Genomic DNA, 55,371 nt, shown 5'->3' on the forward strand with positions numbered 1-55,371 from the left:
GCGAGAAAGACACGGGCGGTGGCCGCGAGTCCGGCTCCGACGCCTGGAAGGCCTACATGCGCCGCACCACCAACACCGTCAACTACGGTGGCGAGCTGCCCCTGGCCCAGGGCATCGTGTTCGAGTAGACACATCGCCCACACCGCAAAACCTGTCGCCCCGCCCCTCCCCCAACCGGGGGCGGGGTGACCGCCCCTACCTGGCAAGAACCCCATGATTCCACGACTGTCGAACGCCAACCCGATCCAGGCCCGGTACCTTAAGTTCATCGAGACGCTCAAGGCCCGGGGCTTTGCCGGCGATCTTAACCCCGACTACGCCAACCGGGTGGTGCTTGCCACCGACAACAGCATCTACCAGATTCTGCCCCAGGGCGTGCTCTACCCCCGCTCCATCGCGGACCTGCAACTGATCGCCCGCCTCAGCCAGACCGAGGCGTTCCAGTCGATCGTGCTGAGCCCCCGGGGCGGCGGCACCGGCACCAACGGCCAGTCCCTCAGCGACGGCCTGATCGTCGACCTCTCCCGCCACATGAACCGGATCCTGGAGGTCAACGTAGAAGAGCGCTGGGTGCGGGTGCAGACCGGGGTGGTCAAGGACCAGCTCAACGCGGCCCTCAAGCCCTACGGTCTCTTCTTTGCCCCGGAGCTCTCCACCAGCAACCGCGCCACCGTCGGCGGCATGATCAACACCGACGCCAGCGGCCAGGGCTCCTGCCTCTACGGCAAGACCCGCGACCACGTGCTGGCGCTGGACTCGGTGCTGCTGGACGGCAGCCTCTGGCACTCCGAGGCGATCGACAGCACCACCCTGGCCGAACTGCAGCGGCGCGACGACAGGATCGGCGAGCTGCACCGGCTGGCCGATCGGCTCTACCGGGACAACCGGGAACTGATCGAGGCAACATTTCCCAGGCTCAACCGCTGCCTGACCGGCTACGACCTGGCCCATATTTATGATGAATCCGGGCGCTTCAACCTCAACGCCCTGCTCTGCGGCAGCGAGGGCACCCTGGCCTTTATCGCCGAGGCCAGGCTCAACGTGCTGCCGATCCCCGGGCACGCGGCCCTGCTGACCCTCAAGTACGACAGTTTCGATTCCGCCCTGCGCGACGCCCAGGCGCTGATGCAGGCCGGCCCCACTTCCATCGAGACGATCGATTCCAAGGTGCTCAACCTGGCGATGAACGACATCGTCTGGGACAGCGTGCGCGACTACTTCCCGGAGGACGGCGAGCGCCGCCTCCGGGGCATCAACCTGGTGGAGTACACCGCCGACGATCCAGAGGAACTCGAAGCCAAGGTGGTCCACCTGATACAGCATCTGGACGCGGTCTCGGGCCAGCCGGGCAAGAGCTTCGGCTACACCCGGGTCTCGGGCCACGCCGAGATCGCCAAGATCTGGGCCATGCGCAAGAAGGCGGTGGGGCTGCTGGGCAACGCCGAGGGCGACAAGCGTCCCATCCCTTTCGTCGAGGACACCGCGGTGCCCCCGGAGAACCTGGCCGACTTTATCGCCGAGTTCCGCGCAGTGCTGGACGAGCACGGCATGGCCTACGGCATGTTCGGCCACGTGGACGCCGGGGTACTGCACGTGCGCCCGGCCATCGACATGAAGGATCCGGCCCAGGAGACGGCGATCCGCGCCATCACCGACGCCGTGGTGGCCCTGACCAGGAAACACAAGGGGCTGCTCTGGGGCGAACACGGCAAGGGGGTGCGCTCGGAGTACGCGCCGGAGTTCTTCGGCCCCGAGCTCTACCTCTGCCTGCAGCGGATCAAAGCCGCCTTCGACCCCCGCAACCAGCTCAATCCCGGCAAGATCTGCACCCCGGCGGACAGTGGCGGCGAGCTGCTGAAGATCGACCAGGTCCCCACCCGCGGCCAGCATGACCGCCAGATCCCCGCTCCGGTCCGCCACCACTTCAGCGACGCGATGCACTGCAACGGCAACGGCGCCTGCTACAACTTCGACCCCGACGACGCCATGTGCCCCTCCTGGAAGGGCACCCGCCAGCGGATCCACTCCCCCAAGGGGCGCGCCTCCCTGGTGCGCGAATGGCTGCGCCTGTTGAGTGCGGCGGGCAGCAACCCCGCCGCCGAGAGCCAACGGCTGCGAAGCGCCCGGCCCCTCAACGGCCTCTGGCGGAGAATCCGCAATACCCGCGCCAAGCAGCGGGGGGAATACGACTTCTCCCACGAAGTGATGGAGGCCATGGCGGGTTGCCTGGCCTGCAAGTCCTGCGTCTCCCAGTGCCCGGTCAAAGTCAACGTGCCGGAGTTTCGCTCCCAGTTCATGGCGCTCTACTATGGCCGCTACCTGCGACCGCTGCGCCACTACCTGATCGGCAGCCTGGAGTTCGTGGTGCCCTGGCTGGCCCGCTGGCCCGCCCCCTACAACTGGTTGATGAAAAACAGCGGCGGCCGCCGCCTGTTCCAGCACCGCCTGGGAATGGTGGACAGCCCCGCCCTCAGCGCCACGAGCCTGCGGCGGGGACTGCAAGAACAGGCGATTCCCTGGGCCACCCCGCAGGCGTTGCGGACGCTGTCGATGGAGCATCGGCAGCGGGCGGTAATCCTGGTCCAGGACGCCTTCACCAGCCACTTCGAGACCGAGCTGGTGCTGGACTGCTGCGAGCTGCTGCGCCGCCTGGGCTTTACGGTGCTGGTCGCCCCCTACAGTCCCAATGGCAAACCCCTGCATGTGCACGGCTTTCTCAAGGCGTTCGAGCGCACCGCCGGGCGCTGTGCCGCAAAGCTGCAGACGCTGGCCGCCTTCGGAATTCCCCTGGTCGGCATCGACCCGTCGATGACCCTCAGCTACCGCCAGGAGTACGCCAAGGCCCTGCCGGAGACGGCCCGACCCGAGGTGGCCCTGCTGCAGGAGTGGCTGGCCTCCCGCCTGAACGATCTACAACCACTGAGCAACGCCGAAGCCGCCCCCCGCTACCGCCTGCTGGCCCACTGCACCGAGAAGACCAACGCCGCCGCCTCCATCGGCCAGTGGCAACGGATCTTCCAACGGCTGGGGCTGGAACTGGAAGTGGTCAACACCGGCTGCTGCGGCATGGCCGGCACCTACGGCCACGAGACGGCCAACCTGGAGACCTCCCGCCGGATCTACGAGCTCAGCTGGTCGAAGGTGGTCAACGACCCGGCGAACGCGAACCGGCTGTTGGCCACCGGCTACTCCTGTCGCAGCCAGGTCAGACGGATGGACCGCCTGACCCTGCCCCACCCCATACAGGCCCTGCGCCAGATCCTGTCCTCGCCCCCCTGAGCAGGCGCCACCGATCAGGCAGCGCCCATTCGAGCGCCCGCCGGCTATGCGGGAGCCCAGCGGCGTTCGCCTACCGGCAAAGGTCGCCCAGCCCTTTGGAGGGCATTGCCCCGCGTCTTTCAACCCCGGGCCAATTGCCCCATAATCCCCGCCTAAACTCAGCTCCCGGGCCCTTGTTGGAGTCTGCATGCACCCCGATCACCCTTACAACGCGCTCACCCCCGATACCGTGCTCGACGCCGTCGAGTCCGTCGGCTACCTGAGCGACGCCCGCATCCTGGCGCTCAACAGTTACGAGAACCGGGTCTATCAGGTGGGCATCGAAGGCGAAACCCCGCTGGTGGCAAAGTTCTACCGCCCGGGTCGCTGGAGCGAGGCGCAGATCCTCGAGGAGCACCGCTTTACCCGGGCCCTGGCCGAGGCAGATATTCCGGTGGTGCCGCCCCTGGAATCGCCCGATGGGGAGAGTCTGTACTGCCATGCCGGCTTTTGCTTCGCCCTCTTCGCGCGCCGCGGTGGCCACGCGCCGGAACTGGACAACCTGGACAACCTCTACGTGCTGGGGCGCACCCTGGGGCGTATCCACCAGCTGGGCGCCGCCCGCGCCTTTGAGCACCGCCCGGCCCTGGACAGCCTGGAGTTCGGCCACCGCAGCCGGGCGTTCCTGGTCGAAAACCAGTGGCTGCCCCCCGCCATCGCCTACGAATACCAGGCCCTGACCGCCGAACTGCTGGAGCGCATCGAGGCGCGCTTTGCCGGGGTCGATCGCCTGCAGACCCTGCGCCTGCACGGCGACTGCCACCCCGGCAATATCCTCTGGCGCGACGAGGCCCCGCATTTCGTCGATTTCGACGACTGCCGGCAGGGGCCGGCGATTCAGGATTTGTGGATGCTGATCAGCGGCGATCGCGCCAGCCAGACCCAACAGATGGCCGAGCTGATCGAGGGCTACGAGGAATTCCGCCCCTTCAACCGCGCCGAGCTGGCCCTGATCGAGCCCCTGCGGGCGCTGCGCAGCCTCCACTACAGCGCCTGGCTGGCACGCCGCTGGGAGGACCCGGCCTTTCCCCTGCACTTCCCCTGGTTCAATACCGAGGCCTACTGGATGGAGCAGCTGATGGAAGTACGCGAACTGCACCAGGCGGTGACCCGCCCGCCCCTGCAACTGGGCCCCTGACCGTGCACGCACCACGACGACTATTCCTGCTGGGCTTTTTCTGCCTGTTCCTGGGGGCCTGCGACACGTCCCCCAGCCTGCCGCCGCTGGCCAATGATGCCGTCATTCTCGCCTTCGGCGACAGCCTCACCCGCGGCACCGTCGCCCCCGAGGCCCAGAGCTACCCCACCCAACTGGCACAACTCTCCGGGCGCACGGTGATCAACGCCGGTCGCCCCGGCGAGCTCAGCGCCGAAGGGCTGGCCCGCCTTCCCGCCCTGCTGGAACGCCACCAGCCCGATCTGCTGTTGCTGTGCCACGGCGGCAACGACTGGCTGCGCAAGCGCCCCCCGCAGCAGCTGGCGGCAAACCTGAAAGCAATGATCGCCCTGGCCCGCGAGCAAAACATTCCGGTCCTGCTGATCGGCGTACCGCGGCTCTCGCTGCTGGTCTCCACCGCCGACCTCTACCAGACGCTGGCCGACGAGCTGGAGGTCGCCTACGAGGACGAGGCGTTGGCGGAGATTCTCGCCGACAACCGTCTCAAGAGCGATCCGATCCACCCCAACGGCGAGGGCTACCGCCGCCTGGCGCAGGCGGTCTACACGCGCCTGCAGACGCTGGGCGCACTTTGATCGCTTCGCTATAATGGCCTGCCCCGTCAACGGCTGATCCCATGCAAATCACCCTCACCCCCATCGGTACGCTGCGCAGTTGCTTCAAGGAGAAATTCGGTATCCCCCGCCAGCCGGGCCTGGCGCAGGCGGCGACCGCGATCCTGGAACTCGACGGCGACTACGCCCACCCCGACGCGGTGCGGGGGCTGGAGGAGTGCAGCCACGTCTGGGTGCTGTTCCTGTTCAGTGAACACCTCGAGCGCGGCTGGACGCCCCTGGTGCGCCCGCCCCGCTCCGGCGGCGCCAAGCGGGGGGTGTTCGCCACCCGGGCCACCTTCCGGCCCAACCCCATCGGCATGTCGGCGGTGCGCCTGGAGCGGATCGAGGTGCATGAGGGCCGCGCCCGCCTGCACCTCTCCGGCGTCGACATCCTTGACGGCACCCCGGTGCTGGACATCAAGCCCTACCTACCCTACGCCGACAGCCTGCCGCAGGCCGCCTACAGCTACGCCCCCGACGGCGAGGGGCTCGAACAACCGGTCAACTACAGCGACCAGGCCCGGGACCTGTTGCAGGGGCACCCGGACGGTGCGCAGTTGCAGCAGCTGATCGAAGAGGTGCTGCGCTGCGATCCGCGCCCCACGTACCGGCGCCGCGAGACGGACGACCGCCTCTACGGCACCCTGCTGCACGAATTCAACGTGCGCTGGTCCATCGACGCCGCGGCCATCCGGGTCGAGTCCATTGAACCGGCCGCACCCTGAGGCATCCAAACCATGCCAGCCATATTCTGGAGACACCCCATGATCCGTCGCCTGTTTATCCCCCTTTTCACCCTGCTGCTCGTGCTGCCCAGCGCCGCACGGGCCGAACCCGCGCCGCAACCCGCCCCCGACGTGCGGGCCGAGGCGCTGGTGCTGGAGCTGCTGAACAACGTGGACTGGGAGCTTATGCTGCGCCTGCAGGAGAACCTGATGCGCAATCTGGACCTCATCGGCCCTTACAGCGAGGAGTACATTGCCTGCCTGCAGGCCGAGGGGAGTCTGGAAAAAGAGGGCCCCCTCGACCTTCGCACCCTGCTTGAGCAGGCCCAGAACGCCGGCAGCGAGTGCCGGGTGATCCTGCAGGCCCTGGGCGAACAGCTGGACTTCGACCTTACCCGTGAAGAACTGGAAAAGGGGCTGAGTCCCGAGTACCAGGAGCTGCTGGAAAAGAGCCTGTAACCCGTGGCGAAAGGACCGCGCTTCTACCAGCCCGCCCGCCGAGGCGCCACCCCCGACACCCCTTTTGAAGTTGAAGCGGAACGCCAGAGTCACGATGGCCGGGGGCTCTGCCAACACCGGGGCAAAACCCTGTTCATCACCGGCGCCCTGCCCGAAGAGCGGGTCAGGGTCCGTTACCGGCAGCGACGCGGCAAATACGACGAGGCGCAGACCCTGGAAGTCGTGCGCCCCAGTCCACAGCGGGTAGAGCCCCGCTGCCCTCACTTCGGGGTGTGCGGCGGTTGCCAGCTCCAGCACCAGGCGCCCGCCGCTCAGCTGGCGGCCAAGCAACGCCAGGCCCTGGACCAGCTGCGACGCCTGGGCAAGGTCGAGCCGGAGGCGCTGCTGCCACCGCTCGACGGGCCCCACTGGCATTACCGCCGCCGCGCCCGCCTGGGGATCCGCTGCGACCGCAAGGGGAGGCCGCTGCTCGGTTTTCGTCAGCAGGGCAGCAACCAGCTGACGGCGATCACCCAGTGCCCGGTCCTCGAGCCCCGGGGCGAAAAACTGCTGCAGGCCCTGCAGGCACAGGTCCAGCAGCTACAGCGTCCCCAGGCGCTCTCGCACCTGGAGATTGCCCTGGGGGATGAGGACGCCGCCCTGGTGGTGCGTCACACCGCCCCCCTGGCCGACCCGGACCGCGCCGCCCTGGAGGCCCTCTGCCAACAGCAGGGGGCGATTCTCTGCCTGCAGCCCGGCGGCCCCGAGACCCTGCACTGCCCGAACGGGGCGGCCCCGCGCCTGCATTACCGGCTGCAGGAACAGACTCTTGCCTTTCACCCCGGTGATTTCACCCAGGTCAACGGCGGGGTCAACCGCGCCATGGTCGCTCAGGCGCTGGCCCTGCTCGACCCTCAACCCGGGGACCGGGTGCTGGACCTGTTTTGCGGGCTCGGCAATTTCACCCTGCCCCTGGCCCGCCGCGCCGGCGAGGTGGTCGGGGTGGAAGGCGCCGAGGCGATGGTCTGCCGGGGCCGGGAAAACGCATCCGCCCTCGGGCTCGGCAACGTCCACTTTTACGACGCGGACCTGACCGCTGACCTGAGCCGGGCCCCCTGGTTCGGCGCGGGGTTCAACAAGGCGCTGCTGGACCCGCCCCGGGCCGGCGCCCTGGAGGTGATCCGGCAGATCGGCAGCCTCGATATCGAAACACTGCTCTACGTCTCCTGCGATCCGGCCACCCTCGCCCGCGACGCCGGCGAGCTGCAGGCCCGAGGCTACAGTCTGCGTAAGTTCGGGGTCATGAACATGTTCCCCCATACCGCTCACGTGGAGTCCATGGCCCTCTTTACCCGGCGCTGAGCCATTCGCGAATTGGTCTACACTTTCGGCACGATTCCACACGCGGAGAGTGACCATGAGTGACCACGTCTACAAGATGATTGAAGTGGTGGGCTCCTCCACCCAGAGCAGCGACGATGCCATCCGCAACGCCATCAGCAAGGCCGCCAGCAGCGTCGATCACATGGGCTGGTTCCAGGTGGTGGAGACCCGGGGCCACATTCAGGATGGCGGCGTCGCCCACTTTCAAGTCACCCTGAAGATCGGCTTTCGCCTCGACTGAGCCCCCCGTTTTCGCTTATCCTCCGAAGAGCCTGTTGGGAGTCGCTCCCAGTAGGCTTTTTTATTGGCAGTTACGAGGAGCTTATGACCCTCTCCGCGGACGATATTCGCTTCGACCAAACCCACCTCTGGCACCCCTACACTTCCATGATCGACCCCGTGCCGGCCTACCCGGTGGCCGCTGCCGAGGGGGTTAAGCTGACCCTGGCCGATGGCCGCCAGCTGGTCGACGGCATGTCCTCCTGGTGGTGCACGGTCCACGGTTACAACCACCCGGAGCTCAACCGCGCCGCCAAGGCGCAGATCGATCGCATGGCCCACGTGATGTTCGGCGGCCTGACCCACCAGCCGGCCATCGACCTCGGCCGGCGCCTGGTCCAGATGACCCCCGAAGGCCTGGAGAAAGTCTTTCTCGCTGACTCGGGCTCGGTCTCCGTCGAAGTGGCGATCAAGATGGCGATCCAGTACTGGCAGGCCCGGGGGCAGAGCCAGAAGCACCGCCTGGTGGCCCTTCGCCACGGCTATCACGGCGACACCTTCGGTGCCATGGCGGTGTGCGACCCGGTGAACGGCATGCACGAGCTCTTCACCGGCGTGCTGCCGCAGCACCTGTTTGCCCCGGCTCCGAGTTGTCGCATCGACGATCCCTGGGACCCGGCGGACATCGCCCCCCTGGCGTCGCTGCTGGAGGCGCACCACGGGGAGCTGGCGGCGCTGATCCTGGAGCCCGTCGTACAGGGCGCCGGGGGCATGCGCTTTTACCACCCCGAATACCTGAAACAGGCGCGGGCCCTCTGTGACCGCTACGGCCTGCTGCTGATCGCCGATGAGATCGCCACCGGCTTCGGCCGTTCCGGCAAACTGTTCGCCTGCGAACATGCCGGCATCAGCCCCGACATTCTGTGCCTGGGCAAAGCCCTGACCGGCGGCTACATGACCCTGGCCGCCACCCTCACCACCACCGAGGTTGCCGAGACCATCTCCCGCGGCGGCGCCGGCTGCTTTATGCACGGCCCGACGTTCATGGGCAACCCCCTGGCCTGCGCCGTCGCCAACGCCAGCCTGCAGCTGCTGGAAAGCGATCCCTGGGAACCCCGGGTCAAGCGCATTGAGGCGCAGCTGATGAGCGGCCTGGCCCCCTGCACCGAACTGGAGGGAGTCCGGGATGTCCGGGTGCTGGGCGCCATTGGCGTAGTGGAGATGAAACAGCCCGTGGAGATGGCCCGGATTCAGAAAGCCTTCGTCGAGCGCGGGGTCTGGGTACGTCCCTTCGGGCGCCTGGTTTACGTCATGCCGCCCTACGTGATCAGCCCGGAGGAGCTGGATCAACTCACCAGCGCCATTGTCGGGGTGCTCAGCGAGCACTGACGTTTTCGCGCCGTGACGGTTATAGTAAGACATCCGCGGGGCAGCGCTGCCCCGCCTTCGACCTGCTGGAATTAAGGAACACGCTGACACCATGGCACGACTGAAACTTGAAATGCCCCGTCACTTCACCTTCACCACCGAGATGCCAGTGCGCATCGGGGATATCAACTACGGCGGACACCTGGGCAACGACGCCGTCCTCTCGATGATTCACGAGGCGCGGGTGCGCTTTCTCAAGCAGTATCAGTACTCGGAGATGGACGTCGAAGGGCGCGGCATCATCATGACCGACTCGGCGATCATCTATAAGGCGGAGAGTTTTCACGGCGAAGACGTGCAGGTCGATGTCACCGTCGGCGATTTCAACAAGTACGGCTGCGACTTTTTCTACCTGCTCAGCAACCGGCGCACGGCGGTGGAGATCGCCCACGCCAAGACCGGGATCGTCTTTTTCGATTACCAGGAGCGCAAGGTGGTCAGCGTACCCGCGGAATTCCGGCGCCGCTTTATCAAGGAGGCGGAGTAAAACGGTTAAACGCCAGGCGAAAGAACACTTGGCGCCCCGACCGCGAGCCAACAAGCAGCAGGCAACACGACAGGAAAATAAAAGCAGGAATTTAGAGGATCAAAGGGTACAGGAAACCCTTTGACGAGCAGCTTAGAAACAGCGACCAGCCCTTCTGGGCTGGTCGCCTAAGGTCATCAGGCGATGGCCATGGCCTCTTGGCGGCGGGCCCACTCGGCGCCCACGCGGCAGCCGTAAACCCCCACTTCCCCTTTCCAGCGCAGCCAGGTCAGAAACATCCCGACGGACTCGAGCAGCGCGGCCAGCCGCCCCGATGCTTCGGGCGCAGGATTATCGAATGCGCCCATGGCGCTCAGTTCTTCGGCAATGCGACGGTCATCATTGGGCAGACCGGTGTAGCTTGGGTAGGTCATGAGCATGGCTCCCGAAGGCAAAAAATTTGGCGCTATTATTGGCAGCTCACAGGGGGCTGTCAAACTAAAGTCGAAATCGGCTTGACACGGGTCAAGCGCCGTAGTCCTGGTAATGATCGGGCGCCAGGTCCTCAAACTTGGAGTACTTACCGACGAACGCCAGGCGGCAGGTGCCGATGGGGCCGTTGCGCTGTTTGCCGATAATGATCTCGGCGACCCCTTTATCCTCGCTGTCCTCGTTGTAGACCTCGTCACGGTAGATGAACATGATCACGTCGGCGTCCTGCTCGATGGCGCCGGATTCACGCAGGTCTGAGTTGACGGGGCGCTTGTTGGGGCGGTTTTCCAGGCTTCGGTTGAGCTGGGAAAGGGCGATCACCGGGCACTCCATCTCCTTGGCGATGGCTTTGAGCGAGCGCGAGATCTCGGAGATCTCCTGGGTCCGGCTCTCCACCGCCCCCTTGAGGGACATCAGCTGCAGGTAGTCGATCATGATCATCCCCAGCGAGCCGTGCTCACGGACGATACGCCGCGCCCGCGAGCGCATCTCCGTCGGGGAGATGCCCGAGGTATCGTCGATGTAGAGCGGCTTGTCCTTGAGCATATTGACCGCCGTGGTGAGCCGCGGCCAGTCGTCTTCTTCGAGCTTACCGTCCCGCACCCGGGTCTGGTCAATCCGCCCGAGGGAGGCCAGCATCCGCGTCACCAGGCCTTCTGCCGGCATCTCAAGGCTGAATACCAGCACCGGCTTGTTGGTGGCCAGCAGGGCGTTCTCCACCAGGTTCATGGAAAAGGTGGTCTTACCCATGGAGGGTCGGGCGGCGACGATAATCAGGTCGGACTTCTGCAGCCCCGAGGTCATCTTGTCCAGGTCGGTAAAGCCGCTGGTGATCCCGGTCATGGTGGTGCCGGAGTTGAACAGCTCGTCGATGCGCTCTACCGCCTTGGCCAGCAGCGGATTCACGAACTGCGGGCCGCTGTCCTTGGGCCGGCTCTCGGCGATTTGGAACACCTTGCGCTCGGCATCGTCGAGAATTTCGGCGCTGCTGCGCCCTTCGGGATTGAAGGCGTTGTCGGCGATCTCGTTGGCCACCCCCGCCAGGGTGCGCAGCATCGCCCGCTCGCGGACGATCTCGGCGTAAGCGCGGATATTGGAGGTACTGGGGGTGTTGCGGGCCAGGTCCACCAGGTAGTCCAGCCCACCGACTTGCTCCTGTTCACCGTTGCGGTCCAGCTCCTCGGCTAGGGTCACCACGTCGATGGGCTGCTCGGCGCTGATAAGCTTGAGCATGGTGGCGAAGATCAGCCGGTGCTCCTGCCGGTAGAAGTCGTCGGCGGCCAGGATCTCGCCGACGGTATCGAAGACGCTGTTTTCCAGCATCAACCCGCCCAAAACAGACTGCTCAGCCTCAATGGAGTGCGGCGGTGTCTTGGCTTTTACCAACTCGGGATCGATATCAACACTCTGGGTCATGACAGGCAACTTTGAAGGTCAACAGGAGGTACGATTTTACCCCAGCCCAAAAAAGAAAAGCACCACCGGTGGGCGCCGGTGGTGCTTCCGAGCTAGTCAGGAGGGCCGGGCAGCCCTCTCAACCGGTATTACTCGCCGGCGACGACCAGTTTGATGGTCGCGGTGACGTCACCGTGCAGCTGCACGTCGATGTCGAATTCGCCGGTGGTGCGGATAACCCCCTCGGGCAGACGCACTTCGCTCTTGTCGATCTCGGTGCCCGCCTGGGAAACCGCCTCGGCGATGTCCCGGGTACCGATAGAACCGAACAGCTTGCCTTCTTCACCCGCCTTGGAGACCAGGGTGATTTCCAGCTCGTTCAGCTTCTCGGCACGGGCCTGGGCCTCAGCCAGCTTCTCGGCAGCCGCCTTCTCCAGCTCGGCGCGACGCGCCTCGAAGCTTTCGATGTTCGCCTGGGTAGCGGGAACCGCTTTGCCCTGGGGAACCAGATAGTTACGGCCGAAACCGGACTTAACGGTCACCTGGTCACCCAGGCCACCCAGCTTACCTACTTTCTCGAGCAGAATGACTTCCATCTCGCCAACCTCTTCTTGAATGAGCCTGTGCTCATGTTCTTGCCGGTATCCGCTTCCTGATGTGCAGAAAACTGTCTGCGACGGCCAGCAGAATCAGCAAGGATATCAGATACGGTCCGGCTACAAAGGCGCCCGTGTAGAACGCGATCAGCCAGGACCTGCCTAATTCTCGTTTCGCTACCACTGCGTGCACCAGTGCCACCCCTGCAATCATAAACGGCAGGATCAGCACCGGGAGCCAACGAAAGGCCCCCTCGGTCACGCCCACTCCCAGCACCATCACCAGGATGAAGCCCCCCGCGAAAAGCGGGCCCAGCCGGAGCTGGTGAAACTCTTCTCGAAACCCGCCGGGGTTATAGAGAAGCGCCTGCCACCAACGCGCCAGGGCCAGACTCATCAGCGTCGAGCCGATGTGGCCGGCCACCAAGCCGCCCAGCAACAGCTCCCTGAGCATGTCCGCGTTGACCAGCTCGGCGGACTGGGGCTGTTGCTCGGCCAGCGCGCTGACAAAGCGTTCGGCCATGTCGCCGATTGCCGTTACGGCGCCCGGCGCAAAGAGCTCGACCACTTGGGCCGCCACCAGCCCGGCAATCGTTGCCAGGGCCAGGGTCTGCGCCCAGGAAACGGTCTGGCGCAGCACCGTGGCGGCCAGCAACACCCCGAGCAGGATCACCAGCGGTGACGCCTCCCCGAGCCAGGTCAGCCAGAGCAGCGCAGGGATAATTCCCCAGAGCAGGGGGACGATTCCGGCCCCCGGCCCCTGCCGCAAGGTCACAAGCCCCACGGCCGCCGCTCCAAAGGCCACCATGACGGTGGCCAGCATGTCCAGCATCACCTGGACGTTGCCGATGTCGGCCTGCACGAAAATCAGCGGCAGCGACAGCAGCGCAACAGTAGCGATAACAGCCTGCGTGCGGCCGCGCATAATCCACTCGGCCAGGGCACGCACTACAGCAATCTCCCGGATTTACTGGTGGCTGTCGGTGTACGGCAGCAGTGCAACGTAACGTGCACGCTTGATGGCCGTGGCCAGCTGACGCTGGTAGCGGGCCTTGGTGCCGGTGATACGGCTGGGTACGATTTTACCGGTTTCGGTAATGTATCCCTTCAGAGTGTCCAGATCTTTGTAGTCGATCTCAGTCACGCCTTCGGCGGTGAAACGACAGAACTTACGGCGACGGAAAAAACGGGCCATGAGGGTTTCTCCTAAAAAATGGCTAAATCAATTACCGCGCGGGAATTACTCCGCGTCTGCGGCCTCTTCCTTCTTGGGCTCTTCGCTGCTCTTGGCGGCGTCGCGCTTGGGCGCTTCACGGCGGGGAGCACGACGATCCTCACGGGATTCGGCGGCTTTGATGGGAGAAACTTCGGTGACCGCGTCCTTGCGACGCACGACCATGTTACGGATCACGGCATCGTTGAAGCGGAACAGGTTAGTCAGTTCTTCCAGAGTCTCACCACCGCACTCGATGTTCATCAGCACGTAGTGAGCTTTGTGGATCTTGTTGATGGGGTAAGCCAGCTGGCGACGGCCCCAGTCTTCCAGACGATGGATCTTGCCTTCAGCACCTTCAATAATGCCGGTGTAACGCTCGATCATGGCAGGAACTTGTTCACTCTGGTCCGGGTGGACCATGAACACGATTTCGTAGTGACGCATTGTGTCTCCTTACGGGTTAACAGCCTCCCAGAGCCGAACCGAGCGGTTCGTCGAGAAGCAAGGAGTTAACATAGGTTTTTTGGGATCGCGTATTTTATAGAGCCGTTACCAGGAAAGCAACGGTACGCGCCTAAAGGATAGGCGTTAATTCTACGCCCGGGCGGGCCAGGGCTCACTCAGCACCTGTTTCACGTAAGGCTGCTGGCGAGCCTGCTGCTCCACCGCCGGCAGTTTGCCTTCGGAAACCACCGTGTCCAGGCAGAAACGGTTTCCCTTGTACCCGAGGTAGGCCCAGCGGGCCTGGGGGATCGCGCGGTTAATCCGCAGCTGAACTTCTTCAAAAGAGAAGGACGAAAGAAGACGCCCCTCGATCCGGTTCGCAAGAACCAGTGTCACTCGTCGCATGGCCGTGCACCTCCCTGGCTAATGGATGCGAATGTACGAATATAATGTCGGCATCCCCGCTTGGGAAGCCCCTGCGCCCGGACCGGAAAACCGAAGGGCCTCTATCGCTTAGGGTGATCGCCGGCGTGGCACTCGACTCGGGCGAGGGTCACTCCCCGTTCCGAGCCCTGGGTGTTAAGCTAGAGGGCCTCGGGAAGAGCGCCCCCGTGCCATTGACTAAAGGAGGAGACATGGAGCCCAGCATTCCGAACGGCGAGGACGCCACCAGCCGTGAGCAGAGCACAGCGCCACCCGAAGCATCGGCCCCGATCTACACCCCCAACCAGACCCGCTTTGAGCGCATCGCTCAGGTCGCTGAGCGGCTGTTTCAGGTACCCTCCGCGGCCGTCGCCCTGTTCGCAGACCGCACGCCCTGGTTTCAGCCGGTCCCTGCCGGGGCAGACACCAAGGATTCCCCCCGGGGAAGCTGTATCGCCAGAACCCTGACCCGTGGCAACACCCTGGTGATTGAGGACGCCCGGCAAGACCCGAGCCTGGCCTATACCCAGACAGGCGATAGCGGTCAATTTATCGGATTTTTTGCCGGCCACCCGATCTACTATGAGAACCGGCCGGTGGGGGCGTTTTATATCACCGATACAAGTCCACGCGCCTTCTCCGATGAAGAGCAGGGACTGCTGTCGAGCCTGGCAGCCTGGGCCGAGAGCGAACTGCGCCTGTCCGCCATGAGCGAGGCCCAGGCTGAGTTGCTGCGGGAAAAGAGCGAGGCGGAGCGGCACACCCTGGTGGATCCCCTGACCAAATTGTGGAACCGCAACGGCATGGAGTACCTGCTGACCCGGGAGCTTTCAGCGGCCCAGCGCAAGCAGCTTTCCATTGCCGTGATGCTGATCGACCTGGACAACTTTGCGACCCTGAAGGCGCGCCACGGGGAGTCCGCCGCCACGGCCACCCTCAAGGAGGTCGCCGCGCGCATTCGGGCCTCGGTGCGCCCCCACGATGTGCTGGTGCGTTACGGCGAAGACCGCTACCTGCTGTTTGCCGCCGACTGCACCCAGGAGATTGCCCTGCAACTGGCTGATCGCATGCTGAACCGTGTGCGCAGCCAGCATATCAATGATGGCAAGCGCTATTTCTCCACCAGCGTTTCCATCGGCGGCGCCTGCACCCAAGCAAAACGGGGCCAGCCCATTAACGCGCTGCTGCAAAACGCCGCCCAGGCCCTCAAAGACGCGCAAGCGGCCGGCCGCGACTGCGCCCGGGTGCACTCCTTTTAGCGGTTAGGGCCGCTTAATACGCTGCCGGGGTCAGTGGCGAGATGATGGTTGCCGCCCCCGGCCGCCGCGGCAACGGCCGCGCCGGCATCCAGAATACCGCGGCCGCAACCGTCACAAGGCCCGGGAAAAGGACGCGCTGTTTCCATCAGCAGCGTTGTCACCTGCTCAGGTGCCAGCGAGGCGTCTTTGAGGTACATCAGGGCCACGGTGGCGGCGACATGAGGGGTGGCCATGCTGCTTCCCTGGTAAACCGCATAATTGTCCTTCCCCGGCCCCCGGGCGCCGCTGTTCAGGGTGGAAGCTATTCCACCGCCACCACCGCCGCCTGGCGCCGCCAGCTCGACCACCGCACCGTAACTCGAATAGCCGGTCCGCTCGCCCTGGGCATCGGTGGCAGCCACCGTCACCACGCCGTCGCAACTGGCCGGCTGGTAGTGACTGGCGTCGGCGCTGGAATTTCCCGAGGCCACCACCACTGTGATACCGGTCGCCACCGCGCTGTCGATCGCACGCTGCAGCTCGGTACCACACGCCCCGCTACCGCCGAGGCTGAGGTTGATCACCTGCACCGGCGCTTCAATCGAAGCGACGCCATTGACCGCCTCGCCCGCCGCCCAGCGAATTCCGTCAGCGGTATCCGACAGGTAGCCTCCGCACTTGCCAAGCACCCGAACCGGGACCGCCTTGGCCATGTTATAGGTAAGGCCGGCGACCCCTTCGCCGTTATTGGTCGCAGCCACCAGGATGCCGGCCACATGGGTGCCATGCCAGGAGCTGTCATGGGGTGACGAGCCCTGGTAACACTCGCCCTGCTCGACCCAGTCCCCGGGATCGGAGGCATCCATATCCCGACCGTCGCCGTCATTAGCAATACGGGCATCGCCAATGAGGTCAACACCGGCACTCAAATTGGCCTGCAGATCCACGTGGGAGCGAACGCCGGTGTCGATCACGGCCACCCGCACCGGCTCAACAGGCGGACGGGCAAAGGCCCGCCAGGCACCCAGCGCGTTGATCCCCCCCGGCGCGCCCTGGTAGTGCCACTGGTAATGGCGGTAGAAGGTGTCATCGGGCTCGTTGAACACCCGCTGCATCAGCACATCCGGCTCCGCCTCTCGCACCGCGGCCAGCCCCTTCAACGCCCGTGCATACTCCCGCACACGCGCCAGCGCTTCGCGCCCAGGCAGCTTGTAGACATAGCCACCTCCCGCGGTACGGCGAATAAACACCAGTTTCTTGCCGATTTGAAAGGTCAGTCCCGATGCCTGCGCCTGACCATCGGCGGATGCGCTGTAAAAACGCACGATCAACTGATCCGTGACGTCCCTGGTATCCGCCCCGGCGCTTTCATAAATGAGAAGCGTCAACAGGCAGGCCAAGCCAGAAAAAGAGGGGACGCGGAGTCTCAAACGATGACGGCACATCATACGGACACCCAGGCGACTAATTGGATAGAAGAGAAAGAAGGGCTTGCGCACAGCCACAGGTGATATCCATGGCGCATATGACCCAGCCTTCCAAAGATAGACGAAAGCCCCCGCCCCTGCCGCTGGCCTATACTGCCCGCAGAAAGCCGTCACACCAACCGGCAACAACCTGCGCGGGAGCGACACGCTGATGATTCAAGACGTCAAGGGCGAAGAAACGTGGCGTTTATTCCGCATACTCGCCGAGTTCACCGAGGGCTTTGACCGGCTCAGCGACCTGGGTTTTGCCATTTCCATTTTTGGCTCGGCGCGACTGCTGCCCGACAGCACCTACTACAATCAGGCTCACACCCTGGCCCGTCGTCTCGGCGAGGAAGGGTTCGCCATCATCACCGGCGGCGGCCCGGGCATCATGGAGGCCGGCAATCGCGGCGCTGCCGACGCGGGCGTCACCTCCGTGGGGCTCAACATCCGCCTGCCGCAGGAACAGCAACCCAACCCCTACCAGAACCAGTCGCTGGACTTCCGCTACTTTTTCGCCCGCAAGGCCATGTTCGTCAAATACTCGGTCGGCTACGTCTGCCTTCCCGGTGGCTACGGCACCCTGGACGAGTTTTTTGAGGCCCTGACCCTGATGCAGACCATGAAGGTTTATCCCCTGCCCCTGATCCTCTTTGGCAAGAAGTTCTGGGGCGGGCTTATGGACTGGATCAGGGACTGCCCCCTGCAGGAGGGTTTGGTTTCTCCCCAGGATCTGGACATCGTCACCCTGACCGATGATGTGGAAGAAGTGGTCGCTGCGATGTGTGAGCACCGGCGCTGGAAACTGGAAAAAATTGCCCAGTCCGGACACAGCCTGAACCCGGGGCCGTAACCCGGGGTTCGGAAAAACGATGAGCAGCCCCCTGCGCCTTCGATCAATCGCGCCCGACCTTGCCCCCTTTCGCGGTTTGGCGCTGCCCCGCTCAGGGCCTGTTTTGATAAAGCACCACCTTGCCCTTGCCGGCTCTCTTGGCTTGGTACATGGCCAAGTCAGCCAGGTGCATGAGCCGGTCCATGTTGTCACTGTGCAGTGGGTAGAAGGCAACTCCGATGGATGCGCCCACGCAGGCCTCAACTTCAGGATCCGTTAGCGCGTAGGGCTGACTGAGCGCCCCCCGCACCGCTTCCACGGCCCCGAGCACATCCTCCACGCTGGTCGCGCCGGGAATCATCCACGCCAGCTCATCCCCGCCGATGCGAGCGCAAAAATCCGAGCGCCGAATCCGCTGTTTAAGCCGTTGCGCAAGATCCCGCAGCAGGACATCCCCCGCCTTGTGCCCGTAGCTGTCATTAACCGCCTTGAACCCGTCCAGGTCGATATAGGCCAGGGCCAGTAGCTGATTATGGCGCTCACTCTCGTGGATCGCCTCGCGCAGGCGCTCCTGGAAAAAGGCCCGGTTAGGCAGCCCGGTCAGGGCGTCATACAGGGCGGCCCGGCGCACTTCGTTGAACAGCCGCTGGCGCTCGCAGGCATAGCGGCAGACCCGCGCCAGCATCCTCGGCGTTAACTCGTCCTTGGGCAGGTAATCCTGGATGCCCCCCGAAACCAGGTTTTCCGCCTCGCGATGGTCATAGTGCGAGGTCAGCACCACCACCGCCGCATCGCTGTCCAGGCTGCGCAGGCTGACGATCGTCTCCTTCGGTCCGGAGTCGGGAAGCTTCAGATCGCAAAGCAGCACGTCGGGCGGGTGCTCCCGCACATCTTCCAGCCCCTCCGCCAGGGTCGCGGCCGTGCGCACCTCCGGCGCCTCTAACGCCTCGAGAATGGCGTCCCGGGTGAGTTCCAGGTGATCGGGGTTATCTTCTATGATGGTGACTTTCACCGAGTCCTCTCCCGCGCTGCCGCCCGCACGGGCGGCGGCAAAGCCTGCAGGCAGTCTCTCAGCGAGCCGGCCTTGATCGGCTTGACGAGATACCCCGAAGCGCCCAGCCGCAAGCAGGCACGATAATCACCCTCATCTGACGAGGTGGTGACCATTATGATCGGCAGCGACGCCAAGTCGGTGCTGGCTTTAAGGGCGCGCAGCACTTCATAGCCGTTCATCCGTGGCATTTTGATATCCAACACGAGCAGGTCAGGCAAGCCCTCACCCTGCGCCCGTTCCTCCAAGAAGCTTAGCACCGCCTCTCCGTGGGAAACGTGGATAATCCTGCAGCCGTCAAACACCTTTTGCAGGGCAAAACAGCTCAACTCCGCGTGATCGGGGTTGTCTTCAGCGAGCAGAATTTCAAGGCTCAAGCTCACCTCCCAGCGGCGGTTCGGCAAAGCAGAGCGTGAAGGTGCTGCCTTCACCCGGGACAGAGTCCAGACACACACGCCCTCCGTGCTTGTCCATGATGGTTTTGACGATGGCGAGCCCCACCCCCGAACCTTCAGCCCCCTCGGGATCAAGGCGTTCAAATATCTGGAAAATCCGCTCGTGATGGCGGGGATCGATACCCAGGCCGTTGTCGGCCACCGCCACCCGGACTTCAGCTTCCTGGCGACTGGCGCTCACCTCGATCCGTGGTTTGACGCCGGGGCGTTGATATTTGATCGCGTTGGCGATCAGGTTTTGAAAGCACTGCACCAGCAAGCGCTCCTGACCGACCACCGTCGGCATCTCCTTGGCGACCACCACCCGGGCGCCGCTCTTGTGAATCGCCCCCGCCAAGTTCGCCATCGCCGCCTTGACCAGCTGCCCGGTATCCAGGGGCCGCACCTCCGCATCCCGATGAATAATGCGCGAGAGCTCCAGCAAGTCGCCCAGCAGACCGTTCATGGATTTTACATTGGCCTGGATGCGGCCGAACCAGTGTTTCTGCTGATCGGTCAGAACATCATTCAGCTTTTCAGCCAGCTTGTCCGCAAACCCCTCGATGGTCACCAGGGGCGCCTTGAGGTCGTGGGAGACGGTATAGACAAACTGTTCCATCTCGCTGTTTTTCTGCCGCAGCCGCTGCATCAGCTGGTGCAGCTCCTGCTGCGTCTGACGACGCTCGCGGATATCGACAATGGTAACCAGAACCAGCATGCCGCGGGCAGTCTGCAGGGGGCTGAGCCCGATCTCCACGGGAATTTTTTCTCCGCCGCGGCTGAGCGCGTAGAGATCCCCCCCACGCCCCATCAGCCGCTGCCTGGGATCGGCCAAAAACCCTTGCCGAAAAGCTACATGCTGGTGACGATACTCCTCAGGCAGCAGTTCCTCGACTCCCATCTGGGCCAACTCCCCCTCGGAGTAACCAAGCAACTGGCAGGCCTGCCGGTTAGCCTGCTGGACACGGCCGTCCGCTCTCACCGCCAACAGGCCGGTGGGAATGGCATCCAGGAGCACCCGGTAGCGGCGCTCCGCCTCGGTCTTTCGCGCCAAGTGACGGGTCACCTGGCGGTTATCCTCCCGCGCGGCGAGAAACGCCAACGTCATCATAAACAGGAGCAACCCATCAATCAGCCCCGCGGCGAACACCACTAGGCTCATGTAATTCTCGCTGGCCGCCTCAAACGCCTCCGTGCTCTGCACCTCCAGAGTCCAGGTGCGCCCGCCAATCTCAAGCGCCCGCTGCCCCTTAAACCAGGGCTCTCGCGAAGTTACCGGCGAATCGCTGCTGGAGCGGTACATCGCCGTTTCAGCCGCAGACGGGTTGAGCGTCTGGGGCTCGGCGGAACCGCTGCCGCTGTCAAACACCTGAAACGCGACAAAATTACGTTCGCCGGCAAGCATCCCCCGCATCAGGTCTTCCATGCGAAAAGGGCTGTAGACATAACCCAATATCGCCTCGCGGCGCTGTGCGACCGTGTCCAGGAAAGCGCCTGTTCGATAGTGCGGTAGATACATCAGAAACCCGGTTTGAGTGTCCACCTGCGTTTCCTGAACCAGCGTCACCGGGCCGCTGATCATCGCCCGTCCCTCGTCCCGAGCACGTGCCATGGCCTCGCGCCTGACCGCATCGGAATACATGTCATACCCAAAGGCGCGCTGATTGCGCCAGTCAAAGGGCTCCAGGTAGCGAATGGCCGTATAGATCTCTCGCTCCCCGGGCGGGTAAATACGGAAGTCGTCGAACCCCTCCGCCCGGATCGACGCTTCATAGGCCTCTTTGGATTCGGGGCTGACGAACTCGGCATAACCGTAGCCCTGGATCCCCGGGTAAAGCGCCTCGATATGCAAACTGCGGTGAAATCGACCCCACTCCGCCCTGTCAGCCGACTCGCTCGCATTGAGAAACCCCACCCCGGCTTGCAGCAGGCTGCGGTATGCCTTCAGTCGGCTGTTGATCAGCTGAACGAGATGGTCCACTTGCTTTTCAAAACGCAGACGCTGCTTTTCCGTCACTTCCGATTCAGTGACAAAACTGGCAAACGTGGTGATGGCCAAGGAGACAGCCAGCACCACCCAGGGCGCCGGGCGCCACACCTGGCTCAGCCAGCGTCGCGAAAACACTTCCCTATGTAAATCAAAGGGCTCAGTCTCCGGCTGACGAGATGTCGGGGGTGTTTTATCGATTCGCATAACCCTGGTTTGCAAGCCCGCTCCGACCTTGGCCAGACGGCGGATACTCCCTGCTTTTGATCAGACCGGGTGAAACAAGAGGGAAATTTCCGGTCGACCCGGAAAAGGGGAAGGCGTTACAAAAGCATACTGAATCACGCCGTCAGACTTGATCAGACGTCCCCCGCCCAACAGCAACAAGCATAGATCAGCGCTGGCGGGCAGGAGGGCACACCTTCAGGAGGGGCCAAAAAGCTTCCCGGAATATTTAGGACTTTTTCCTATTCCACGCCGGTCACCTTCGGTCAATACTACTCGCCAACGAGGAGACAGAAGGACCTGACGGCAGCAGGGATTAGCCGCCAGCCCCGGCAAGGAACGCCGATCACACCCTCGTCCGAAGGCCCCCAACCAGGATGGTTCGGGGCCTTTATTTTTGCGCAGCCAGAAAAGCTGCCGCGAACGGATGGCAGCCCGCCCTGCTGTCCGCGCGCCTCGCCTTCATCCCCCAAGGTGATGAATGCACTCTCGCCCCATTAACCCAGCCCCGCCCGGGTACTTTTGGGGTAGTCGAACCAAACGAGCTCCGCCCCGTGCTGCGCAACCTCCCGCCAGCGAGGTGCTTCAAGGCGAATCTGCAACAGCGCGCAGGTCGGCACCTTGGGCAGCACCCTGCCCGTCAACCATTCAGCCAGCTCCTCGATGGCGGGATTGTGCCCCACGATCCACGCCTTTTGAACACTCGGCTCAAAGCGCTGGATCATGCCCAGAAGTACCTCCGGATCGAAGGTGTACAAGGCCCCGGTGAACTCGATGGAAGGTGTCTCCACGGTGATTTCCCGGGCGATCAGGCGGCTTGTCGCCTGTGCCCGTTCGGCGCTACTGCTTAACCAGAGATCAGGGCCGCCGGCATTGTGAGCCCGCAGCCAGGCATCCAGGCGCTGCCCCATGTCCGGCGCATCCCGCGTGCCCCGCTTATTCAGAGGTCGCGCGTGATCCTCAAGTCCGGGATCTTTCCAGGAAGACTTGGCGTGCCGAATCAACAGCAGTGTTTTCATGGTCACGCCCTCCGATGCACCTTCTCACCAGCACTCCCCCCTAGCCTTTTCACTATAGTTAGCTCAGAAAACCCGGCCATTTCCGCATCGCTATAGCAATGGGCCAGGGCCGCGGCGGGGATTGAATTTGGGCACCGATCATCAGCCCCATACTGGGCAAAGGTTCAACCGCCTGCTGAGTGAAGACAGCCAGCAGGCGCAAGCCCTTCTGGCATCGTCTGAGTGGCTGCAAGAGGAGTCTGTCCACCAGTTTCGACTCTGTATCAAGCGGCTCCGCGCCGGCTGGCGGATGCTGAGAGCCCCCGCGTACAAGCACCACCGCCACTCGGCCGACCGCGTCTTAAAGACCGCCGCGCAAGCGCTGGGAGGAAAGCGCGATGCCGACGTACGCCTGACCACTTGGCGACGCCTCCGTGCTGACGCGAAACCCGCAGAGATCCCGCTGTTCGACCAACTGGAAGCACTGCTGCGGAATCATGCCGCACCGGCATCCCCCCCAGCCAGCCCCGAAGCGTTGAGCGCTCTGCTCGGCCAGGAGGAAGCCATCCGTGCTGATGCCAACGTCGAGCGTTGTCGCTGGCGGGAGCTTAAAGAGGGACGGGATTGGGCCGCGGAGAAAAACCGCCTTCTGGCGCAAAAAGCGCTGGGAGGAGAGGACCAGGAGAACTATCACCGCTGGCGACGCTGGGCCAAGCACCTCCTCTACCAACGCCTGCTGGCCGCCACGGTGCGCGGACACAAGCTCGGCAAGCGCCAGCAAACCCTCAACCGGCTGGCCACCGAGCTGGGCCGCAAGCACGACTTGGATATGTTGGCCACTTTTTTAGCCAACACTGCCCGCTCAAAGAAACAGCAAGCGGCGCACCGGGCTCTCTTACCTGTGATTGCCTCGACCAATCGACGTTACCAAGCACGCATCAGCAAACTCTATCGCAGCTTTAACAAAAACTGACCCAGCGCAGGGTCGCGAGAGCGCTTTCAAAGTCCGCCCATTACGCGCAGACACTGCCCCCTTCTAAGCGCTACGGGCGCGCTTATTTATGAAAACAGCCCCAATAGTGAGGGACGCTGCAACCGCCACGGTGTGCGCTGAGGGACGCTCGGGCAACGCCCGTGTGCGGTCCGGCAACTTCTGCGTTACGACCAATCGGGGTCACCCAAGGACGGGAGGTAAGAATGGGGGAACACGACCCGAAAATGAACGTTTCGGCTCGGGGTACAGATGCGATACGGCAGCAGGGCCGGCGTGCGTCTAACCACTTTGTCCAGGTGGTGTACAACGGACACCTTCGGCGGGTTCCATAAAAAGGGTCTGATTGCCACCTAGAATTAATGCGGAGCGGGTTGTTGGCATTGTCATGCAGAGGAGGTGAACGATGGGAAGGCTCAACGGAAAGGTGGCGGTCCTCACCGGCGCCTGTGGGGGGATCGGTCAGGCGATATTGCGGAAACTGATCAGTGAAGGCGGCAAAGTCCTCGCCGTCGACCTGTCCGAACAAGGGCTGGCAGCGGTCAAGTCCAAACAGGGTGATGCAGTGGACACGCTGGCCGTAGACGTCACCGACTACGACCAGGTCGCCGGAATGATGAGCCGAGCGGCAGAGCGTTTCGGACAGCTGGACATTGTGATCAACAATGCCGGAATCGGCAGCCCAAAGGCGCTTCTTGAACACGACCCCGTCGCCGATTTTGAGGGGGTTACCGCCGTCAACCAAAAAGGGGTTTACTACGGAATTCTGGCCGGTGCCCGGCAGTTCAAGCGTCAGGGAAGCGGTGGCGTCATCCTCAACACTTCCTCCGTTTATGGGCATATGGCGTCAGAACTCAGCTTTACCTACAACGTCAGCAAGGCGGCGGTGGACATGATGACCAAATGCGCCGCCCTGGAGCTCGGCGCTGCAGGCATCAGGGTATGTGCCGTGGCGCCCGGGCGGGTGGACACCCCCTTATTACGCAAATATGAAGAGCTGGGGTTGTGGGAGCATATCCGCAAAGAGCAGATGCGCCAGACATTCACCCAGCCCGAAGAAATTGCGAACGTTGTCGCCTTCCTAGTCAGTGAGGAAGCCAACTGTATAAACGGTTGCACCGTCTACGCTTCCGACGGCTTCGAGAACTTCAAGTTTCCGCTGCAGGGCTCGTAGAAAGAACCCCGGGGATGCAGGCAGTCACTGACTTAAATTTGCGGGAAGAAACCGCTCCACACAGGGCCGCCGACAAGCGTCAAAGGCCTGCGCGGTGCGCAGGTCCTTGGTCTGCAGATGGCGCCGAATCTCGCGCAAGCCAACAAGCGCACGAAAAGGCGCAGGCACGATGATACGAAAGTGATAGATCTGGTGTTTGGAGCGGACGAGATAGGGGTCAGCGGTCGGCATTTTGTGTATCCACTTTGTGTACGCGGACACGCAAAAAGGAAAATACGCTATCTAAAACAAACCCTTGGGAAACAAACCGTTACCCCAAAATGGAGGCGGCCCCGCCAGCCACACCCCGGCGCACGAATCCACCGCTGTGGCTGCTCCCTTCCGGGCCTGACCAGGTTAACGGCTTATCGTCGCGGGGGGACCAACAGGGCCACCATAACAGTTGCCGCCTCGGCAGCAACGGGCGTGGATTATCGCTGAATCCCGAAGTGGGTGCAACCGCGGGAGCGTAATCCTTGCTTAACGGGCTTTGAGACGCTTGATGAACTCATCGGCGGCCATATCATCCCAGTCGGCGTAACTGCGCATAAAGCTCGTCACCCGCCCCTCCCTGTCAATCATAAAGCTGGCCGGGAAGACGTCCACCGGGAACGCCTGGCTGAATTCGCTAATGCTGGCGTGATACAGCCCCAGGTGCTGGAGTTCCAGTTTGTCGTAATAGGCTTTCACCGCGTCGTACCCGGCCCGGTCCAGCGCCACCGCCAGCACCACGAAGTCCTCATCCCCGTGACGCGCCTGCAGACGGTCCAGGGCCGGGAGCTCACGAATACAGGGTGGGCACCAGGTCGCCCAGAGATTGAGCAGCACCACCTTACCCTTGAAGTCGCTCAACGAGCGCGGTTGGTCACGGTTTTCCATCATCGCCAGCGGCACCAGCTCCCGTGGTGGATCGACCGGGATGAAGCTGTTCACGGTGCCATCGGAGGGTTCCGTCGCCGCGTGGTTGGCCCACAGTGCGGGGCTGATCAGCAGGAGCAGCAGGACGAGGGGCGCACGGAGCGTCGGGGGCATAGATTCACCTTTTCTGAATCAGAGGAGCGGTAGTATCATGGGCGCCTTTCGTAAAAGCCCCACGGACCTGATTGATATCAAACGGGGCCTGCACAGGCAAGCGCTAGAATAGACCGCCGCCAACCCCTCAGGGTTCACTTTGCCTGCTCAGCGCCAAGGGAGGCTGAGCCCGCATGGATGCACGCGGCGGCCTGATAACCCCCGGGCCTTCCTCCCAAAGCAATCCAGGCGTGTTATGCAATTACATGACTACATCAACGGCCTCGGCCAGGACCTGAAGCGCCGCTTCGGAGAGAAGGTCCACAAACTCAGCATTAATGCCGAGTTCACCTGCCCCAACCGAGACGGCACCCTTGGCCGCGGCGGCTGTACCTTCTGTAACAACGCCTCGTTCAATGCCAATACCCGCAGCCAGCTCAGCATTCGCGAGCAGCTGGAGCGGAGCAAGCCGGGGATGCGGGCGCGCCGCTACCTGGCCTACTTTCAGGCCTACACCAACACCTACGCCGAAACCGAAGCCCTTCAACGTATGTACCAGGAGGCGCTCGACGTGGCAGACATGGTCGGCCTATGCGTGGGCACCCGCCCGGATTGTGTGCCCGACGCCACCCTTGATCTGCTGGCAAGTTATCAGGCGCAGGGGTTCGAGGTGTGGCTGGAGCTGGGGCTGCAGTCAGCTTTCGATGCCACTCTGGAGCGGGTCAACCGCGGTCACGGTTTTGCCGCTTACGTGGACACGGTGCGCCGGGCTCACGCCCGCGGCCTGAAGGTCTGCACCCACCTGATTGTCGGCCTGCCCGGCGAAGCCCCTGAGGACAGTCTGGTCACCCTGGAGCGGGTGCTGGAGGTCGGTTGCGAGGGGCTGAAGCTGCACCCGCTGCACATCGTGCGCGGCAGCATCATGGCCCGGCAATGGAAGAAGGGTGAGATCGAGCCCATCTCCATTGAAGCGTACGTGACCACGGCCGCCGAAATGATCCGTCACACGCCAGCCGAGGTGGTTTACCACCGAGTGACCGCCACCGCCCGCCGCCCCACGCTGCTGGCGCCGCAGTGGTGCGATAATCGCTGGCCTGCGTTCAACGGTATCGCCGAACACCTGGCTCGCCATGGCGGCCAGGGCAGCGCCCTGGCGCCAAGCCGGCTCGCCGCTACACTTTGAACTTGGCCACCAGGCTCTGCAGGCTGCCGGCCTGAGCCGCCAGCTCGCCGCTGGATTCAGAGGTCTGATTGACCGCACTCACGGCCTGGTCGGCGCGCTCCTCGATATCCACGATACTGCGGGTAATCTCCTCTGCGGCCGCCTCCTGCTGCACCATGGCGGCGGCAATCTGCTCGGTCTGCTCGGCAATCGCCTCCACTTCCTGAGTGATGCGGGCCAGGGCGCTGCCCGCCCGTCCCGCCTGTTCGGTAGAGGCCGCAGCCCCTTCCTGACTGGTAGCCATCGCCTGGTGAGCCTGCTCGGTGCGTAACTGCAGCCCCTCGATCACGGTCTGGATTTCCTGCGTTGAGGCCTGGGTGCGCTGAGCCAGGGTCCGCACCTCGTCGGCCACCACCGCGAACCCCCTGCCCTGCTCGCCGGCGCGGGCCGCCTCGATCGCCGCGTTCAGCGCCAGCAAGTTGGTCTGCTCGGCAATATTGCGGATCACATCCAGCACGGTGCCGATCCGGGCGCTGTCTTCGGTCAGCTGCTCCACCACCGAGCCGGTGTCGGCGAGCTCCTGCGCGAGTTTCGTGGTGGCACGGACCGTCTGCTCGACCACCTGCTGGCCTTCGAGTGCCAGCTGTCGTGCCTGGCTTGCCGACTGGCTGGCGCTCTCGGTATTGTGCGCCACTTCACGGCTCGAAGCGCTCATCTCGGTGACCGCCGAGGCCACCTGCCCGGTCCGGTTGCGCTGCTCCAATACGCCTTCACGGGTCTCGTTGGCAACCGCCGACAGCTCCTCCGCCTGGGAGGCCAGCACCCCCGAGGTCGACGCCACATCGCCGATGGTATCGCGCAGACGCTGCGTCATCCGTTCCATGTTCTGGTTGAGCAGTACCAGCTCATCATTAGTCGCCTTATCGTTCATCGCACCAAGATGAACGGTCAGGTCTCCATCGGCGATTTGCTGACTGGCAACAGACATCCTCTGCACCGCCTGCACAATCACCCGGACCACGAAATACATCAGCGCCAAAACACAGACAACGCCCACCAAGGTGGCGACCACCATCATGCCCAGCGCCGTTGACTGGGTGCGTTCGACAAGGGCCATCTGCCCTTCCACCTTGCTATCCCCCGCCTCCTCAATCGCCTCGATGGTAGACAGGAAAGACTCGGCTGCGGCCTGGTAGAGCCGGCTGTTTTCACGGAAAGCTTCGAACGCGGCCACCGCCGCCGAGAAATCCTGCTGATGAGTAGAGAGGGCGCTGTCAATCGCCTCGGCAAAGCGTTGGCCGGCGAACGCCCCCTTGCCCACCGCCTGTCGCCGGAAGAGCGGATGCGCACCGATCTCCTCGACGTTGGCGCTGAGGTCGGCCAGCGCCTCCTCTAGGCGCTGGCGAACCGCGCCTTCTTCGGCGGCACCGGCGCCCATTATGCTGACCAGGCGCTGGTAGTTGTAAAAGCGGGTCAGCAGCTCGATCTGGGTTTCCATACCGCCGTCGGCGGCCGACCACTTCTCGCTCAAGCCGCCGTTCCAGCTGATCAACCGATCAGGATTAGCTTCCAGGGATTCGACCGCCGAATCACCCAGCTCCTCGGCCTGGATCATCAGCTGCTGAAACGCGTTAAAGTGCTCGCGCAGGGCCGTATCGGCCGCCTGGAAGCGGTCAAAGCTGGTCAGGAGCCGGGCTTGCGCCTGGCGGTAGGATTCGGTCTGAGTACGGACCTGGGTGACCTCTTCGTCAGCGAGCAGCCCTGCCGCGACCATCCGCCCGAGTGCCTCCTCCGCGGTGGCGCGCCCCTCGTCGATCAGCGCCTGGGCCTCCGCCCGATCGACCTGCCCGGAAATCGCCTGGCCGACACCGAGCATCTCTGCCTCGATGCCGATACTGCCCTCCATGGCGCCGTCGGCGGTGTCCCAGGCGGGACCGGTAATGAAGTTCAGTAGACCGGAGAGTTTGTAGACGCCGAAAATGCCCGCCGCGCTGCACAACCCCACCATTGCCAGCACCAGCAGGTACCCGCCACCCAGTTTGGTCACTATCCGCATAATACCCCTCCTAGAATGCGACTGCTGAACACCCGAGAGCGATCGAGTCCAGTCAAGTTAGGACACTATCGAACGTAAACTGATATAAATCAACAGATACTCAGAAAGAAGCAGCCCGCGGGAGCGCTCGGCAGCACCAAGTGTCGGTGCCGCCGGCCTTATTCAAAGCTGCGCAGGCCAGCGATATCGCGCACTCGGATTTCCCGTCCGTGCACCTCGATCACACCGGCTTTGGCAAGATTTGCCATGATACGGGACAGGGTCTCGGGGGTGACCGAGAGACGCGAGGCGATCACCTGCTTGGGGGTGTTGAGCAGGATCAGTGCGCCATTCTCGGCGTCATGGGGAAGCAGCTCGCAGAGGTAACGTACCACCCGGAAGGTGGCGTTCTGCTGGGTGAGGTTAACCACGTCGTTAAGGCGGGCGTGCAGGCGCATGCTGAGATCTCCGAGGATCCGCATGCAGGCGGCCATATTTTGCTGCAACAACGCCATGTAGGCCTGGCCGTCGATGGCGTACACCCGGGCGGGCCTGACGGCCTGGGCATTGACCGGGTAGCGGTTACGCTGCATAAAGAGCACCGCTTCGGCAATCGTCTGGCCGGGGTGGACGATCTCGACCACTTTCTCGTTACCGTCCGCGGCGCGGCGAAACAGTTTTATCTGTCCATCCGCCAAGAGGAAAAAGCGCTTAGCCTCCTCCTCCTGGTGGAACAACACCTGTTCGGCCTCCAGCTCATGCAAACGAACCCCGGCCACCAGGCGCTCGAGCTCCGGCTCGTCCAGGGGCGCAAAAAGGTAATGCCGTTTGATTGCCGCGAGGGCCCGTTGCCGCTGTTGCCCGTCCATCAGAACTCCCCGTCCTCGCCTTACACCTCAAATGGGGCCTAAATTTACTCCCGCCCCCTCGCGATTGAAAGCACCGGATTAAAGTGATCCCTGACAATAACTCGATCCGGATCAATGAAATCAGCTTTGTATGGGCAGATACTGAAGCCGCCAGAGTTATCTCAACGCAGAGAACAAGGAACAGGCCATGACAGGAAAAAAGGTACTGGTGGTAGACGATGCCGCGACCGTTCGCCAGGCGGTGCGGGCTGCGGTGACGGCCGAGGGCCACGAGGTGGTCGAGGCGAGCAACGGCAAGGAAGCGATCAAAAAGCTGCAGGCGCAGCGCATCAGCCTGATGATCACCGATATCGACCTTGCGGCGGTGGACGGCATTACCCTGACCCGCTCGGTGAAAAGGGTTTCAAGCTATCAATCGCTGCCGGTCGTGTTCCTGACCGCGGAGGATGCGCAGACATTCCTGACCCAAGCCAAAGAGGCCGGAGCCTGCGCCTGGATCGACAAACCCTTTACCCAGGCCGAGATTCAGGGGGTGGTGCGCTCGCTCCTGCGCTGAAGAGCCGTTCAGGCCACCTGCGACCGGGCCCGTGTATAGAGAAGCAGGCACTGGCCGGCGAACTTGCGCTGACGCGCCACGCGCACCGCCACCTCATCCTGCTGCACGGTGCGCAACTCCGCCATGCCGACGGCGCGGGTCAGGATCCGCAGATCAGCGTCATCCCGCTTGCGCTCCACCCACTCCATGATCAGCACATTGGATTTATCGTTGAAGGAGCTGGAGCGGCAGCTTTCGCGGATCAGGCACTGGTCGCAGATGGGGTTGCGGGTATTACGCCGCTGCACCGCCTGGGCCTGCATGGCCGAGCCCCGGTAGCGGCGCCACTCGTCAATCCAGCTGATCTTGCGCTTGGTGATGCGAATCCCCAGGATCGCCCCGCCGAAGGCCATCATCGCAAAGCCCCCCAGGATGAAGAGCCCCTGTTCGGCGAAACGCATCACCAGCACCCCACCGCCGATATAAAGAAACGGTAGCGACTCATAAATATCTTCGTGCAAAAACAAGCTCTTGCGGCTATCCGGCACCCGCTTGTTGACCCGCCGCGCATCCGAGCGCAGCACCCAGGTGATCGCCCCGCCGGTGTAGAGCACCCAGGCACAGATCAGCACCACCCAGTTGGACTGGGAGACCATCAGCGCCAGCGCACCGAAGATGTAGAGGTAGGGCAGAACTTCGTAGAGAGGACGGGGTAACATGGGACTCGAGTCTATCCAGTTGACGTAGCGTCACATTCTATCGGAATGACCCGGCCCCGCTAGCCGCAGCCATCGATCCCTTGACTCAGATCATTCCCTGAGGAGCCCCTTTGGCAAGCTGCACGCCAACGCCAAGCCACCAGGGGGCTAGGCCATGACGAAGCCCGCCACACGCTCGAGCGTCCAGTAGGCGGCGACCGAACCCACGGCGTAGGAGGTGTATCCCAACCCCCGACTGCCCGGAGCCAGCAGCGTGGTGCTGACTCCGGCAAGGCGAGAGATGAGCGCACCCACCACCAACACCCCGGCAATAAAGAGCAGTTGCCCGGCCTCAACGCCGAGGTTGAAGGCCAGGAGCGCCACCGGCACATCGACCCGGGGCAGACCGATATCCAGCAGAGCGCGGGCAAAGCCAAGCCCGTGCAGGAGCCCAAAGACAAAAGCGACACTCCAGGGAAAGCGCTCGGTCAGGCGCAGGTTGCGCCCGGGCGGACGCACCAGCTCCGAGGCCAGTACCACGATAGAGAGGGCGATCATCGCCTCCACCGGCGGCGCCGGCACCCACAGCCAGCCCAGGGACGCGGCACCCAGCGTAAGGCTATGGGCCAGGGTGAACGCGGTGATGGCGAACACCAGCGGGCGTAATTTTCGAATCAGCAGCAGCAGGGTGAACACGAACAACAGGTGATCCACGCCCTCAAGAATATGGTCCACCCCAAGCCGAAAGTAATTCCCGAAGGTGGCCAGTGGCCCCTGCGGCAGCGGCACCGTAAACGCGGGAACCGCGGCGGTGAGCCGCTGGGTCTGGGTCGGTCTGCCCGGTGCCAGCGCGTAACGCACCAACGCGTCCGTCGCGGTGTTCTCCAGCCCCCGAATGCGCACTTCGCCCCCCGCCAGGCCCGGCTCGCACACCGTCACCCATCCCGAAACAAAAGCGCGACCGTCAAACACCGGGGGCGGCCCCTCCCGGTTATCACAGCCGGCGGGAAGCACCGCGTCGATGGCCATGGGCGCGCCCTGAACCTGGGGCTTGCGCCAGCTTACGCGCCACTCCTTGGCGCCGAGCGGTTGCATATCCAGCAGCCCCGGATCAAGCGCATGGGCCCAGGTTCCATGGGACAGTGTCAGCAGCCACGCCGCCAACAGCCCAGGCAGTAGACGGATCCTTCTCATCGCCCTAAATCCGCTCCGCGATAATCGGCGCCGGCAGGGCGATCTGGTAGCGCCCTTTGAGCGCCTCCAGGCGCCCCTCCGCCAGTTCAGCCCGGCGGGAAGCACGCCAGTCCCGCGCCACCTGCTCGGCAACCGACTCCAGAGGCGGCAGGCCACCGGCTACCCGCCCGGTGACCCGCACCAGGTGCTGCCCGAACGCACTCCTGACCGGTCCGGACCAGCGACCGGGAGGCAGTTCGGCAACCTGCTGAAAAAAACCCTCGCCAAACGCCCCATCCACGGCCGTCTCCGGACTCAGGGAGAGCACCGCAGGGAGTAGCGTTGGTGTCGTGATCAATGAGTGCGGCGCCGCGCCCTGGCGAAGCGCCGCCAGCGCCCGCTCGGCATCCGCGCCGACCGCCAGCGGCACCTGCTCGAACGCCAACCGTGGCTGACGGGCGAACCGCTCCGGATGGGCGGCGAGATGAGCCACCAGCACCGCCTCCGTCGGCTCGTTTTCCGCTTGCCCGCCCTCGAGCAGGAAACGCATCTTCTGCGCCAGCCGCTGGCGAACGACGGCATCTTCACGATCCAGGCCCAGGGCGCGCGCCTCGCGCACCAGCACCTCCTCGTTCACATACCGGTCCACCAGCCGCGCCAGCTCCTCGGTATCGGGGGCCCGTGACCAAGTCGCCTCAAAGCGCTGGGCGAGCCGCGTCACCTGCGCCTCGGAAACCACCAGCTGGGTCGGCGGGGCGACGGCGGGATCGTCCAGCGCAGAAAAAAGCGCGAACACGCCTGCCCCCAGCAGAAGAAAATGCAGCAGGGGCTCGCGGAGGAGTCGAGCCCCCAAGACCTCAGCCTGCCCCAAAACAACACGATTGCCCATCCCTTGCACTCCACACTCCGTCAATTCACGTCCACCGGCCGGGGGCGCTAGATGCAGCTCCCAGAATACAGCGCCTCACTGCTTTTTACCCCGCAGCACACCTCCTACCCTTGGGGCGTGTACCAGATCGGCGAGGTATAGGCGCGCTCGGTCACCGTCATCGGCACCTCGTCGCTAAAATTCGCCTCCTCGAAATAGGCCGCATCATAGGCCGTCCAGCGCGGCGTCGGTATCTCAATCACGCGGGCGTAGTAAAATGCCTTCTGGGCAGGGTCAAACGCCGGATCCTGCCACACGGTGATCAGCTCGGGAGCGCCGATGGTGTTGGTCCAGGTGACGTTCTCCACATCGACCGTGCTGCCCACCGCCGGCAGCTTGCCGTCGCTGCCCGGTTCACGGTCCCCGGACCAGACCACATCAAAGACCTTCTCCTGCATCTTGCCCGAGGCGTCGAGCCAGCCCTTGATAATCTGAATCCGGTCCAGGTTGCCCGAGTACGGATCCTTCAATGCCGCCACGAGGAAACTCGGCGCCTTCGCGCCCTCGGGGGCCGGCGGCAGGTCTGCCCCCATGGGCACCCCCTTGCCATAGCCGACAACACCGGGGCTTCTTCCCAACGCGTCCTGCGCCTCGAATGTCCAGCCGCCGAAGAAGCGCACCGAGATCCGGGTGCCGGTGGTCCCGTATACCTCCTTGCGCTTCATTGCGTCCCAGATCGAGGCCCGGGTATTCTCTCGCGCCCAGACAGCGGTCAGCCCCGATGCGCCAAGCTTCCAGTCCTTGACCGTACGTCCCTCGAAATCAAAGGCGTTGCCGGTGGAGCGCTCCGGACCCGGCTCGCTGGGCGGGAACTTGCCCCAGAAGTTGTTCTCCTCGGTGGTGGAGAGGCCGGTGTGGGCATCAGTGGAACCCAGCAGGCCGAACTTGAACGGGTTGGCCCCGAGCTCCTGTTCGAGTTTCAGTCCGCGCTTAAGTGCTTCTCGAGCGTATTCGTAGTCGATCATGCCCGGCTCTTTGGGGACCACGTTAAGGTTGCCCTTGTCCCAGATCTCGAAGTCGGCAAACTCGTCGGCAGGGGCGAGCTTGGGGTGCTGCTCCGAGGTGCCCTTGCCCTGAGTAACCTCGTAAAGGGGCTCCCAGCGGGCGCGATTCATCGCCCATTCGGCATCGATCGGCTTGCCATCTGGCGTTTCGGTGGCGAACATCAACCCGTTGGAAAGATTGCCGTTGTGCGGAATGGCCAGTACCCGACCGCCGGTCTGCGCCTCGAAATTGGCCATCCAGTCCCACAGTTCGTTGGGAATCTCGGTGTCAAAGGTGGTCAACGGGCGCACCCGGTCGGCAACGGCCTTGCCGTCACGGTAGATCACGTTGCGGTGCAGGTTGTTGCCGCCGCCGTAGTTGGAGGTCCACTCGTAGCCGATCAGGGCGGAGAAGATGCCCGGCTGGTTATGGCCCTCGACGATCTCGGTCATCTTCTTCCAGGTGTCAAACTGCACCGTTTCATCGACCATCGCCTCGGGGAGCGTGCCCTCCCCCTGCATGGTGATCATCTCCATCACCACCGCGCTGGCGTCCGCGCCACCGGCGCTCATGCCCTCGTGCCACTCCTTGAGCTTGGGGTCCGACATGAGGTTGGGATCGCCTTCCAGCACGCCCGCCATGACCCCCATAGCGTCGGAGTGGTCGGCGACCACCATCCAGTCATAGGGACGCGAGAGTTTGACCGGCTGACCAGTGCTCGAGGTAATCTCCTCGCCCTTGGCAAAGCGCAGCGCCTCGTCAGGCCCCACCCGGGTCCCGCTGGCAATGGCATCCGCCGACCAGGAAGTATGCAGGTGCTGCTCCCCCCACAGGGGCCGGGCGGGGAAATTGCGCCCCGCGTAAGGGGAGTACCCCGGCTGGTTGAAGAAACGCTCGATTTTTTCCGCAGAGAGCGTGCCGGCGTCGGTGGATACCTGGGCGCTGGCGGGCAGCGCCAGGGTCACGCCGGCGAGAAATGCGACAAGGGGGCTAGCGAGTTTTCGACTGTGCATGGCAAGGCTCCCGCACCTGGGTGAGCCGGGCGCCAAGACAGGGCCCGATCAATCAGGGGCAATAGAAGAGAATGGGTGTATAAGGGGAATGCACCTTGCGAAGCACAACGTTAACGCTCGAACTGGCAGGTACTTGTCGCATCCGTCCCTGGCTGGATGACCCACAGGGGCCTCGGTTCCAACCTGCCGCTGGCAGGGCATGTTGACTGGTGGTTGGCCCATTGGCGGGTAGATGGCGCCCAGGGGAAAAATTCACACTTGAGGAGCGGCTTCCCTCCGAATGGGAGCCGCCAGACCACCACTAAACGGTTTAAACCAGAGCTTAGAACAAAAAAAAAGGGGGGGGGAGAAACAGGGCGAAATCAAGGGGCGAGCTTAGGGCTCGGGTTCATCGAATACCAGATCCAGCCACTGGGTCTCGTCCACCTCGTCTTCGCAGACGGCGAACTCCCGCACCGAAACACCGGCACGATGAACAGATTCTGGATCGCCGCTGACCAGCGGGTGCCAGTCAGGCAGTGAGCTTCCCTCGGCCAGCAGCCGGTAGGCGCAGGTCTGCGGAAGCCAGGTAAAGCGGCTGACATCTTCGGGGCGCAACCGCAGGCACTCGGGCACCCGCTGCAGGCGCCGGGGGTAATCACTGCAACGGCAGCTGGGGATGTCCAGCAGCGTGCAGGCGATACGGGTATAGAAAAGCTCCTGGGTGTCCTCATCCTCCACCTTGTGCAGGCAGCACTTGCCGCAGCCGTCACAGAGGGACTCCCATTCGCTCTCCGAGAGGGCGTCGAGGGGCTTTGCTTCCCAGAAGGGACGCTGCGCCACGACTCAGTAACGCCCTTCGGTGGGTGTGCGGTAGAGATCCAGCAGGTACTCGTCCTTGGCCGGCGGCATCTGCAGGTAATAGCCCTGCTCTTGCAGCGCCGCCAGCAGCTTGGCGGCCTCGACCCGGGCCAGCTTCTTCTCCGGCGTGACCAGCAGGGTCATCACTTCCTTGGGCGTGCCGAACATCTCCTTGAGGGCCTCCGGCACCCGTTGCAGCCCCTCGCGCTTATCCACGTAAAGGTACATTTCATCTTTCTTGGGGCTTTTGAAGACCGAGCAAATTACTTTCATCACAATTCCAGTGGGGGGGGTTAATCGTTTTCGGCGAGCACTTTCAACAGCGGCTCTTTAACGAGGGATTCGCGCCACCCTCTCAGCCCGCGGGGCAGTTCAAAACGGGCGTCGTCGGACCCGATACGCAGCAGGTCCTCAAGATCACGCCGCCGGGCAAGCAGCTCCGGCGCCAATCCCCGCTGCGCGGCGACATCCTGGACCGCGGATTTCAGCACTTTGAGCTGGCGCCCGCTGCTGGCCGCCAGGGGCCGGGGCGGCGCTTCGGGGGCGTTGTCGCCCGCCGCGTCCCGCGCGGAGCAAATCAGTCCCAGCAGTGTTTTGCCATCCTGGGACAGGGTGCGGCCACGGATCTGCTCGGCCTGGGAGAGCTCCCGCATGGTCTGCGGCATACGCACCGCCAGCGACCAGAGCGTGTTGTTCTTGATCAGAAAATTGCGCGGCATGTCGCGTTCGCGAGCCTGCTCCTCGCGCCACTGACAAAGGGCCTTGAGCACGGCGAGCTGCTCCGGTCGCAACTTCCACGCCTGTTTGAACTTGAGGTAGTAATCGGGATCGATGCGGTCATCCGCCTGGGCTTGCGCCATCTGGGCGCACTCGTCCATCACCCACTCCCACTTGCCCTGCTCCTCAAGCCGCGGCGCCAGGCGTTGGTAGATCGCCTCCAGATAGACCACATCCACGGCGGCGTAATGCTTCTGCGCCTCGGTGAGGGGGCGCTGCAGCCAGTCCGAGCGGGTCTCCTGCTTGTCCACCGGCAACGAGAACAGGGTATCGAGCAGGCGCTGGTAACCGATCGAGAGGCCCAGGTCCAGAAACGCACAGGCCACCTGGGTATCAAACAGCGGCGTCGGGGTCGCGCCATAGCTGTGGGCAAAAAGCTCTAGGTCCTCGGAACAGGCGTGGAGCAACTTGAGCACCGAGGTGTCCCGCAGCAGGTCGGAAAAAGGGGCAAAGTCGTTAATGGCCAGCGGATCGATCAGGTAGCAGCGCCCCTCGGCCGCCACCTGGATCAGACCGGGAATGGGATAGAAGGTGTCAACCCGCTGAAACTCGGTGTCCAGCGCTACCCGTGAAAGGGTGCGCCAGTGTTCGCACAGCGCGCGCAGCCGCGCATCGTCCGCCACCCACTCGGGATTGGCAGCGGCTTCGGTCAGCGCCTGTAACCGCTCGTCGGCGATGGGCTGGGTAATCAAAGGCGTTTCCGTCCGGCAAAAGCGTGGGCCAGGGTACCCCCGTCCACATATTCAAGCTCGCCGCCCAGGGGAACCCCGTGGGCGATCCTTGACACCGCGATCGAGTCGTCCAGCCCCCGCAACTGCTCGGCGATGTAGTGGGCAGTTGCTTCCCCTTCCACCGTGGGGTTGGTGGCCACAATCAGCTCCTTGACCCCCATCTCCTGCACCAGGGCTTCGAGCTCTCCGAGCCCGATCTCCTCGGGACCAAGGCCGTCGATGGGCGAAAGGTGGCCGTGAAGCACAAAATAGCGGCCCTGGAAGCTGCCAGCCTGTTCGATGGCCAGCACGTCGGCGGGAGTCTCCACCACGCAAAGCTGGCTGGCATCCCGCTCCGGATTATCGCAGAGCTTACACAGGCTCAGCTCCGTGAGCGTGCGACAGCGCTGACAATGACCGACCCGCTCCACCGCCTGGGCCAGAGCCTGGGACAGTTTGAGCGCGCCTTCACGGTCCCGCTCCAGCAGGTGAAAGGCCATTCGCTGCGCCGAACGGGCACCCACCCCCGGCAGGCAGCGCAGGCTGGCAATCAGCTGATCGATAAGGGGGCTGAAACTCATGTTCAGAACGGCATCTTAAAACCGGGGGGCATGCCCATGCCGCCCGCCAGGCCCGCCATTTTTTCCTGGCTGGAGGCCTCGACCTTGCGCACGGCATCGTTGACGGCCGCAGCCAGCAGGTCTTCAAGAATTTCTTTGTCTTCTTCCATCAGGCTGGGGTCGATAGTCACCCGCTTGACGTCGTGACGCCCGTTCATCACCACCTGAATCATGCCGGCCCCTGACTCGCCTGTCACTTCTGCCTTGGCGATCTCTTCCTGGGCCTTTTGCAGCTGCTGCTGCATCTCCTGGGCCTGTTTCATCAGGTTGCCCATTCCACCTTTGATCATGATTACACCTCGTTGTTGTCTGGGTCCACCGGCTTGATCGACTCCGGCTCCAGGCGGGCGTCGAAGTTCGCAATGACCGCCCGCACGTTGGGATCGTTCTCCAGGGCCGCCACCGCTTCGGCGTGGCGCTCACGGCGGCGACGTTCGCGGTACTGGGCCGGCGTTTCGTCACGCCCCTGGCCTTCGCTGATCTGCACCTGTACCGGCGTGTCAAAATAGGTCGACAGCGCCTGCTCCATACGCTGACGGTGCGTGTCGTTGAACAGGTGCATCTGCTGGGAAGACAGCAAAAATTCCAGCCGGTTTCCGCTGACGCCCTCGAGCGCGGCGTTGGCGGCAATATTATACGTCATTCCGGTCAGGCCGATAGCCTCCAGGACTGCGATCCAGCCGGGCCCGTCAAGCTCAGCGAGCGAACCGGGAGCGGCTGTCTTGACGAGCCCCGGGGTCGCGACAGCCTGCGTCGACCCGAGGGGTTCAGGCTTTTTTGGCGGCGGCTCCGCTGCCGGCGGTGAAGCCGGCGTCGCCGGGGCGACCGGCTCGCCCCAGGGCGGCGGGTCCTCCGCCGGGGGCGGCTCGGCAGCATAGGCTTCAGAGAAGGCGGGGGCGGCAACGGGCTCCGCCGCGCTCGGCGCCGAGGGAGGGATCTCACCAGCCGGCGCCGGTTCGGGGGGCTCTGGCTGCGGCTCGGGAGCGGCGGCAACCGGTGCCGGCGCCTGGGTCGGCGCCTGGGTCGGCGCGGGAGCCTGCGCTGGCGCTGAGGGCGCCACCGGGGCCGGTGCCGACATCGCCGTAGTCACATCTACAGCCTCAGGTTCTGGCTGCATCGCCGCAGCCGTCCCATCGGCCTGTCTTTCCGGATGACCCGTCGCCTGTCCCTGGGGCAGGGCCACCTCGCCGGCATTCACCGGCCGGAAGGCCAGCATGCGCAGCAGGGTCATCTCCAGGCCTTCCCGGGGCACCGGAACCAGCGGCAACTCTTTACGCCCGCCCAGGGCAATCTGGTAGTAAAGCTGCACGTCCTCGGCCCGCATTCGCCGGGCAAGATCCAGCACAGTCTCCCGATCCCCCAGGCTGTTGTCGACGCTGTCGGGCAGCATCTGCGCCAGCGCCACCCGGTGCAGCAGCCCCAGCAGTTCGGCGAGGACGCCGTCAAAATCGACGCCAAACTCCGCCAGCGCGGCAACCCCGCCGATGACACCTGCGGCATCGTGCTCGGCCAGCCGCTCCAGCAGCCCCAGCACCTGCCGCTGATCCACGGTGCCCAGCATCGCCCGCACGTCGGCCTCAATCAAAGCGCCGCTACCGTAGGCAATGGCCTGATCGGTGAGGCTCATGGCATCGCGCATACTGCCGTTGGCGGCCCGGGCCAGCAGCCAGAGCGCGGGCTCTTCAAAGCGCACCGACTCGGCCTCGAGCACCTGCCGCAAGTGCTCGACGATCCGCTCGGGAATCATGTTCTTGAGGTTGAACTGCAAGCAGCGGGAGAGAATCGTCACCGGCAGTTTCTGGGGATCGGTGGTGGCCAGCAGAAACTTGATATGAGGAGGCGGCTCTTCCAGGGTTTTCAGCAGCGCGTTGAAACTGTGGGTGGAGAGCATGTGCACCTCGTCGATCAGGTACACTTTGTAGCGCCCCTGGGTCGGCGCGTACTGCACGTTCTCCATCAATTCGCGGGTGTCCTCGACCTTGGTCCGCGAGGCCGCGTCCACTTCGATCAGGTCCACGAAGCGCCCCTCGGCGATTTCACGACAGGCCGAACACTCACCGCACGGTGACGCGCTGACGCCCTGCTCGCAATTGAGCGACTTGGCAAACAGGCGGGCGATGGACGTCTTACCAACCCCACGGGTGCCGGTAAAGAGGTAAGCGTGATGCAGCCGATTGCTGTCCAGGGCATTGACCAGTGCCTTGAGCACATGGTCCTGGCCGACCAGTTGATGGAAGGTGGAAGGCCGCCACTTGCGGGCGAGAACCTGATAACTCATGGAAGATCTGCCGTAATTTCGTGAATATCCTGGCGACTGCTTGGAGGACGCATCGAGCAAGCGCCTATGCTAGCTTGATGCGTCCCCGATAGCCAGGGTTACGGCGTCGGGCGGGACTAGCCGCTGGCCTGTTGCAACAGGAGTTTAAGCGCGGAAAGCAGGTTCTTGTTCTCGACCCCGGTGATGTTCACCGCCACCGCGGCGTGGGTGCTGGGGGTCTTATCTTCAACGATCTTAACCTTGATCTGGGTAACCCCTTTCTTGAGCGTGAACTGATCGCCGCCCTCGGAGCCCTTATCTCCGCCGTTGGCCTGGCTGAGGCGGGCCAACTGGCGACCCAGGTCCTGGTTGTTAAGCACCTTGAGGGTCTGGCGCTCACGGGTGAGGTACTCGTTACCCAGGTCAGTGATCAGATCAAACAGGGCGCGGATACGGTCGCCACCCTTTTCCAGCTCTTCGGGCGTACAACGCCAGGCATGCTTGGGCGGGTGGGTGGCGATGATCTCGGTCGCAACCCCGGTGGTGGGGGCCATGGCGACTTCGATGAACAGGGTCAGCATGTACTGCAGGCCACCAGAGCCTTTAAACGGAATTTGCAGCGTGCGGCTGCAGATGCCGGAAGGGTGGAAGATAATATCCTGATACTCCGGACGCAGGATCGCATCCAGCTTCTTGATCGCTTCTTCTGGGGTCATGGGGCTGCCTATTAAGGGCTCGCAACTGCGAACGATTACTACTGATGAAACTCCCCTAAAGGCTAGATGAGCGCCCTGGCTAAGGCAACATTAAGGGTTTCATATTGAACGTCAATATGGCCTTAAGACGACTTATGTCAAAACTCGCCCGCTGTATCGCTGCGCTCCCCTCCCATGAAGCGGTACCCAAAGCCCCTGCCCCTTTTTCCGTTGAGGGCCTTCAGTAAGCGCCTCCCGCCTTCACGAGCGTCAGAATAACCGTGGCCTTCGGGCACCCTCTCGCCGCAACAGCCCTCTCGTGCTCGCCTGCTTATTTGTTTGACAAATATATCAATAGAATTTAGCTTGCCAAGGCTCAGAGCCCGGCTAGGCTTTAACCACTAACCAATCGACCACTTGGACCAAATAAAAACGAGGCCGCTATGACCGACACACCCTTTAAAGCCCTGGTGCTGCGCCAGGACGAGGACGGTAAGACCCAGTCCGCCATTGAACAGCTGACCACGGCCGATCTGCCGGAAGAAGAAGTGCTGGTCAAGGTCGAGTACTCCAGCCTCAATTACAAGGACGGCATGGCGCTCACCGGCACCGGTAAAATCGTGCTGACCTGGCCCATGGTGCCGGGTATCGATTTGGCCGGCACCGTCGTCGACGGCGGCGACAGCCAGTACAAGGCCGGCGACCCGGTGGTACTCACCGGCTGGAGCGTTGGCGAAAAGTACTGGGGCGGGTACAGCCAGATGCAGCGGGTCCGTCCCGAATGGCTGGTGCCCCTCCCCGAGGGCCTCACCACCCAGCAGGCGATGGCGGTCGGCACCGCCGGCCTCACCGCCATGCTCTGCGTGATGGCCCTGGAAGAGGGAGGCGTCACCCCGGATAAGGGGCCTGTGGTGGTCTCCGGTGCCGCCGGCGGCGTCGGCAGCACCGCGGTCGCCCTCCTGGCCCAACGTGGCTTCGAGGTCGCAGCCATCACCGGCCGCGACTCCACCCACGATTACCTGCGCCAGCTCGGCGCCACCCAGCTGCTTAGCCGCGAGGAGATGGCGGCCCGCCCCCGCCCGCTGGAGAAGTCACGCTGGGCCGGCGCGGTGGATACCGTCGGCGGTGAAATGCTCGCGCGGCTGCTGGCCGAGTGCCACTACAACGGCACGGTGGCCGCCTGCGGCCTGGCCGGCGACTTCAAGCTACCGGCGACCGTCATGCCGTTCATCCTTCGCAATGTCCGGCTACAGGGCGTGGATTCGGTCATGTGCCCCCTGGAACGCCGTACTCGAGCTTGGCAGCGGATCGCCGAGGAGTTTCCCCAAGACCTGCTCAACGCCATCAACCAGGTGGCAACCCTGGAAGAGCTCCCAGAGCTCGGTCAGCAGATCGTGCGCGGGCAGGTACGCGGACGGGTAGTGGTCGACCTGCAGGCCTGAATCACAGGGGGGGACATCACAGCCCCACGGCTATGTCCCCGTCAGCGGCCAGCTCCATTTGTATTACTTGGCTTGAATTAGTGGACTTGCATTACTTGGCCGCCTCGAGCTTGAGGCGGATAAAGTCGCTGTGGGATACGTGGATCAACTCGGCCACTTTTCGAATCAGGTGGTCTTCGTATTTATCCAGGCGTCCATCGGCATAGACCACCTGCCACATGGCACCGATCAATCGGCGCTTCTTGTCCGGATCATAATGTGCATTGACCAGCTGCGTGAACTGGTAGAGGGAAACCGACGCTTCCACCTCCGCTTCCGCAAGCTCAATAAGCTGATCCACAGTCCCGCGATCCAGGCTGAACTGATCCCGCAAAACACGAACCATCGCCTGGCGCTCGACGTCGTCAAAGACATAATCGGCCCGCGAGACTTCCACCATCAGCGCTGCCGCAGCCAGGTGTAAGGGAGGCTCCTGCGCCTGCGGGCCAGGCTGGAGGTTATCGGCAAAAAAACGCTTGATACGCTTGATACGCTCGATCATAGACTCTCCTGCTCAGGCCGGCGCGGCCGCCAGCCCTTCGCCTCAAGCATAGGTTGCCGGCGGGGCTTTTAAACCTTCGTCTGCGCCTCTGATCTTCGCCCGGGCCTATACTTATCGGCAGTTCGTCACCGGGGTATACGCCCATGACCGAGTTTAGCCGCTCCCGCCTCGGCCTCGTCGCCCTCCTCCTCCTGCTGGCCGGCCGACCGGCCCTTGCCGCCCCCTGCCCCGGCGGCGCGGTGCAACTGGAAGGCGCCACACCTCCCCTGTTTACGGAAATTTGCACGGCCTCTGCAACCGCCCTGGCGTTTCTCAACGACTACGGCCTGCAGCCAAAGTGGTCCATTCGGATTCAGATCAGCGCGTCGCCACTCTTTTCAAGCGACCACCCGGTTTACGGTCGCTATGACAGCCGCAGCGACCTGATCGAGATCATGTCCTTTCAGGCCATTCGCGAGCAGTTGGCGGCGCCCGAGATGTACGGGCAACCCCTGGACTTTGACCACTACCGCGGCGTTATCGCTCACGAGGTGGCGCACGCCGTGGTCCAGCACAACACCCCCCTGGAGAAAATCAGCCACGTGGCGCAGGAATACCTGGCCCACGCCACTCAACTGGCGGTGCTGCCAAAAACCCTGCGCGACCAGATCATCCGCACCGCCGACGTGGGCCCCTGGCTAGTCGAGGACGTCATCAGCGACATCTACATGGCCTTTGCCCTGGACCGCTTCGCGGTCAAGTGCTACCTGCACCTGACCCAGCACAGCGCACCGAGAACCTTCATTAACACCTTGCTGACCTACAAGTGGCGCTATGTCACCGTGTCATGACACGCCAAGCCCGCGCCAGGCGGCCAGCCCATAGAGCGCCAAGCAAATCAGCAGGGACATCACCGCTGTATAGCCCAGGTTCCAGCGACTCATGGAGAGCGCCTCGATACCGTAGCGCCCCTGAATCGCCAGGTTCATCCCCGAGAGGGGGCCAACCGCCGACCCCATGCCCCAGGCAGCGAGAAAGACCACCGCCAGCAGGGTATGATCCGGCGCCAGCGGCGCCAACAGGGAGCCGGCCAGGGCAATGCTGATAATGGGGTGCACCCCCAGCAGGGAGAGACCGGTAATGGCCAGATAGGTCAGGCTGGCCTGACCTCCCCCAAAGTGCTCAAACAAAGCCCAGCCCGGCTGGCTCAGAATCAGGGTTTCCAGGCCATAGCCGAGTACCGCCGCGGCCTGAAACAGCAGCAGCTCATTACCCATCTGCGGCAGGCGCTCACCGAGGTGACGTCCCAGCAGGCGCAGGGCCCGCCCGCTCTGCAGGGGCAGCACCAGCAACGCCAGCCCCGGCGCCAGCAGGGTGATGGTGCCGATGATCGATCGCTGGGGGTCGACGTAGCGCATCAGAACAACGCCCAATGCCAGCAGCGCCGGCAGCCACAGGGCCCGGTAGTGCATCGGGTAACCGACAAACGCAGGGGCCCGGGACCGCATGCTCCAATAACTGATGCCCAGGGCGAGCGCAGCCAGGGGGATGCCGGCCGACCAGACCTGCTGCAGCCGCGCCTCGGGCGCCACGCTCAGGGCCACCCCCATGGCGGCGAAAAAGGGCGACCAGAACGCCGCGGCGGAAAAGCCCCGCACCAGCACTTTGGCCTGGTCCGCGCCCAGGGTATGACGGCGTCCGATACGATCGGCAATGATAAAAATCGAAGAGAGGTTGATGACGGCGCCGAACAGGTGCACTCCCAGCAGCGTGGAAGCCACCGCCCCCCGCCCCCTCGGCAGCGCCTCCGTTTCTGCCGGCGGCTGGCTGACCAGGCCCAGGAAGCTCACCGCCACCAGCATGGAGAGCAGGGGTGCATTGCCGGCCAGAAGGCGCTCTGCGTCCAGCGGCTGGTCCACCCAAAACAAACACCCCAAGCCCACCCCCATCAGCACCAACGACTGGATCCGGTTGCGTCGCGTCAGGCGAGGCCAGAGTCCGAGGGCGGCTATCCAGTATGCCGTGCCGGCCCAGGCAACCGAAACCTCGGCGCCCAGCAGACCGAGAATGACAAGGCCCAGGGCCGCGCTGATAAAGATACCGGCCAGTCTCGTGGGTAGAGGGTCAAGGATTGCGTCTCTCACGGGCGGGTCGATCGCTGGTGGATGGGGAACGCCATAAATAAGTAAAGAGCGCCATTAACAATTAAAGAGCGCCATTCTAGCCCCGCAAGCCGGTGCTGGCGAATCACCCCGGTATTGCCCCGGCCGGGTGGGCGGTTTCACCGCTGAGCTTTTGCCTTGACTCTTACCGTGACCCTTACCTTGGCTTTCACCTTTGCTCAAACTTTCGATTCGAAAGCAAAAGCCATTCTTTACCCCAGAAATGAAAATACAAACCGGCAATATCGATAGTTTTAGTCTTTGGAAACAACGAACGCCGCCTTAAAATAGCGCTTCAAATTTTCACCCAGGACCCGTTGTTAACATGCCCTTCGTCACCTTTTCCCACCTGTTGCTGATCAGCGTTGCCGCCATCTGGGGATTCGCCTTCGTGGCCCAGAGTGCCGGCATGGACCACCTCGGGCCCCACAGTTTCAACGCCGCCCGGTTCGCCCTGGGGGCCCTGTCGCTGGTTCCGGTGTGGCTGGTACTGGGCGGCCGGCGCCTGCCCCAGGGCAAAACCCTGCTCTGGGGAGGCCTGGTCGCCGGCACCATCCTGTTCGCCGGGTTCAGCTTCCAGCAGGTGGGGTTGCTGTATACCAGCGCCGGCAACGCCGGCTTTATCACCGGCATGTACATTGTCATGGTCCCCATGGTGAGCTTCGCCATGGGCCAGCGCGGAACCCCCCAGACCTGGGCCGGGGTAGCGCTGGCGCTGGGCGGGCTTTACAGCCTCTCGATCGGTCCGGATTTCAAGATGGCCTACGGAGACTTGCTGGAGCTGATCGGTGCCCTGTTCTGGACCGCCCACGTCATCGTCATCGGCTGGCTGTCGCGCAAAGTGGACCCGGTGGGGCTGTCCATCGTGCAGTTCCTGGTGGCGACCCTCTGGGCCACGCTCGCTGCCGCGCTCCTGGAAACCCCGACCCTGGCTGGCTTTCAGGGCGCCTGGCTGCCGCTGGTATATGCCGGGATCGCCTCCAGCGGCATCGCCTTTACCCTCCAGGCCATCGGGCAGCGGCGGGTCGATCCCAGCGTCACCGCGCTGATCCTCTCCATGGAAGCGGTGTTCGCGGTCATCGGCGGCTGGTTGCTGCTCGGCGAGGTGCTGAGCGGGCGGGAGTTGACAGGATGCGCCCTGATGCTCGCCGGCATGTTGATCAGCCAGTGGCCCAGCCGGCGCCAGGCCTCCACCCCGCAGCCGGCCTGATCTCAGTCGAAGAAGGTCTGGGGCAACGCCCGTTCCACGGGGGTGGAAAGGATCATCATGGTATTGGTGTCCGAATAGTCGCAGAAGGTCTCCAGGACGCGGTCCAGCTGCGCCATGGAGGCCACCGCCAGCTTCACCAGAAAGGCCTGCTCGCCGGTGACGTTGTGGCACTCCACCGCCTCGTCGCAGGCCAGCACCAGCGCCTTGAAGGCCCGTTCCTGGGTGCGGAACACTTTACACTGCACCAAGGCGACGATGGGATAACCGGCCCGGTCCAGATCCACCTTCAGGCTATAACCGGCAATAATTCCGGCCTGCTCCATCTTGCGAATCCGCTCGGCAACGGCGGGGGCTGACAGGTGCACCCGCTTGGCCAGTTCGGCGTATGACAGGCGGGCATTTTCCTGCAGTGCAGCAATCAGTTTCCGGTTGATACTATCCAGCATGGATCCCTCTAGGCGTTAGAAGAAGGCCTTTTCAGCCTGTCCCAATGACAAAGCGCACATATACGACGCCGCACCGCAACATTATCGCAAACTGATATAAGCATGCGGTGAAGAGCATCTACACTTGGTTTAAAGGGAATTAAACATCGTAATGTCATGGACTTAGATTCTATCGAGGAGTACCGGCTAGAGCACCTGCGCGATGCCTCTTTCCGGGACCGGTTGCTGGCCAAGATTTTCAGCCAACACCAGCGGGACGGCGTCCCCTCTCCCCTTGCCAAACGCTTTCTGGCGCGGTTCGACCTTCTGGCGGGCCTGATCCTGAACGAAGGCCCCGGCTCCCCCCGGGTGCAGGAACTCTATGCCGAGCTTCAGGGCGAATTCGGAAGTTCCCGCGCGTTCAAGCCGATCCTCGAACAACTGCACTCGCTGGCCACAGCTCCGCGGCCGCAGCCGCCACGTCACAAATAGCTCAGGGGCCCCGAGACCTTCAAGGCAGCGCCTGTACCTCCATTCGCTCGCTATCGGCCAGACTGACGGACTGCCCGTGAACGGTCACGAAGCGGCGCCCCTCCAGGTCTCCCTTGTACGCCTGGTAACGAACCACTTCCCCGGTCACGCTGTTGACGATCCGGATCTCCAGCAGCGTGCGGTCATCAAGCCACCGGTAAGCAAAAAAGGCCGCCGCGAGTCCAAGAAAAACAATCAGCAGGCCTGCCGCCAGCCGGCGCAGCGCCGGTGAATGCTCGCCAGTCGCCGGCGCGCTGCGGTCAGTCCCGCTTGAAGGACTCGCCTTAAGGCGCTGGTGGCGCAAAAAGAGGTAGGCGGCGCCGATAACCAGGGCTGTGAGAAGGATTTTGGTTAGCATAGATCATTCCCCTGGACGGTCATGCCCCCTCAGAAAAGGCCCCCGGGTCGGCCTTAGGGCTATTCCGCACAGGCCGTCGATTGGCGGCGGCAGTGCCGGGCGAGGAAGGCGGTGAGTTTTTCCACGGGCAAGGGGCGGGAAAGCCAAAACCCCTGAATCATGTCACATCCCATCTTCTTGAGGGCCTCGCGCTGCTCGGCATGCTCGACGCCCTCAGCGATGGCCATCAGCCCAAGACCGCGGGCCAGCTCGATGGTGGTGCGAATCACGTGGGCACCGCGCTCGTCACTGATCACGTCGATCATCGACTTGTCGAGCTTGAGGTAGTCGGCCGGCAGCCCCTGCAGGTAGGTCAACGAGCTGTACCCGGTACCGAAATCGTCGATGGCCAAACGTACCCCCCGCCCGCGCAGGCGCTCCAGGGTGCGGCTGCCCTCCTCCAGATTATCGATCACCATGGACTCGGTAATCTCCAGAATCAGCGTCTGCGGAGGAATTCGCGTCTCCGCCAGCACCTTGTCCACGGTGGCCACGATGTCAGAGAGCATCAACTGCCGCGGCGATACATTCACACTGACGCTGAGCCCGGTGTAGCCCTCTTGATGCCAGCGGCTGAGCTGGCGACAGGCGGTCTCCAGCACCCAACGACCGGCCTCGACAATCAGCCCGCTCTGCTCCAGCAGCGGAATAAACTCCACCGGCGACACATTGCCGTACTCCTCGTGGTGCCAGCGCAAGAGGGCTTCAAAGGAGACCACCTCATCATCAGCCAGGGACTGCTTGGCTTGGTAATGGAGGGTAAAGAGGCCGTGGCGCACGGCATCGGGCAAATCCCGCATCATTCGGCTCTGGCGGGCCGCCCGCTGGCGCATGGTGTCATTGAACATCTGGAACTGCCCCATGCCCCTCTCCGCCGCATGACGCAGGGCCTGGTCGGCACTGGCCATCAGCTCGTCGATGTCGGTGGCGTCATCGGGGTAGATCGCCATACCGCCGCTGATGGAGATATCCGATTTCTGGCCGTCCAGGTTGATCGGCTCCTGGAACTGCAGCATCAACCGCTCACCCACGAACACTCCGTCTTCGGGCTGTCGCACATCCTCGAAGACCAAGGCGAAATCATCCCCACCGATGCGGGCCACGGTGGGGTTGCTATCAAGGCGCGCTACTTCATCGGTAAGGCGCACGGACTGGCGCAGCCGCTCGGCGATTGCCATCAGTACCGCGTCCCCCGCCTGGTGCCCGAGGCTGTCGTTGATATTGCCGAAGTCATCGATGTCCACGAACATCAGACCCAGGCAGCGCTTATGACGGTCGGCGCGAGCCATCGCCTTCTGCAGGTGGAGATATAGAAGACTGCGGTTGGGCAGGTGCGTCAGACTGTCATAGTGCGCCAGCTTCACCAGTTCCGCGTGGTGGCGGCGCTGGTCGCGGTTGGCGCGAAGAAAAATGGCCAACAACACCAGGAGCAACCCGACCCGGGCGGCAATATCGATATAGAGACGGTGACGCAGCGGATCAGTCAGAGCCTGGAGCCGCGCCGGCGGCAGATGGTGGTACAGGCGCCAACGGCCCTCGCCCACCACATCGAGCGTCACCGAGGCGCCTCGACCTCCTGCCGCGCTCAGCGCCTCGCTCACCCGCCCGGGCGTCAGGCCGGCGAACAGGGAGTTGCGCCGGTCGTGAATGACAATATCGTGGGTGTCCTGGGTCAGCAGAAAGTCCGCCGGCTGGGGAGGCAGGGCCCACGCTTCCTCGCGCGCCCGGGCCTGCTCGTCAGGCGTAATGGGAATAAACGGTACCCCGACCAGTGCCGCCTCAAGCACGTTGGCGCGCAGGACCGCCGAAATGATGCCCTTGAACCCCTTGTCGTCGAGGCCAAAGACCGGCACCGAGTAGAGAATCCCATGGGTATCCTCCACCGAACCGCCACTGACGGAGGCATACTGGGTGTTGTCGCAGGTGCGCATCAGCGGCGACGCGAGCGCGGGGATCTGGGTGATGTCGTCTGAAAATGACCAGCGCGGAAAATGCGCCTTGTACCAGCGCATCTGCTCGAGGTAGTAGGCGTACTCGTCCAGCTCGTACTCTTCGGGTATGTCCCCGTGGTTGCTCAGTCCCCCCTCGACGGGATCGTTGACGCCGACGATTTCCCCGTCATACATGAAAAACGGCACCTCTCCCCGGTCGGGTCGGAAGCCGTCGAGCACGTAATAAATCTCCGAAAGGCTGATGCTGTTGGCGAGGTTGCGGTAGATCTGCTCGAGGGTGTAATGGGTTTCCAGGGGAAGGCGGCCCTGGTAGACCACGTTCTCGCTCGTGCTCTGGCGGTTCGGACCGCTGACCGCGCGCACACTCGGCAGCAGGGAGATGGTGCGGATATGCTCGTAGACAGCGAGGAACCGGTCTTCCAGCTCCTCCGCCTTACTCCCCAGCAACTGCACCTGGTACTGGGTCACCCGCTCCTGGGCCCTCTCCCGGTAGTCGAGAACCAGCTCGCGAACATTCAGGGTCCAGAGCAGCAGGATCACCAGGATCATGCCCCATACCAGCCGCGAACCGGCAAAGGTATCGGGCTTGCGGGACCACCAATCTCTGAAACGCGTATTCTTTGAGGGCATACTGCTCGCCTGATGCGCTCTGGGCCGGCCGGCGTTTGCGTCACCAACCCAAAAAACCCAATAGTTCCGGGTGATTATGCAGGATGCGCCGGCCAAGATGCAACGCGAACGCACACCGGTCCGGGTCGACGGTTACACCGGGTTGTCGATATCGATAAACCGATGCTCCAAGCCAAGCTCGGCAGCCAGCCGCTCACCGACCGCCTGGACCCCAAAGCGCTCGCTGGCATGATGCCCGGCGGCAAAGTAATGCACGCCGCACTCTCGGGCACTATGCACCGTCGGCTCGGAAATCTCTCCGCTGAGGTAGGCATCCAGGCCGAGCTCCGCAGCTTTGTCGATGTAGCCCTGGGCCGCCCCGGTGCACCAGCCGAGCCTCTCAATCCGTGCCGGGCCGCCGTCAATCCACTGCGGCGCCCGGCCCAGCACCTGCTCCAGCCGCGCGGCCAGTTCGGCCGGGGAAAGCGGCTGCGGCAGGCGCCCCCAAAGCCCGATACTACGAGGATTGTCAGGCTCCAGCCCGCCCTCGATACTCACCCCAAGCTGCGCTGCGAGCTGAACGTTGTTGCCCAGCTCCGGGTGCAGGTCCAGGGGAAGGTGGTAGGCGATCAGGCTGATGTCCTGCTTCAACAACGTTGCCAGACGGCGTTTTTTCATCCCCCTCACCGCGGGATCCTCTCCCTTCCAGAAGTAGCCATGGTGAACCAGGATGGCATCGGCACCTGCTTCCACCGCAGCGTCCAGCAGGGCCTGGCTGGCGGTGACCCCGGTCACCAGCCGCCGCACCGACCCGCGCCCTTCCACCTGCAGGCCGTTGGGGCAGTAATCGCTGATCGTGTGGGGCTGCAGCCACTCATCCAGGGTTTGTAGCAGCTTTTCCAAGGACACGGACATAGCGAACTCCTTTGTGACGGCCGGTCGTGAGCGGAAGGGCGTATCCGCTCGCCTCCGGCGATGGCGATAGGTTTTGCTGCATGATACGGTGCTGCCGCGGCGGTTAAAACACGGATTACCAACAAACCAACCCGCTTCGTATAATGCTTTCATAATCCGACGAAGAGATGCCCATGCATAAACTGACCACTCAGATTCTATGGCCGGTGGTGGCCGGTGTTCTGGTGGCGCTGGTAATGCTGCAGTTTTTCCCCCGTACGCCCCCCGCCGGCGGCCGGGTGGAGATACAGCAGGCCCCCACCAGCAACCTGCCGAGCCCGACGCTGACCGCCGTGGGCCCCGTCTCCTATGCGGAAGCGGTAGCCCGGGCCGCCCCCGCCGTGGTCAACATATACACCACGACCCGCATTCCTGCCCGCCAGCATCCCCTGCTGAACGACCCCTTCTTTCAGGACTTTTTCGACCTCAAGCAACTCCCCGAGCGGGAGCGGATTCAGTCCAGCCTGGGGTCGGGCGTTATCCTGAGCCCCCAGGGCTATGTGCTGACCAACAACCATGTCATCGCCGGCGCCGACAGCATTCGCGTGGCCTTGCGCGATGGACGGGAAACCAAGGCCGAGGTCATCGGCACGGATCCCGACACCGATCTGGCGGTGCTGAAAATCGACATCGAGGAGCTTCCCAGCATCACCCTGGCCTCCTCGGACGAAGTAGCGGTAGGCGACGTGGTGCTGGCCATCGGCAACCCTTTCGGAGTGGGCCAGACGGTGACCATGGGCATAGTCAGCGCCACCGGTCGCAATCAGCTTGGCATCAACACCTTTGAAAACTTCATCCAGACCGACGCGGCCATCAATCCGGGTAACTCCGGTGGCGCCCTGATCGACGCCCACGGCAACCTGCTGGGCATCAACACCGCCATCTTTTCCCGCAGCGGGGGCTCCCAGGGCATCGGCTTTGCCATCCCTTCCAACCTGGCCCGCAGCGTGCTGGGGGACATTATCGAGAACGGCCGCGTCATTCGCGGCTGGCTGGGGATCGAAATTCAGGTCATGACCCCGCGCCTGGCCGAATCGTTCGGGGTGGATGCCAGCCGGGGGCTGATCATCGCGGGGATCTTCCGGGACAGTCCGGCTCACCGCGCCGGCATGCAGCCGGGCGATGTGCTGATCAGCATCGATGGAGAGCCGGTCACCGACTCGCGCCGGGCCATGAACCGTATCGCGGAGACCCGCCCCGGCGCCACCCTGGGGATGGAAGTCCTGCGCAACGGGCACCGCAAGAGCCTGAAGGTCACCATCGGCGACCGGCCACCGAGCCAGAGTTAAGCACCGGCCCGTACCACTGTGCGGCACGGGTCCGCAGCCTCTCCTGCCAAAATCACTACGACGGGAACCACCGGCGAGATGCAGGCTGAAAATATCTGCAATGCAGCCTTTAACCGCTGCTTAACGGCCATCACGGGATGAGGCTTAGCCCCCGAGCAACGCAGCCAGGGCCTGCAGCAAGGCGGCGTTCTCCTCCTCGCTACTGACGTTGATCCGCAGACAGTCCGCCAGGGCGGGGTGGGCGCCGTCCAGGAGCTTGACCAGAATGCCTTGCTCACGCAGCCCCTGGTGGAGCTGAGCGGCCTGCCCTTCGGGTGTGCGCACCAGCAGGAAGTTGGCCTCACTGGGCCATACCTGCAATCCGGGCAACGCCCCCAGGGCTTCGCTGAGCAGAACCCGGTTCTGCTGCAGCTGTCGGGTCTGGGCGCGCAGCACGTCATAGTGCTCCAGGGCAAAGGCCGCGCTGGCCTGGGTCAGCACGTTGATGTTGTAGGGCAGGCGCAGCTTCTCCAGCTCCGTCAACCAGGCGGGTTGCCCCACCAGCAGCCCCAGGCGCAGCCCGGCCAGCCCCACCTTGGACAGGGTGCGCATGATCACCAGGTTGTCATACTCATCGAGGAGCTTGAGCGAGTCCGCCTCGGTGAACGCGGTGTAAGCCTCGTCCACGACCACCAACCCCTCGCTGGCCTCGAGGATGGCGCGGACGCGGTCCTCGCTGAAGAGGTTGCCGGTGGGGTTGTTCGGCTGGGCGAGGAAGATCAGGGCCGGCTGCTCTGCGGCGATCGCCGCCAGCATCGCCTCCACGTCCAGGTCGAAATCGCTGTCCAGCGCTACCCCGCGGTACGCCATGCCGGTGAAGGTGGCGATCATGCGGTACATGACAAAACTGGGTTCCGGAGCCAGCACGGTGCGCCCGGGTTCTGCTACCGCCATGGCCAGCAACTGGATGATTTCGTCGGAGCCGTTCCCCAGCAGCAGGTCATAACGCTCAGGAATCTTCATCATCCGCGCCAACCCTTCCTTGACTGCGGCGGCGGCGGGCTCCGGGTAGCGGTTGATGGCAACCGCCTCCAACCGCTCCAGCCACGCTTTTTTCAGCGGCGCGGGCCAGCTGTAGGGATTCTCCATCGCGTCGAGCTTTAGCATGCCCTCGGCCGAGGGCACGGAATAGGCAGACAAGGCCCGGATCTCGGGGCGAATCAGGCTGGCGACGCGATCAGTAACGGCAGGGTGGCTCATAGAGGATCTCGACTGGCTAGCTGTTTGACGACTCGTCCGCTTGAATTCGGTACTCGGCGGAACAGGCATGGGCGGTCAGCCCTTCCCCACGGGCCAGGGTCGAGGCGACCCGCCCAAGCTCAGAAGCCCCCCGAGCGGAAAACTGAATCACCGAGGAGCGTTTTTGAAAGTCGTAGACACCCAACGGGGAAGAGAAACGCGCGGTGCCGGAGGTCGGCAGCACATGGTTGGGTCCGGCGCAGTAATCCCCCAGGGCCTCAGCGGTGTAGCGCCCCATGAAAATGGCGCCGGCGTGGCGGATCTTAGGCAGCAAGGCCTCGGGGTCGGCCACCGAAAGCTCCAGGTGCTCCGGGGCGATACGGTTGATCAGTTCAACCGCCTGCGCAAGGTCCTGCACCTGGATCAAGGCGGCGCGCCGCTCCAGGGAGCGGCGAATGATATCGGCCCGTTCCATAGTGGGAAGCAGGCGTTCAATGCTGGCCTTGATTCTGTCGATGTAGCCGCTGTCGGGGGTGACGAGGATCGCCTGGGCGTCCTCGTCATGCTCGGCCTGGGAAAAGAGGTCCATGGCCACCCAGTCCGGGTCGGTCTGGCCATCGCACACCACCAGGATCTCTGAGGGCCCGGCGATCATGTCGATGCCCACCTGGCCGAAAACCGCCCGCTTGGCGGTCGCCACGTAGATATTGCCGGGACCGACGATCTTGTCCACCCGCGGCACGGTCTCGGTACCGTAAGCGAGCGCGGCCACCGCCTGCGCCCCACCCAGGGTAAACACCCGGTCGACTCCGGCCAGGGCCGCCGCGGCCAGCACCAGTTCGTTGAGTTCACCACCGGGAGCCGGCACCACCATGATGATCTCTGCCACCCCCGCCACACTGGCGGGCAGCGCGTTCATCAGTACCGATGAAGGGTACGACGCCTTGCCCCCGGGCACGTAGATACCGACCCGGTCCATCGGACGCACCTGCTGCCCCAGCCGGGTACCGTCGGCTTCTTCGTAGTGCCAGGAGTCCTGTCGCTGATGCTCGTGGTAGTCACGGATGCGCTCGGCGGCCCGTCTAAGCGCCTCGCGCTCGGCCTCACCGATGTTATCCAGGGCCTGCTGCAGCCGTTCCGGCCCGATCTCCAGCTCAGCCATGCTCGCCACATCGCGGCGGTCAAAACGGTTACTGTAATCAACCAGCGCGGCGTCCCCTTCGTCCCGGACCCGGACCAGCACCTGCTCAACCACCTGGTTAACGGCGCTGTCGGAAACGCTGTCCCAGGCCAGCAGCGCATCGAGCTGCCGGTCAAAATCGGCCTGGGCGCTGGACAGTTTGGTGATCTTCAGCCGCTCACTCATGCGCCGATCTCCTGGCCCCGGGCCTCCTCGACGGCGGCGCTAAGCTGCTCGATGATGGGTTGAATCTGGCCGTGCTTCATCTTCATCGACGGCTTACCCACCACCAGGCGGGTGCTGATGGGCGCGATCAGCTCCAGCGGCTCCATGCCGTTGGCCTTGAGCGTGTTGCCGGTATCAACGATATCGACGATCCGGTCTGCCAGCCCCATGATCGGCGCCAGTTCCATGGCGCCGT

At 63.6% G+C, this 55,371-nt stretch carries 56 protein-coding genes and 1 other RNA gene (1 of these 57 only partly in view); 20 read left to right on the top strand and 37 right to left on the bottom strand.

From position 1 onward, the window contains the following. Positions 1-213 precede the first annotated feature (213 nt). The 9 genes from JGZ97_RS03625 (at position 214) to JGZ97_RS03665 (ending at position 9,771) form a co-directional block, all read left to right on the top strand. A complete protein-coding gene (locus tag JGZ97_RS03625) occupies positions 214-3,279 on the top strand; it encodes an FAD-binding and (Fe-S)-binding domain-containing protein (RefSeq protein WP_207061252.1) in 3,066 nt (1,021 codons plus the stop codon). Between the two features lie 187 nt (positions 3,280-3,466). Then, complete coding sequence (locus JGZ97_RS03630; protein ID WP_207061253.1) at positions 3,467-4,456, top strand: serine/threonine protein kinase; 990 nt, start codon at positions 3,467-3,469, stop codon at positions 4,454-4,456. A 2-nt stretch (positions 4,457-4,458) separates the two neighbouring features. After that, positions 4,459-5,070, top strand: a complete 612-nt coding sequence (locus tag JGZ97_RS03635) for an arylesterase (RefSeq protein WP_370583992.1) — start codon at positions 4,459-4,461, stop codon at positions 5,068-5,070. Positions 5,071-5,111: 41 nt separating this feature from the next. Further along, a complete protein-coding gene (gene tsaA, locus JGZ97_RS03640) occupies positions 5,112-5,816 on the top strand; it encodes a tRNA (N6-threonylcarbamoyladenosine(37)-N6)-methyltransferase TrmO (protein WP_207061254.1) in 705 nt (234 codons plus the stop codon). A 39-nt stretch (positions 5,817-5,855) separates the two neighbouring features. Continuing rightward, on the top strand, positions 5,856-6,275 hold the full coding sequence (locus tag JGZ97_RS03645; RefSeq protein ID WP_207061255.1) for a hypothetical protein: 420 nt from the start codon (positions 5,856-5,858) through the stop codon (positions 6,273-6,275). A gap of 3 nt (positions 6,276-6,278) precedes the next feature. Then, positions 6,279-7,616: a 23S rRNA (uracil(1939)-C(5))-methyltransferase RlmD gene (gene rlmD, locus JGZ97_RS03650; protein WP_207061256.1), complete on the top strand. Its 1,338-nt coding sequence runs from the start codon at positions 6,279-6,281 to the stop codon at positions 7,614-7,616. A 55-nt stretch (positions 7,617-7,671) separates the two neighbouring features. Continuing rightward, positions 7,672-7,878: a dodecin gene (locus JGZ97_RS03655; protein ID WP_207061257.1), complete on the top strand. Its 207-nt coding sequence runs from the start codon at positions 7,672-7,674 to the stop codon at positions 7,876-7,878. Between the two features lie 83 nt (positions 7,879-7,961). Beyond that, on the top strand, positions 7,962-9,245 hold the full coding sequence (bioA, locus tag JGZ97_RS03660; protein WP_207061258.1) for an adenosylmethionine--8-amino-7-oxononanoate transaminase: 1,284 nt from the start codon (positions 7,962-7,964) through the stop codon (positions 9,243-9,245). 91 nt (positions 9,246-9,336) lie between these two features. After that, positions 9,337-9,771, top strand: coding sequence for a thioesterase family protein (locus JGZ97_RS03665; protein WP_207061259.1), 435 nt, complete (start codon positions 9,337-9,339; stop codon positions 9,769-9,771). 176 nt (positions 9,772-9,947) lie between these two features. Here JGZ97_RS03665 and JGZ97_RS03670 read toward each other — a convergent pair whose 3' ends face one another. The 7 genes from JGZ97_RS03670 to JGZ97_RS03700 form a co-directional block, all read right to left on the bottom strand. Beyond that, on the bottom strand, positions 9,948-10,184 hold the full coding sequence (locus JGZ97_RS03670; protein ID WP_207061260.1) for a hypothetical protein: 237 nt from the start codon (positions 10,182-10,184) through the stop codon (positions 9,948-9,950). A 91-nt stretch (positions 10,185-10,275) separates the two neighbouring features. After that, a complete protein-coding gene (dnaB, locus tag JGZ97_RS03675; protein WP_207061261.1) occupies positions 10,276-11,658 on the bottom strand; it encodes a replicative DNA helicase in 1,383 nt (460 codons plus the stop codon). A gap of 128 nt (positions 11,659-11,786) precedes the next feature. Then, a complete protein-coding gene (gene rplI / locus JGZ97_RS03680; protein ID WP_207061262.1) occupies positions 11,787-12,233 on the bottom strand; it encodes a 50S ribosomal protein L9 in 447 nt (148 codons plus the stop codon). 31 nt (positions 12,234-12,264) lie between these two features. Beyond that, positions 12,265-13,182: a hypothetical protein gene (locus JGZ97_RS03685; RefSeq protein ID WP_207061263.1), complete on the bottom strand. Its 918-nt coding sequence runs from the start codon at positions 13,180-13,182 to the stop codon at positions 12,265-12,267. 18 nt (positions 13,183-13,200) lie between these two features. Beyond that, positions 13,201-13,428, bottom strand: coding sequence for a 30S ribosomal protein S18 (rpsR, locus tag JGZ97_RS03690; RefSeq protein WP_019622438.1), 228 nt, complete (start codon positions 13,426-13,428; stop codon positions 13,201-13,203). Positions 13,429-13,473: 45 nt separating this feature from the next. Continuing rightward, positions 13,474-13,893 (bottom strand): 30S ribosomal protein S6, encoded by a 420-nt coding sequence (rpsF, locus tag JGZ97_RS03695; protein WP_207061264.1) that lies wholly within the window; start codon positions 13,891-13,893, stop codon positions 13,474-13,476. Between the two features lie 150 nt (positions 13,894-14,043). Further along, entirely contained in the window at positions 14,044-14,298 is a 255-nt protein-coding gene (locus JGZ97_RS03700) for a hypothetical protein (RefSeq protein WP_207061265.1), read from the bottom strand. Positions 14,299-14,528: 230 nt separating this feature from the next. Between JGZ97_RS03700 and JGZ97_RS03705 the strand changes: the two genes are divergently transcribed. After that, positions 14,529-15,575 carry a sensor domain-containing diguanylate cyclase gene (locus JGZ97_RS03705; protein ID WP_207061266.1) on the top strand — a complete coding sequence of 349 codons (1,047 nt, stop codon included), beginning with the start codon at positions 14,529-14,531 and terminating at the stop codon, positions 15,573-15,575. Here JGZ97_RS03705 and JGZ97_RS03710 read toward each other — a convergent pair. Next, positions 15,572-16,879, bottom strand: coding sequence for a S8 family peptidase (locus JGZ97_RS03710; RefSeq protein WP_207061267.1), 1,308 nt, complete (start codon positions 16,877-16,879; stop codon positions 15,572-15,574). The genes JGZ97_RS03705 and JGZ97_RS03710 overlap by 4 nt on opposite strands. A 313-nt stretch (positions 16,880-17,192) precedes the next feature. Between JGZ97_RS03710 and JGZ97_RS03715 the strand changes: the two genes are divergently transcribed. Beyond that, positions 17,193-17,876 carry a TIGR00730 family Rossman fold protein gene (locus JGZ97_RS03715; protein ID WP_207061268.1) on the top strand — a complete coding sequence of 228 codons (684 nt, stop codon included), beginning with the start codon at positions 17,193-17,195 and terminating at the stop codon, positions 17,874-17,876. Between the two features lie 91 nt (positions 17,877-17,967). On the opposite strand, the gene JGZ97_RS03720 is transcribed toward JGZ97_RS03715, so the two are convergent. From JGZ97_RS03720 to JGZ97_RS03735, 4 genes are all read right to left on the bottom strand, one after another. After that, complete coding sequence (locus tag JGZ97_RS03720; RefSeq protein WP_207061269.1) at positions 17,968-18,867, bottom strand: GGDEF domain-containing response regulator; 900 nt, start codon at positions 18,865-18,867, stop codon at positions 17,968-17,970. Beyond that, entirely contained in the window at positions 18,864-19,283 is a 420-nt protein-coding gene (locus tag JGZ97_RS03725; protein ID WP_207061270.1) for a response regulator, read from the bottom strand. Before JGZ97_RS03725 ends, JGZ97_RS03720 begins: the two co-directional genes overlap by 4 nt. Further along, complete coding sequence (locus JGZ97_RS03730; protein WP_207061271.1) at positions 19,273-21,465, bottom strand: CHASE domain-containing protein; 2,193 nt, start codon at positions 21,463-21,465, stop codon at positions 19,273-19,275. Before JGZ97_RS03730 ends, JGZ97_RS03725 begins: the two co-directional genes overlap by 11 nt. A gap of 584 nt (positions 21,466-22,049) precedes the next feature. Continuing rightward, the gene (locus JGZ97_RS03735) at positions 22,050-22,571 is read right to left on the bottom strand and encodes a histidine phosphatase family protein (RefSeq protein ID WP_207061272.1); all 522 of its coding nucleotides are present in this window, start codon (positions 22,569-22,571) and stop codon (positions 22,050-22,052) included. A gap of 127 nt (positions 22,572-22,698) precedes the next feature. Between JGZ97_RS03735 and JGZ97_RS03740 the strand changes: the two genes are divergently transcribed. Next, entirely contained in the window at positions 22,699-23,523 is an 825-nt protein-coding gene (locus JGZ97_RS03740; RefSeq protein ID WP_207061273.1) for a CHAD domain-containing protein, read from the top strand. Between the two features lie 424 nt (positions 23,524-23,947). Then, a complete protein-coding gene (locus JGZ97_RS03745) occupies positions 23,948-24,715 on the top strand; it encodes an SDR family NAD(P)-dependent oxidoreductase (RefSeq protein WP_207061274.1) in 768 nt (255 codons plus the stop codon). Positions 24,716-24,739: 24 nt separating this feature from the next. On the opposite strand, the gene JGZ97_RS03750 is transcribed toward JGZ97_RS03745, so the two are convergent. From JGZ97_RS03750 to JGZ97_RS03760, 3 genes are all read right to left on the bottom strand, one after another. Further along, the gene (locus JGZ97_RS03750; protein WP_207061275.1) at positions 24,740-24,946 is read right to left on the bottom strand and encodes a DUF6538 domain-containing protein; all 207 of its coding nucleotides are present in this window, start codon (positions 24,944-24,946) and stop codon (positions 24,740-24,742) included. A 99-nt stretch (positions 24,947-25,045) separates the two neighbouring features. Next, positions 25,046-25,142, bottom strand: an RNA gene (gene ffs / locus JGZ97_RS03755) — signal recognition particle sRNA small type. 92 nt (positions 25,143-25,234) lie between these two features. Beyond that, a complete protein-coding gene (locus JGZ97_RS03760; protein WP_207061276.1) occupies positions 25,235-25,786 on the bottom strand; it encodes a TlpA disulfide reductase family protein in 552 nt (183 codons plus the stop codon). 235 nt (positions 25,787-26,021) lie between these two features. Here JGZ97_RS03760 and JGZ97_RS03765 point away from each other — a divergent pair, with 235 nt between their 5' ends. Continuing rightward, positions 26,022-26,948, top strand: a complete 927-nt coding sequence (locus JGZ97_RS03765) for a TIGR01212 family radical SAM protein (protein WP_207061277.1) — start codon at positions 26,022-26,024, stop codon at positions 26,946-26,948. Here JGZ97_RS03765 and JGZ97_RS03770 read toward each other — a convergent pair. Together JGZ97_RS03770 and JGZ97_RS03775 are read right to left on the bottom strand one after the other, a co-directional pair. Next, the gene (locus tag JGZ97_RS03770; protein ID WP_207061278.1) at positions 26,938-28,983 is read right to left on the bottom strand and encodes a methyl-accepting chemotaxis protein; all 2,046 of its coding nucleotides are present in this window, start codon (positions 28,981-28,983) and stop codon (positions 26,938-26,940) included. The two genes, JGZ97_RS03765 and JGZ97_RS03770, sit on opposite strands and share 11 nt — an antisense overlap. A 158-nt stretch (positions 28,984-29,141) precedes the next feature. Then, on the bottom strand, positions 29,142-29,831 hold the full coding sequence (locus tag JGZ97_RS03775; protein ID WP_207061279.1) for a Crp/Fnr family transcriptional regulator: 690 nt from the start codon (positions 29,829-29,831) through the stop codon (positions 29,142-29,144). A gap of 187 nt (positions 29,832-30,018) precedes the next feature. On the opposite strand from JGZ97_RS03775, the gene JGZ97_RS03780 reads away from it, so the two are divergent. Continuing rightward, positions 30,019-30,387: a response regulator gene (locus JGZ97_RS03780; protein ID WP_207061280.1), complete on the top strand. Its 369-nt coding sequence runs from the start codon at positions 30,019-30,021 to the stop codon at positions 30,385-30,387. A gap of 8 nt (positions 30,388-30,395) precedes the next feature. Here JGZ97_RS03780 and JGZ97_RS03785 read toward each other — a convergent pair whose 3' ends face one another. The 11 genes from JGZ97_RS03785 to JGZ97_RS03835 all read right to left on the bottom strand — a co-directional run bounded on the left by JGZ97_RS03785 (position 30,396) and on the right by JGZ97_RS03835 (position 41,082). Beyond that, positions 30,396-31,085: a hypothetical protein gene (locus JGZ97_RS03785; RefSeq protein ID WP_207061281.1), complete on the bottom strand. Its 690-nt coding sequence runs from the start codon at positions 31,083-31,085 to the stop codon at positions 30,396-30,398. A gap of 147 nt (positions 31,086-31,232) precedes the next feature. Then, on the bottom strand, positions 31,233-32,258 hold the full coding sequence (locus JGZ97_RS03790; RefSeq protein ID WP_207061282.1) for a HupE/UreJ family protein: 1,026 nt from the start codon (positions 32,256-32,258) through the stop codon (positions 31,233-31,235). A gap of 4 nt (positions 32,259-32,262) precedes the next feature. Continuing rightward, positions 32,263-33,126, bottom strand: coding sequence for a peptidyl-prolyl cis-trans isomerase (locus JGZ97_RS03795; RefSeq protein ID WP_207061283.1), 864 nt, complete (start codon positions 33,124-33,126; stop codon positions 32,263-32,265). Between the two features lie 104 nt (positions 33,127-33,230). Beyond that, positions 33,231-35,162 (bottom strand): DUF3604 domain-containing protein, encoded by a 1,932-nt coding sequence (locus tag JGZ97_RS03800; RefSeq protein WP_207061284.1) that lies wholly within the window; start codon positions 35,160-35,162, stop codon positions 33,231-33,233. A 375-nt stretch (positions 35,163-35,537) separates the two neighbouring features. After that, entirely contained in the window at positions 35,538-35,984 is a 447-nt protein-coding gene (locus tag JGZ97_RS03805) for a YcgN family cysteine cluster protein (RefSeq protein ID WP_207061285.1), read from the bottom strand. Between the two features lie 3 nt (positions 35,985-35,987). Further along, positions 35,988-36,275, bottom strand: a complete 288-nt coding sequence (locus tag JGZ97_RS03810) for a YcgL domain-containing protein (RefSeq protein WP_207061286.1) — start codon at positions 36,273-36,275, stop codon at positions 35,988-35,990. 20 nt (positions 36,276-36,295) lie between these two features. Then, complete coding sequence (gene rnd / locus JGZ97_RS03815) at positions 36,296-37,471, bottom strand: ribonuclease D (RefSeq protein WP_207061287.1); 1,176 nt, start codon at positions 37,469-37,471, stop codon at positions 36,296-36,298. Then, positions 37,468-38,070 carry a recombination mediator RecR gene (recR, locus tag JGZ97_RS03820; RefSeq protein ID WP_207061288.1) on the bottom strand — a complete coding sequence of 201 codons (603 nt, stop codon included), beginning with the start codon at positions 38,068-38,070 and terminating at the stop codon, positions 37,468-37,470. Before recR ends, rnd begins: the two co-directional genes overlap by 4 nt. Before the next feature lie 2 nt (positions 38,071-38,072). Continuing rightward, positions 38,073-38,399, bottom strand: coding sequence for a YbaB/EbfC family nucleoid-associated protein (locus JGZ97_RS03825; RefSeq protein WP_207061289.1), 327 nt, complete (start codon positions 38,397-38,399; stop codon positions 38,073-38,075). A 2-nt stretch (positions 38,400-38,401) separates the two neighbouring features. Then, positions 38,402-40,387: a DNA polymerase III subunit gamma/tau gene (dnaX, locus tag JGZ97_RS03830; protein WP_207061290.1), complete on the bottom strand. Its 1,986-nt coding sequence runs from the start codon at positions 40,385-40,387 to the stop codon at positions 38,402-38,404. Positions 40,388-40,503: 116 nt separating this feature from the next. Continuing rightward, positions 40,504-41,082 carry a hypothetical protein gene (locus JGZ97_RS03835; RefSeq protein WP_207061291.1) on the bottom strand — a complete coding sequence of 193 codons (579 nt, stop codon included), beginning with the start codon at positions 41,080-41,082 and terminating at the stop codon, positions 40,504-40,506. Between the two features lie 422 nt (positions 41,083-41,504). On the opposite strand from JGZ97_RS03835, the gene JGZ97_RS03840 reads away from it, so the two are divergent. After that, on the top strand, positions 41,505-42,503 hold the full coding sequence (locus tag JGZ97_RS03840) for an MDR family oxidoreductase (protein WP_207061292.1): 999 nt from the start codon (positions 41,505-41,507) through the stop codon (positions 42,501-42,503). A gap of 91 nt (positions 42,504-42,594) precedes the next feature. Here the strand turns inward: JGZ97_RS03840 and JGZ97_RS03845 are convergent, their stop codons facing one another. Next, positions 42,595-43,044 carry a TerB family tellurite resistance protein gene (locus JGZ97_RS03845; RefSeq protein WP_207061293.1) on the bottom strand — a complete coding sequence of 150 codons (450 nt, stop codon included), beginning with the start codon at positions 43,042-43,044 and terminating at the stop codon, positions 42,595-42,597. Positions 43,045-43,187: 143 nt separating this feature from the next. On the opposite strand from JGZ97_RS03845, the gene JGZ97_RS03850 reads away from it, so the two are divergent. Next, positions 43,188-43,874 carry a DUF6639 family protein gene (locus JGZ97_RS03850; protein WP_207061294.1) on the top strand — a complete coding sequence of 229 codons (687 nt, stop codon included), beginning with the start codon at positions 43,188-43,190 and terminating at the stop codon, positions 43,872-43,874. Here the strand turns inward: JGZ97_RS03850 and JGZ97_RS03855 are convergent. Further along, complete coding sequence (locus tag JGZ97_RS03855) at positions 43,869-45,167, bottom strand: hypothetical protein (protein ID WP_207061295.1); 1,299 nt, start codon at positions 45,165-45,167, stop codon at positions 43,869-43,871. The two genes, JGZ97_RS03850 and JGZ97_RS03855, sit on opposite strands and share 6 nt — an antisense overlap. Before the next feature lie 343 nt (positions 45,168-45,510). Between JGZ97_RS03855 and JGZ97_RS03860 the strand changes: the two genes are divergently transcribed. Further along, positions 45,511-46,395, top strand: a complete 885-nt coding sequence (locus JGZ97_RS03860) for a DMT family transporter (protein ID WP_207061296.1) — start codon at positions 45,511-45,513, stop codon at positions 46,393-46,395. Positions 46,396-46,397: 2 nt separating this feature from the next. Here JGZ97_RS03860 and JGZ97_RS03865 read toward each other — a convergent pair whose 3' ends face one another. Further along, complete coding sequence (locus tag JGZ97_RS03865; RefSeq protein WP_242521530.1) at positions 46,398-46,841, bottom strand: Lrp/AsnC family transcriptional regulator; 444 nt, start codon at positions 46,839-46,841, stop codon at positions 46,398-46,400. 156 nt (positions 46,842-46,997) lie between these two features. Here JGZ97_RS03865 and JGZ97_RS03870 point away from each other — a divergent pair, with 156 nt between their 5' ends. Beyond that, on the top strand, positions 46,998-47,312 hold the full coding sequence (locus JGZ97_RS03870; RefSeq protein ID WP_207061297.1) for a hypothetical protein: 315 nt from the start codon (positions 46,998-47,000) through the stop codon (positions 47,310-47,312). Between the two features lie 19 nt (positions 47,313-47,331). Here JGZ97_RS03870 and JGZ97_RS03875 read toward each other — a convergent pair whose 3' ends face one another. The 3 genes from JGZ97_RS03875 to JGZ97_RS03885 all read right to left on the bottom strand — a co-directional run bounded on the left by JGZ97_RS03875 (position 47,332) and on the right by JGZ97_RS03885 (position 51,224). Further along, positions 47,332-47,709 (bottom strand): hypothetical protein, encoded by a 378-nt coding sequence (locus JGZ97_RS03875; protein ID WP_207061298.1) that lies wholly within the window; start codon positions 47,707-47,709, stop codon positions 47,332-47,334. Between the two features lie 59 nt (positions 47,710-47,768). Continuing rightward, on the bottom strand, positions 47,769-50,330 hold the full coding sequence (locus JGZ97_RS03880; RefSeq protein ID WP_207061299.1) for a bifunctional diguanylate cyclase/phosphodiesterase: 2,562 nt from the start codon (positions 50,328-50,330) through the stop codon (positions 47,769-47,771). 132 nt (positions 50,331-50,462) lie between these two features. Next, positions 50,463-51,224: a Nif3-like dinuclear metal center hexameric protein gene (locus JGZ97_RS03885; RefSeq protein WP_207061300.1), complete on the bottom strand. Its 762-nt coding sequence runs from the start codon at positions 51,222-51,224 to the stop codon at positions 50,463-50,465. Positions 51,225-51,397: 173 nt separating this feature from the next. Here JGZ97_RS03885 and JGZ97_RS03890 point away from each other — a divergent pair, with 173 nt between their 5' ends. Next, the gene (locus tag JGZ97_RS03890; protein ID WP_207061301.1) at positions 51,398-52,552 is read left to right on the top strand and encodes a S1C family serine protease; all 1,155 of its coding nucleotides are present in this window, start codon (positions 51,398-51,400) and stop codon (positions 52,550-52,552) included. Between the two features lie 144 nt (positions 52,553-52,696). On the opposite strand, the gene hisC is transcribed toward JGZ97_RS03890, so the two are convergent. The 3 genes in view from hisC to hisG are tightly spaced (at most 16 nt apart) and all read right to left on the bottom strand, a layout consistent with a single transcriptional unit that may run on beyond the window. Continuing rightward, positions 52,697-53,791 carry a histidinol-phosphate transaminase gene (hisC, locus tag JGZ97_RS03895; RefSeq protein ID WP_207061302.1) on the bottom strand — a complete coding sequence of 365 codons (1,095 nt, stop codon included), beginning with the start codon at positions 53,789-53,791 and terminating at the stop codon, positions 52,697-52,699. Positions 53,792-53,807: 16 nt separating this feature from the next. Further along, complete coding sequence (hisD, locus tag JGZ97_RS03900) at positions 53,808-55,136, bottom strand: histidinol dehydrogenase (protein WP_207061303.1); 1,329 nt, start codon at positions 55,134-55,136, stop codon at positions 53,808-53,810. Then, positions 55,133-55,371 carry the 3' end of an ATP phosphoribosyltransferase gene (gene hisG / locus JGZ97_RS03905; RefSeq protein ID WP_207061304.1) on the bottom strand. It continues 418 nt past the right edge of the window, so only the last 239 of its 657 coding nucleotides appear in the window; the start codon falls outside the window, past its right edge; the stop codon is at positions 55,133-55,135. The genes hisD and hisG overlap by 4 nt, the downstream gene beginning before the upstream one ends.

The sequence above is a fragment of the Motiliproteus sp. SC1-56 genome, from assembly GCF_017309075.1.
Taxonomy (GTDB): domain Bacteria; phylum Pseudomonadota; class Gammaproteobacteria; order Pseudomonadales; family Balneatricaceae; genus Motiliproteus.

What these genes read in the sequence shown, in the direction of transcription:
- JGZ97_RS03625 (WP_207061252.1), top strand. Translation starts at nt 214, where the DNA reads ATGATTCCACGACTGTCGAACGCCAACCCGATCCAGGCCCGGTACCTT.
- JGZ97_RS03630 (WP_207061253.1), top strand. Translation starts at nt 3,467, where the DNA reads ATGCACCCCGATCACCCTTACAACGCGCTCACCCCCGATACCGTGCTC.
- tsaA (WP_207061254.1), top strand. Translation starts at nt 5,112, where the DNA reads ATGCAAATCACCCTCACCCCCATCGGTACGCTGCGCAGTTGCTTCAAG.
- JGZ97_RS03645 (WP_207061255.1), top strand. Translation starts at nt 5,856, where the DNA reads ATGATCCGTCGCCTGTTTATCCCCCTTTTCACCCTGCTGCTCGTGCTG.
- JGZ97_RS03655 (WP_207061257.1), top strand. Translation starts at nt 7,672, where the DNA reads ATGAGTGACCACGTCTACAAGATGATTGAAGTGGTGGGCTCCTCCACC.
- bioA (WP_207061258.1), top strand. Translation starts at nt 7,962, where the DNA reads ATGACCCTCTCCGCGGACGATATTCGCTTCGACCAAACCCACCTCTGG.
- JGZ97_RS03665 (WP_207061259.1), top strand. Translation starts at nt 9,337, where the DNA reads ATGGCACGACTGAAACTTGAAATGCCCCGTCACTTCACCTTCACCACC.
- JGZ97_RS03670 (WP_207061260.1), bottom strand. Translation starts at nt 10,184, where the DNA reads ATGACCTACCCAAGCTACACCGGTCTGCCCAATGATGACCGTCGCATT.
- dnaB (WP_207061261.1), bottom strand. Translation starts at nt 11,658, where the DNA reads ATGACCCAGAGTGTTGATATCGATCCCGAGTTGGTAAAAGCCAAGACA.
- rplI (WP_207061262.1), bottom strand. Translation starts at nt 12,233, where the DNA reads ATGGAAGTCATTCTGCTCGAGAAAGTAGGTAAGCTGGGTGGCCTGGGT.
- rpsR (WP_019622438.1), bottom strand. Translation starts at nt 13,428, where the DNA reads ATGGCCCGTTTTTTCCGTCGCCGTAAGTTCTGTCGTTTCACCGCCGAA.
- rpsF (WP_207061264.1), bottom strand. Translation starts at nt 13,893, where the DNA reads ATGCGTCACTACGAAATCGTGTTCATGGTCCACCCGGACCAGAGTGAA.
- JGZ97_RS03700 (WP_207061265.1), bottom strand. Translation starts at nt 14,298, where the DNA reads ATGCGACGAGTGACACTGGTTCTTGCGAACCGGATCGAGGGGCGTCTT.
- JGZ97_RS03705 (WP_207061266.1), top strand. Translation starts at nt 14,529, where the DNA reads ATGGAGCCCAGCATTCCGAACGGCGAGGACGCCACCAGCCGTGAGCAG.
- JGZ97_RS03715 (WP_207061268.1), top strand. Translation starts at nt 17,193, where the DNA reads ATGATTCAAGACGTCAAGGGCGAAGAAACGTGGCGTTTATTCCGCATA.
- JGZ97_RS03735 (WP_207061272.1), bottom strand. Translation starts at nt 22,571, where the DNA reads ATGAAAACACTGCTGTTGATTCGGCACGCCAAGTCTTCCTGGAAAGAT.
- JGZ97_RS03745 (WP_207061274.1), top strand. Translation starts at nt 23,948, where the DNA reads ATGGGAAGGCTCAACGGAAAGGTGGCGGTCCTCACCGGCGCCTGTGGG.
- JGZ97_RS03750 (WP_207061275.1), bottom strand. Translation starts at nt 24,946, where the DNA reads ATGCCGACCGCTGACCCCTATCTCGTCCGCTCCAAACACCAGATCTAT.
- JGZ97_RS03760 (WP_207061276.1), bottom strand. Translation starts at nt 25,786, where the DNA reads ATGCCCCCGACGCTCCGTGCGCCCCTCGTCCTGCTGCTCCTGCTGATC.
- JGZ97_RS03765 (WP_207061277.1), top strand. Translation starts at nt 26,022, where the DNA reads ATGCAATTACATGACTACATCAACGGCCTCGGCCAGGACCTGAAGCGC.
- JGZ97_RS03770 (WP_207061278.1), bottom strand. Translation starts at nt 28,983, where the DNA reads ATGCGGATAGTGACCAAACTGGGTGGCGGGTACCTGCTGGTGCTGGCA.
- JGZ97_RS03775 (WP_207061279.1), bottom strand. Translation starts at nt 29,831, where the DNA reads ATGGACGGGCAACAGCGGCAACGGGCCCTCGCGGCAATCAAACGGCAT.
- JGZ97_RS03780 (WP_207061280.1), top strand. Translation starts at nt 30,019, where the DNA reads ATGACAGGAAAAAAGGTACTGGTGGTAGACGATGCCGCGACCGTTCGC.
- JGZ97_RS03785 (WP_207061281.1), bottom strand. Translation starts at nt 31,085, where the DNA reads ATGTTACCCCGTCCTCTCTACGAAGTTCTGCCCTACCTCTACATCTTC.
- JGZ97_RS03790 (WP_207061282.1), bottom strand. Translation starts at nt 32,258, where the DNA reads ATGAGAAGGATCCGTCTACTGCCTGGGCTGTTGGCGGCGTGGCTGCTG.
- JGZ97_RS03795 (WP_207061283.1), bottom strand. Translation starts at nt 33,126, where the DNA reads ATGGGCAATCGTGTTGTTTTGGGGCAGGCTGAGGTCTTGGGGGCTCGA.
- JGZ97_RS03800 (WP_207061284.1), bottom strand. Translation starts at nt 35,162, where the DNA reads ATGCACAGTCGAAAACTCGCTAGCCCCCTTGTCGCATTTCTCGCCGGC.
- JGZ97_RS03810 (WP_207061286.1), bottom strand. Translation starts at nt 36,275, where the DNA reads ATGAAAGTAATTTGCTCGGTCTTCAAAAGCCCCAAGAAAGATGAAATG.
- recR (WP_207061288.1), bottom strand. Translation starts at nt 38,070, where the DNA reads ATGAGTTTCAGCCCCCTTATCGATCAGCTGATTGCCAGCCTGCGCTGC.
- JGZ97_RS03825 (WP_207061289.1), bottom strand. Translation starts at nt 38,399, where the DNA reads ATGATCAAAGGTGGAATGGGCAACCTGATGAAACAGGCCCAGGAGATG.
- dnaX (WP_207061290.1), bottom strand. Translation starts at nt 40,387, where the DNA reads ATGAGTTATCAGGTTCTCGCCCGCAAGTGGCGGCCTTCCACCTTCCAT.
- JGZ97_RS03835 (WP_207061291.1), bottom strand. Translation starts at nt 41,082, where the DNA reads ATGACCCCAGAAGAAGCGATCAAGAAGCTGGATGCGATCCTGCGTCCG.
- JGZ97_RS03840 (WP_207061292.1), top strand. Translation starts at nt 41,505, where the DNA reads ATGACCGACACACCCTTTAAAGCCCTGGTGCTGCGCCAGGACGAGGAC.
- JGZ97_RS03845 (WP_207061293.1), bottom strand. Translation starts at nt 43,044, where the DNA reads ATGATCGAGCGTATCAAGCGTATCAAGCGTTTTTTTGCCGATAACCTC.
- JGZ97_RS03850 (WP_207061294.1), top strand. Translation starts at nt 43,188, where the DNA reads ATGACCGAGTTTAGCCGCTCCCGCCTCGGCCTCGTCGCCCTCCTCCTC.
- JGZ97_RS03860 (WP_207061296.1), top strand. Translation starts at nt 45,511, where the DNA reads ATGCCCTTCGTCACCTTTTCCCACCTGTTGCTGATCAGCGTTGCCGCC.
- JGZ97_RS03865 (WP_242521530.1), bottom strand. Translation starts at nt 46,841, where the DNA reads ATGCTGGATAGTATCAACCGGAAACTGATTGCTGCACTGCAGGAAAAT.
- JGZ97_RS03870 (WP_207061297.1), top strand. Translation starts at nt 46,998, where the DNA reads ATGGACTTAGATTCTATCGAGGAGTACCGGCTAGAGCACCTGCGCGAT.
- JGZ97_RS03875 (WP_207061298.1), bottom strand. Translation starts at nt 47,709, where the DNA reads ATGCTAACCAAAATCCTTCTCACAGCCCTGGTTATCGGCGCCGCCTAC.
- JGZ97_RS03880 (WP_207061299.1), bottom strand. Translation starts at nt 50,330, where the DNA reads ATGCCCTCAAAGAATACGCGTTTCAGAGATTGGTGGTCCCGCAAGCCC.
- JGZ97_RS03885 (WP_207061300.1), bottom strand. Translation starts at nt 51,224, where the DNA reads ATGTCCGTGTCCTTGGAAAAGCTGCTACAAACCCTGGATGAGTGGCTG.
- JGZ97_RS03890 (WP_207061301.1), top strand. Translation starts at nt 51,398, where the DNA reads ATGCATAAACTGACCACTCAGATTCTATGGCCGGTGGTGGCCGGTGTT.
- hisC (WP_207061302.1), bottom strand. Translation starts at nt 53,791, where the DNA reads ATGAGCCACCCTGCCGTTACTGATCGCGTCGCCAGCCTGATTCGCCCC.
- hisD (WP_207061303.1), bottom strand. Translation starts at nt 55,136, where the DNA reads ATGAGTGAGCGGCTGAAGATCACCAAACTGTCCAGCGCCCAGGCCGAT.